The organism is Oceanicaulis sp. HTCC2633 (genome assembly GCF_000152745.1).
Lineage (GTDB): Bacteria > Pseudomonadota > Alphaproteobacteria > Caulobacterales > Maricaulaceae > Oceanicaulis.
The window spans coordinates 1,257,251-1,311,863 of the sequence record NZ_CH672428.1; the positions used below are offsets into that span (position 1 = coordinate 1,257,251).

Here is a 54,613-nt window from a genome sequence, read left to right on the forward strand (position 1 = left end):
CACGCCATGCAAAACGGGCGCCCCGCAATCGCGAAGCGCCCGTAACAGTCCCCAACCCCTGAGGGAGGCCCCAGCAGGGGCTCTCCCTTGTGCAGGCGTCTAGTAACGCCAGCCGAAGCCAACGCCGACAATCCAGGGATCAATGTCCACGTCTGCATTGACGACCGCGTTGAGCGCCGTGCTCGCGTCCACGGTCACATCGGTGTTGATCCAGACCTTCTTGACGTCGAAGTTCAGGAACCAGCGCTCGTTGATCGCGTAATCGACGCCCGCCTGAAGCGCGAGGCCGAAGGACGGGTCATAGTCGATGCCGTCCAGGATCGTGCCGGAGGGCAGATCGTCATTGAAGAAGATCGTGTAGTTCACGCCCGCGCCGAGATACGGACGGACCTGACCTTCAGGGTTGAAGTGATATTGCAGGGTCAGGGTCGGCGGCAGCAGGGTGACGTCGCCCAGATCAAGATCACCGACAGCGGTGTCCACCGCCATCACGTCATGCGGCGTGACGCCCAGGATCAGTTCTGCGGCGATGTTGTCGGTGAAGAAGTAGCTGATGTCGAATTCCGGCACGACAGAGGTGTCGATATCGACATCGCCGCCAATGGTCTGGATGTCCGCGCCTTCATCAGGCTGAACGGTGATGGCGCGCACGCGGAACTGCCAGTCGCCCTTTTCGGCCAGGGCAGCGGGAGCCGTCATGCCGGTCAGTGCAACAACGCCGGCGGCGGCGAGAAGGAGCTTTTTCATGGGTACGTCCCTTTTCCCATAGTGAAGATGGGGACTTTCTGCGCCCGCTCGCGAAGGTTTGATATATGGCAAGGCGCCGCGCGTCCGGCTGACGCGCGGCGCCCTGCCGCAGGGAAGGGAAGCACCCTGCTTTAGAAGCTGGTCCGGACTGCGATGCGCACATTCCGCCCCGGCAACGGCACCTGGTCCTTCAGGAAGGAGGTGTGCACCCGCCCCTCTTCGTCGGTGATGTTGCGCACGCCGAGAATGACGCGCACATCCCGGTCCGCAAACGGGGTCACTTCGAGATCCGCATTGAACATGGCGTAGCCATCGGTCTCGGTCTCGAACGCTGCGGTTTCATCCTGATCGGCCACCAGATGCGCCTCGCCACGCACGGACCAGACGCCCCGTTCGGCGATCAGCGCGATATTGGAGGACAAAGGCGGAATGCGCGGCAGATCGCCGCCGTCATCCACCGTGCCGCGAACATAATCAAGGCTGGCCTCGCCGCTGAACGCCCAGCCTCGGACGGCGCCGAGAGCCGCTGTCAGCTGCGCTTCAAATCCATAGAGCGCCGTATCGGCCTGGCGATATTCAAAGACGTCAAAGCCTTCCTCCTCCTCGCCCGTCGGAAACAGACCGATGAAGCCGTCATAATCGGCGTAGAACACATTGCCCTCAGCCGAGACGCGGGCGCCGGAGTACCGGGCCGTCAATTCGCCCGACCAGGCCACTTCCGTATCGAGATCCAGGCTGCCCCGTTCATAGGCGCGTGTGGCGGCGTGAGGCCCGTCAGCAAAGACTTCCGCATCCGTCGGCGCGCGTTCGGTGCGCGACAGGGTCGCTGCGAGGAACCAGTCTTCACGCGGACGTACGAACACCGATCCGGAACCGGACACCGTGTCGAATGAACGCGTTGCACGCTGGCCGCTCAGCTCCCTGCTTTCGACCCGCAGACCGCCTTCAAGACCCCAGTCTCCATTGTCCCAGCGCTCGGTGACGAACGCGCCCCAGTCCTGGGTGGTGACCGGCTCGATATAGCTCTCATCACCCTCGGCGGAGAAGTCCTGGGTCAGCGCCTGAATGCCCCAGGCGCCCTGGCGATCGCCTCCATGGTCATGGCCCACCTCGATCCGGCCTTCAAAGCCGTTCTTGCGGAACAGGGTCCCGATTTCCCCCTCTTCGAGCTCCGCATGAGTGTAATGGGCATGAGCAAAGCTCCAGCGAACCCGGTTGAACAGGGCGTCCCGGTTCAGCTCACCGCGCAGGTCGATGCGGGTCTGGTCGAGTACGAGGCGCGGCGCCTCTTCGCCCTCATGGGCGTGATCATCGTGATCCTCGTCGTGATCATCCTCGCCCTCTTCGTGGTCATGCTCCTCCTCATGGGCGTGATCATGGCCGGGCAGACCGTATTCGGCGTCCGTCTCTTTCACAGAGAGGCCGATAAAACCCCAGTCTCGAACCAGCGAAACGGCGCCGGAATAGGTCTCGAAGGTGTAGTCGGAATCCGGAACCGAGCCATGGGCCGGCTCTTCCTCATCGTGATGATCCTCACCGTCGTCATGGTCTTCATCCTCATGATGGTGGTCTTCACGCAGGGCTTCGGTTTCGGCGAACCCGGGAATGTCGAAATCATCGCCTTCGCGCTTGAGACCTTCGAGCTGGATCATCAGACCATTGAAGTCCGCGGTGACGCGACCCGCCGCCTGCGCGCCCTCATCCACGCTCGTGGCGCCGAGATAGGCGAAGCCATCAATCAGATTCTCATTGCGCTCGCTCGGGATGCGTCCGTCGAGCACGTTGACAACGCCGCCGACTGCGCCGCCGCCATAGGCGATCGCCGCGGGACCTCGCAGCACCTCGATCTGTCGGGCGCCCAGCGCTTCAGCCGATACCGCATGGTCGGGGCTGGCGCTCGACGCGTCCAGCGCGCCCAGACCATTGATCAGGACGCGCACGCGATCCGCGCCCAGACCCCGCACGATCGGGCGACCGGCGGCCGGGCCGAAATAGGTGCTGTTCACGCCCGGAAGACGATCGAGCGTGTCGGCGATATTGCCGTTGAGGTCGCGTTCGATCTGTCGGGCGGAGACGACACCGACAGAGCCCACCATCTCCTCGCTTCTGAGCTGGAGGGGAGCAGAGCGGACCACAATGACGTCATCGGCGTCAGCCTCTGCAGGGATCGCGGTCTGCGCCAGAGCCGCAGATCCGGTCAGCGCAAGCAGGCTGACGGCGGCCCCCAGCCGACGAGCATGTGAGAAATCTGACGCCATGGAACTACCCCGCAATGTTATAAAGTCACGTTACGTAATGTCATAACGTCACCCTCTTGGCGCATCAAGTCTGGATTCCCACTTATGCGCATGAAGAGTTCGCAATCCGGACCACACGATGATCCCCTCAGGCTGGCCCCCGTACTCGCGCCGTCCTGCGAAAGCCGTTAGAGTGAAAGCCATGACCAGTGCGATTCAAACACTCGACGCCGCCGAACGGTTCTGCACCGAGCGCGGCCTGTCGCTGACGCCCATGCGCCGGCGAGTTCTGGAATTGCTGGTGGAGGCTGGCGGTCCGGTCAAAGCCTATGACCTGCTGTCCGCCCTCAAGCCCGGCGGCGCCGCCCAGCCCCCTACGGTCTATCGCGCGCTCGACTTCCTCACCCGCGCAGGTCTCGCCCACAAGGTCGAAGCGCTGAACGCCTATACCGCCTGCCTGAACGGGCATGATGAAGAGGATCCCTGCACCGGGTCAGCCGAACTCTTCATCTGTGAGTCCTGCGGCAATGTCGATGAGCGCCACATGCACCGTGCGCCGTCCGACGCCCCCGACGGCTTCGTGATCAGCCGCAGCGTGGTCGAGCATTACGGCCAGTGCGCGCGCTGCGCCAACTGACGCCTCCTCGCTTTTACGTCCCGGAGCCCTGACAGAGCCGGCGAAGCGCCCTAGCTTTCCATCTGAAACAGATGGGAGTTCAGCCAATGCGGGTCTTGTGGCGCGGCAACGCCAATACATGGGAATGTGACGAGCTGGGCCATCTCAATGTCCGGTTCTATATGGCAAAGGCGCAGGAAGCGCTGGCGGGCCTCGCGGACCAGCTGGGCATGCATCACGCCTTCGCGCCGGACGCCACGGCCACCTTGATCCCCCGCGATGTCACCCTCCGGTTCCTGGCGGAAGCCCGTCCGGGGGCGCCCCTGCATATTTCGGGCGGCGTCATCGGTCATGACGAGACCAGCCTGACAGTGGCCATGATCCTGTTTCACGCCGCCAGCAACACGCCCGCCGCCACATTCGAGATCCGCGCAGAGCACTCCCATGCGCTGACCGGACGGGTGTTTGGCTGGCCGCAGCGCAGTCTCGAGGCGCTCGACGCCAGCCTGATCGACCGCCCGGAGCTGCTGACGACGCGCAGCCTGGGCATGGCGGCGCCCAGCGAGACTCTGTCGCTATCCAGGGCGCAGACGCTGGGCCTTCAGGAAATCGGGCGCGGCCGGATCAATCGCGATGAGCTTGACGCCTTTGGCCGCATGCGCGCCGAGTTCGGGATCGGCAAGGTGTCCGACAGCGTCATTCACTTCAGCGACGGCTTTCCCGAGCAATGGCAGGCGTTTGCGGACAATACGCCGATACGCGTCGCCAGCGCCGTCCTGGAATCCCGCCTCAGCTTCCGCCGTTTCCCCACCCAGGGCGAAGGTTTCGTCATCCGGTCGGGACTCAAATCCGCAACAGAGACTGTGCGCACCCTGGTGCACTGGGCGCTGGATCCGGTCAGCGGACGCCCGTTGTGGAGCATGGAAGCGGTCGCCTGCATGCTGAACCTTGAAACCCGCCGACTGGAGCGCGTCAGCCCGGACCGGCTCGCCCAGCTGCAATCAAGAACCCAGCCGGAGCTGGTCCTCTGACACTGGCTTACTGACCGCCCGAGCCCGCCAGTTCGCGGGCGCGCCTTGCCGCCATGCGGGCCTGGACCGCCTGACCGTCCGTGCGGGCGGCGCTGGCTGCCGTGTCAAACAATTCCGCGGCGGCCTGATGATCACCCTGATCGCTGAGAATGCGCGCCAGCCCGAGGGCCGCCTGGAAATGGCGCGGATCAAACGCCAGCACCCGCTGATAGAGCGCAACAGCGCCCTCGCTGTCGCCCATGCTCACAAGACAGTCTGCATGCGTAGAGAGCAGGTTCAGATCCCAGGGCGCATCGGCGAGCCGGGCCGCTGAGTCCGGACACACGCTTTCATCAATCACCACGTCCCCGCCCAATTGCATGGGTTGACCCGATGCAGGCTCATGAGCGGAAGTGGCGTGAGAGTGCGCAGGCGTATTGCCTGCAGGGGCAGCCTCGCCGGGGTCAGCCTCATGCGTTGAAGGCGCGGCGGACGACGCATGCCCTGACCCGCCATGATCGGCCGATGCGGCTGAGGCTTGGGACGACGCACCCTGCGCCGGCTCCGTGTGCGGGGCGCTCTCGGCCGGACGCGCCTGTTCCGTCGCGTGCGTGCGGGGCGGCGTGCGACTGATCGGGGCGGACACGCCCGTCACGTTCAGGAGCGTGACCAGAACGCCGCCCTGTCGTACTTCCGCCTCGCCGCCGGAAAAGGCGCCCGAAACGGAAATGGAGACGCCATTGGGCGCGCGGCTCAGCGCGAGCGCCGAAACAGGACCCCGGACGGCTGGTTCGATCCGGCGCGAACCTTCGGAGGATACGCCGTCCACGTGCAGGACGAGCCCTTCGCCGGGCCGCACCTGCACCGCCTGGGGTTGCTCGTCGAAGCTGAGCCAGAGCTGGGTGCGCCCGGCCTCCTGCAACACGGAGACGTCGCGCAGGTCCGCCTGGGCGGCGCTGCAGGTCAGGGCGGCCAGAGCCGAAGCTGTCAGAACGCGTATCATCATACCGCATCTCTTGCCGCGAGTCGGAAACCTGACGCCAGAAGTTCCGAACCTGACATCAGAAACGCAATCCGGGTTCCAGTTGCGCCATGGGCCCGCTCAGGCAGGCGTCATACCCCAGAGCGCCCAGCGTCTCGCCTGTCTGGTCCACCACGCGCTCATAAACGGCGCAGGCCTCCCCGGCTTCGGGCATCACATTGAGGATGAAGACCGGATCACCCTCGCCCTCACGGGCGGGCGCATCATCACTCACCACCCGCCAGCGGGCCTGTCCGTTCTCCAGCGTGCAATCCCAGCGCCCGGACTCGCCAAACCTCATCCGCACCACGGCGTCCGGGCCCGTCGCCGCCACATGCAGGACCTGCGCCCGCCCCGCCCCCCGGACAAACGCCATGGAGGAGGACTGACTCTGATCCAGACAGGTCCGGATCAGAGGCAGATAACGCGGCAATTCATCAGACCAGCTCGGTTGCGGCCCGATTTCCGATGCGCAGCCCTGATAGGCGCCGCCCTCGGTCTCGATGTGGGCGAACCGGCCATACTGGCGATCATTCACTTCGCAGACGCCCGCTTCGAGCTCGATCGTGATCGCCGCCCCGTCCTCGGCATAGCCTTCAAAGCGGCGCACGCCGTCACTCAGCCATTGGCTGTCTGGACGGAGCTCGGCGTAGACGGTGACATCGCCCTCGACGGCATGGGCGTAAACGGCGCGCACGGCTCCGTCCGCTTCCAGAAAGTGCAGATCGCCATAAAAGCCCGCCCCGTCTATCTCATAGCCCGAGGTCGGCTCCGTGTCGGGGCGCGTGTCCGGAGCCAGGCTCGGAGTGGGCGCGAAAATCCGGGACTCCGTGGGCGCGCCGAAATTCGCCATGGGCGAAGGCGGAGGCGGCAAGGTTTGCGAGCATGCGCTCGCCATCAGAACCAGCCCGAAAAGTCCCGCAAAGCGGACGAAATTAAGCCTCATATCGTCGTCATCCTGAAGCTGACCGCCCCTGCCCGTCACAGTCGGGGCGCACTTTAGCGTCCTCTCGCGCTTCGTGAAAAGCGCCAAGCCTGTATGCTGTCGCTCATGCGCAGTGATTCCCGATACGGCTATTACGAGTTCTTCTGTGGCGGCGGGATGGCGCGCCTGGGACTTGGCGCGCATTGGCGCTGCCATTTCGCCAATGATATCGACGCGGACAAGGCGAACGCCTATCGCGACAATTTCGGTGATGACCATTTCCACCAGGGCGATGTCTGCGCGCTCAAACCGTCAGACCTGCCCGGCGAAGCGGATCTCGCCTGGGCGAGCTTTCCCTGTCAGGATCTGTCCCTGGCCGGCCCGCGCTCCGGGCTGGCGGGTGAACGTTCGGGCGTGTTCTACGGCTTCTGGCGGCTGATCGAGGGGCTCAGAGCTGAAGGTCGGGCCCCCAAGCTGATCGCGCTCGAGAACGTCACCGGGCTCCTGACCTGTTCAAACGGCGCTGATTTCGCCGCCCTGTGCCAGACCCTGGACGAAGGCGGATACCGGGTCGGCGCGCTGGAGATCGATGCGCGCTGGTTCGTGCCGCAATCGCGCCCGCGCCTGTTCGTCGTGGCGCTGCGCAAGGACATCCCCATTCCCGACGAGCTGGTGCTCGATGAAGCGCCGGACGGCATCTCGCCCTTTCATACCCGCGCGGTGCGCCGGGCGGCGGAACGCCTGCCCGAAGCGCAAAAGACTAACTGGCTGTGGTGGGCCCTGCCCGTGCCGCCCATACCGAACCAGACCCTCGGCGATCTGATCGAACCGGCCCGCCGCACCCCCTGGCACAGCCCGGAAGAGACCCGGCGACTGCTCGCCATGATGAGCCCGGGCAACAAGGCCAAGCTCAAGGCGGCGCGTCAGTCTGATGCACCCATGATCGGCGCGCTCTATCGCCGGACCCGCATGGAGAAGGGCGAGCGCATCCAGCGCGCCGAGGTGCGCTTTGACGGACTGGCGGGCTGCCTGCGCACGCCCGGCGGCGGCTCGTCGCGCCAGTTCATTGTCTCGGTGCGATCCGGCCGCGTGCGCACCCGACCGATGACGGCGCGGGAATATGCACGCCTGATGGGCCTGCCCGATGAGTACAGACTGCCCCAACGCGAGAGCGCGGGCCTGCATCTGGCGGGTGATGGCGTCGCGGCCCCCGTGGTCGCCTTCCTGCGCGAGAACCTGTTCGAGCCCATCCTGGAACACGCTGAAGCGGTCCTGCCCGCAAGCGAGCCTGCGGAATAGCCATGAAGATCGCCATCATCGGCAGCGGGATATCCGGGCTGGCCAGCGCCGCCCTTCTCGCCCGGGATGGACATGCCGTCAGCGTGTTTGAGCGCTTTGACGCGCCGCGTCCGCTGGGCGCGGGCCTGCTGTTGCAGCCTTCGGGGCTTGAGGCGCTCGACGCCATGGGTCTCAGAGAGAAGGCCGAGACTTGCGGCGCGCAAGTGACCCGCCTGATCGGCCGCACGCCCAAGGGACGCACCGTGCTCGATCTGCGCTATGCCGATGGCCGGCCCGGCGATGTCGGGATCGGCATTCACCGCGCCAGCCTGTTCAACCTGCTTCATGACGCCGCGCTTCAAACATCCATCGACTGGCGCACCGGACAGGGCGTTCGCACCCTGCACGACCTGAACGACAAACCGCGACTTGAGCTTAAAACCGGCGATATGAGCGAGCCGTTCGATCTGGTGGTCGCGGCGGACGGCGCCCATTCCAGCCTGCGCCGCCAGATCTGCCCGACCGCGCGTGATCGCGTTTATCCGTGGGGCGCAATGTGGGCGATCCTGCCGGATCCGGAAGGACGGCGGAACGGCCTGCTCGATCAGGTCTATCGCGGCTGCGACGTGATGATCGGCCTCCTGCCGGTGGGCGACAATCCCGCCGATCCTGACGGGCGGCCCGGCGTCAGTTTCTTCTGGTCCTTGCGCGGCGACGCCATTCCCGCCTGGCATGCCGATGGGCTGGACGCCTTCAAGACGCGCCTTCGTGGGCTCTGGCCCCGCGCGGCGGACGTGATCGATCCCGTGACGGACGCCGCAGTCTTCGCCGAGGCGCGCTATCGCGATTGCGTCTGCCCCAGCTGGAGGCGCGGCAAGGCCGTGCTGATCGGGGACGCCGCCCACGGGATGAGCCCGCAACTGGGCCAGGGCGCCAATCTGGCGCTCGGCGATGCGCTGAGCCTCGCCCGTCAGCTCAAGGACGATGCGCCCGTGATCCATGCGCTCAAGGGCTTTGAAGCCGAACGCAAGCCCGTGGCGGGCTATTACACGCTGATGAGCCGGGCGCTGACGCCGGTGTTTCAGTCAAGCTCGAAGATCATCGGCGTACTGCGGGATGCTTTCATGGGGGTGAGCTGCCGCCTGCCCGGCATCCGCAACTGGATGGGCTGGACGCTGGTGGGGCGGGGCCGGCTGCCATGGTGACCCCCAAGGGCAGCGATGTCTTCACGCCCGAGGACCGCGCCCGGGTCATGCGCGCGGTCAAGGGCAAGGACACCAAGCCCGAAATGATCGTGCGGCGGCTGGCCCATGCACTGGGATATCGCTTCCGCCTGCATCGCAAGGACCTGCCCGGCAAACCCGATCTGGTCTTCCCCGGACGCCGGAAAGTCATCTTCGTGCATGGCTGTTTCTGGCATGGCCATGAGTGCGCGCGCGGATCGCGCCAGCCCAAGCAGAACGCCGAATACTGGCGCAACAAGATTGCGCGCAATGTGGAGCGTGACGCCGACAACCTTCAGGCGCTCGAAAGGCTTGGCTGGCAGACGCAGGTGATCTGGGAATGCGAGATGAAGGACCGCGACGCCCTGGCCGATAGGCTCAGGGCCTTTCTGGTCTAGAGCCCGTCCTTGAACCAGTCCTTGAGGTGATCAACCAGAAGCCGCACTCTGTGGGCCAGGTAGCGGTTGGAGGGGAAGACCGCCCAGAGATCGCGATGATCCGGCGCCCATTCAGGAAGAATCTCCACCACATCGCCCGCCTCCAGCGCGGCATGGGCGGCCCAGGCGGGCGAACTGGCGATGCCGGCGTCATGGGCGGCTGCGCAGACGGCCGCACGCGCGCCATTGAGCGTCAGCAGACCGGAGACCTTCACCTCGACGGAGTCCTCCTCACGCTGGAACCGCCAGAGGTTAGGGGCGGGCTTGTTGCGATCGATGATGCAGTCATGCCGGGCCAGGTCATAGGGGTGCTCGGGGGCGCCCGCGGCGTTCAGATAGGCCGGGCTCGCCAGCACTTTCAGAGGCGCCGGCGCCAGGCGGCGCGCAATCAGGCTGGAATCGGTCAGCTGTCCGATCCGCACCCCGAGGTCGAAACCCTCGTCCACCAGATCCACCATCCGGTCGGAAAACTCCAACCGCACTTCCACAGCTGGCCATTGCGCCATGAAGGCCGTGATCGGCTGGATGAGGCGCGAGGACCCGAAATCGACCGGCGCGGACACGCGCAGAATGCCCGCCGCCGCCGCCTGCTCGGCGACCAGTCCGTTCTCGATGGCGTCATACTCAGACAGCCAGGGGCCGACGCGTTCAAGAAGCGCCCGCCCCGCATCGGTCAGGCGCACGGACCGGGTGGTGCGCTCCAGAAGGCGCGCCTGCATGCGTTCCTCCAGCGCCGAGATCTGCTTGGACGCGGCGCCCGCGGTCATGCCCAATCGCTCCGCCGCACGGGTGAAGCTCTCAAGCTCGGCGACAGCGGCGAACAGGCGAAGGGCGTCGATCCGGTCCATATTTTTCCTCTTGGGAAAGAGTAAATCCCGAATTGTGGGTATTATATTCTAGAGCCGGATTTGTCATCTCACTTCTCACATCGACTTGTCCGGAAGCCCTTTCATGCCCCGTCGCCCCGCCCTCTTCCTGTCCCATGGCGCGCCCAGCCTGCTGACAGGTCAGTCGCCCGCCCGAGACTTCCTGATCGCCTATGGACAGACAACGCCTGCGCCCGCCGCCTATGTGGTGGTGTCCGCTCATTGGGAGAGCCAGCCCGTCTGCGTGACCACATCTGCGAATCCCGAAACCGTTCATGACTTCCGCGGCTTTGGCGAGGCGCTTCAGAGCTTTGTCTGGCCTGCGCCGGGGGATCCCCTGCGAGCCGCCTCTCTCGTCACCCGCCTCAGGGCGGCCGGCCTTGAGGCCCGGCCGGACGCCCGCCGCGGACTGGATCACGGCGTCTGGATTCCCCTGGCCCTCATCGAGCCCGACGCGCGGACGCCTGTCATCCAGGTCTCGCTTCCGGCACGCAACACCCCGGATGCAGAAAGCTGGACACTGGGCCGCGCGCTCGCCCCCCTGGCTGAGGACAACATCCAGCTCGTCTTTTCAGGCTCCATGACCCATTCGCTGCGCGACGCCCTGTCCGCGCCGGAGGGCGCCCCGCCTGCTCCTTTCGCCATGGCGTTTGCAGACTGGGCGCGCCAGGCCATGGCCGCTGGCGACTGGCGGTCGCTAGAGACCTGGCGATCTGCGCCTCACGCACAGCGCAATCATCCAAGTCCCGAGCACATCCGACCGCTGCTGGCGGCGGCGGGGGCGGCGACGGGCGCCGCCCGGAGCCTTCACGAGAGCTATACCCATGCCGCCCTGGCGATGGATGTCTGGTCCATACCTGTCTGAGCCCCAACGGCAAAAGGCCCGGAGCGAACTCCGGGCCTTGTCCTGTCCACGACATCGGCGCGTGGTTCAGGGCGCCTTCCAGTCCCAGGGCCCCGGGCTGAAGATGTGCTCGCGCTCGGCCTCATCCGCAGCAATGCGGCGGCGGCGCAGGGCCGGGTCTTCATGGGGCGGCTGCTGAGCCGGAGCCGGGCTGCGTGCATTGTCATTGGCGGGTGAGTCATCCATCATCACGTACATTCTGGTCTCCTTGAACAGCCCCTGATCTGGATTTGGAGCTGCAAGCACAGATCGCCAAGACGGCCCAGGATTAAACCTTGGCCATGTGCTTCATGCTTGCGCGCGTTCCTTGAGATTTCCGGACACCAGACATGGACCCACCGCCCGGCCCCGCTGGATGGGACGGGGCGGCGGGCGGTGGTTGCACACGGGCCCAAACAGAGCTGACGCCTGTAGCGGCCCAGGGGCTGCGGCCTCCAGGGGAGAGGCCGGTCGTCATGGGCGGCAGTTGAGGGGAACCGCCCGTCAGGACCGAGGGAAGCCTGACATGCCGGGGGTTGGGATCCAGAAGCGGAAACGAGACCGCTTCAAGAACTCATCGCCACCCAGCACCCCGATCTTAAGCAATAGTTTTGGCTTTACTCAAGCACATTGGTTAACGAATCTGTTAACAATTGGAATATCGATATTCTTTCAAGAGGAAAACCATCTCGTTTTTATCAGTAAATGCTGTTCACTCAGATACAGGAAAGCCGGACGCAAGGTCCGGCTTTCCTGTTCGACACACGACTCAGTCGTCATCCTCCTTGTATTCAGACGGTCCGGGCTCTGGCACCCTGTCCGCCTCGGCCCCGTCGGCGCCGGCCTCGCGTCGGCGCTGGGCCTCGCGATCAAGGGATTCCGGTTCACCCGGTACAGACTGTTCAGACGCATTCTTCATGACAGATCTCCAGACTTGTTCTCGGTCCTAGCTTTCGCCCGGGCGAATGGGCGGCGGATCGGAAGCCGGGAAGCTGTCATCAAGGGCGTCATCAAGCTTGTCGTCCTCGTCATCGGGATCCGGACTGTCGTCAGGCTTCTTCTTGGACTTTTCCTTGTCCTCGGACGCCAGACGTTCAACAGCCTCTTCGCTTGCGCCAAGACGCCCCGCGGAAGACTGGTCGACCGTCTCGCCGAACCGTTCTCCACGCGCGCCATCGAGCGCCTGATCAACCGGAACCACATGATCGCCCAGCTTGGCGTCATCGGGGCGTAGCTCGCCCTTGCGACCCGTCGCCTTTGTTTCATCAAAGGGTTGGGCGAAAGCCTGATTGTCGGCCGGGGCGGCGTCGGTGGAATAATGGGAAGCCATTTCCGCCTCCTTCTTGCTGTTGTCCTTGCTCAAACAACGCGCACGCCCCCTGCCCCGTTCCGGGAAAGATCAGTCCGCCAGCACCGCATCGACGCTGACCAGCTCCCAGTCCTGCATCTGGTCGAGATAGGCGTCGAAATAGGCCTTGTGCGAGGCGCCCACGATGACCAGCACTTTCGCGCCCGGCTGATTGCCCGCCGCCTCGACGATATTGGCCGCCATGCGCAGATTGCGGGTCTGCCACCAGCTTACATACTGGCGGGCGACCGCGTCATGGTCGGGCGTGGCGGCGGCGAGGCCGAAATCGCCAGCGATCGTGGCGCGCTGATAGCGCGGCGCATTGATGAAGCGATAGCCCGCCAGCACCCGTTCGGGGGACCCCAGATAAGTGCGCGCCTCCTCAAACACGCCATCCACCTCCGGATCGGATTGCGCCCAGACCGACTGGATGGTCGGTCCCAGCGTATCCGGCGCATGGGCATAGATGGAATCCGCCGTGTGATCATCCATGGTCGCCAGATGATCGAGTCCCAGCTCGGCCCCCAACGCCACGGCGAGAACCGCGTTCTCGTTGCGTGAGGCCAGCATGGCGTTGAACGCCTCCACCAGCGCCTCGGTCAGACCATCTTCCGCAAGCCGTTCAGCCTCCTCCAGCTGCGCCCAGTGCAGCGCAGCGGACCAGGGCTCGCCAGCCCCGTAGAGCAGGAGCGCCATCGCCCGGCGCTCGGACGCGCTCGGGGCGTCCGGGAAGTCCTGAAGCCGGGCGCGGGCTTCAATGAAGGCTTCAGGCTGGCTCATCCCCAAAGCGTCGAGCGCCGGCTGGGGATCGCGACAATACTGATCCGCCAGTCCTTCATAGAGCCCGGCATAGCGGCGCAGCTCGTCACAGCCGCGCCCGCCAATGGCTTCAATGGCGATGATGTCGGGGGCGAACGCTTCAAGCCGCTCAAGCACCAGATCCAGATCGCCGGGATTGAGCGCGCCTTCTGGCAGTTGATTGAGGTGCGCCGTGCCCAGCACCAGAACCCGCGTCGGCGCCCCGCCGAGCGGATCCTGAACACCGGAAAAATCAATGTCCGGCTCGGTCGCCTGAGCGAGCGTGAGGGCGGCGAAGGCCGTGAGTGTGATGAGCATGATGTTCTGTCCCCGTTGCGATCTCTGATCAGAAGATGCCGCATCCCGTCCCGATGGATGCAGCATGAGCCTGACAGCTCGGGTCCGGACAGACGAGTTACAAATGAAAAGGCCGGGCGAAACGCCCGGCCTTTCCTGTTCGGTCTGCGACCTTGCCTACGCAGCTTTCGCCGGAGCAAAGCGGCCGTAGAAGGTGTCACCCTTGCTGGCCATGTCGCGCAGCAGGGCAGGCACTTCGAACGGCTTGCCGTACTTGGCTTTCAGCGCATCGGCGCGTTCCACGAAGGCCTTGGCGCCGATGGTGTCGATGAAGCTCAGCACGCCGCCGGTATAGGGCGCAAAGCCCCAGGCGAGGATGGAGCCGACATCGGCTTCACGCGGGTCGGCGACGATCTCTTCTTCCATCGTCCGGGCCGCTTCGAGCGCCTGGGCGTAGAGGATGCGATCCTTCAGCTCGTCCACGGTCGGCTGCTCGTCGAGCAGCTTGCCGTTCGGCGCGAACTGATCGAGCTCGTCCCAAAGCTGCTTGCCTTCGTCGGTATAGACGTAGAAGCCCTTCTGGTTCTTGCGGCCATAACGACCCAGCTCGTACATCTTCTCGATGACTTCCGCGTTCGGGGTGTCCTCGAACGCATCGCCCAGGTCCTTCTTGGTCTGCTGAAGCACCTTGTAACCCAGATCAATGGCCACTTCGTCCTGCAGCGAGAGCGGGCCGACCGGCATGCCGGCCATCTTGGCGGCATTCTCGATCAGGGCCGGCTTCACGCCTTCGGTCAGCATGTACATGCCCTGCTCGATGTAACGCATCACGCAGCGGTTGGCGTAGAAGCCGCGGGTGTCGGCGACGACGATCGGGGTCTTCTTGATCTTCGCCACGAAGTCCAGGCACAGCGAGATGGCGCGCGGGCCGGTTTTCTCGCCCACGATCAGCTCGACCAGCATCATCTTCTCGACCGGCGAGAAGAAGTGAACGCCGATGAAATTCTCCGGACGCGAAGAGGCTTCGGCCAGCGACGTGATCGGAATGGTCGAGGTGTTCGAGCCAAAGATCGCGTCCTTGGGCAGGTGCTCTTCAGCCGCCTTGGTGATCTGGTGCTTGAGCTCGGAGTTCTCGAACACCGCCTCGACCACCAGATCGACGTCTTTCAGGAGCGAATAGTCGGTGGTCGCGGTGACGAGGTTGGTCTTGGCGTCCGCCGCTTCCCGGGTGAGCTTGCCGCGCTTGACGCCCTTGGCGAAGTGCGCCGCCACATGGGCCTTGCCCTTGTCCGCGCCTTCCTGGTTGACGTCGATCAGCACAACCTCGATGCCCGCCTGAGCGGAGACCGTGGCGATGCCGGCGCCCATGAAGCCCGCGCCGATGACGGCGATCTTCTTGATCTCGGCCTTCTGCTCGCCTGCCGGACGGCGTGCGCCTTTTTCCAGCGCCTGCTTGGACAGGAAGAGCGAACGGATCATGTTCCGGCTCTCGGGGCGCATCAGCAGCTTGGTGAAATAGCGGCTCTCGATGCGCAGGGCGGCGTCCATCGGGACCTGCAGGCCTTCATAGACGCAGGACAGGATGTAACGCTGGGCCGGATAATTGCCGTAGGTTTCCTTGAGCAGCATCGGGGATGCGCCCATGAAGACCTGAAGGCCGGCGGGGTGGTAGGGGCCGCCGCCGGGGATCTTGAACTTGTCCTGATCCCAGGGCTGCTTGCCGCCCATGGCGTCCGCTTTGACGAGTTCCTTCGCCTTGGCGACGATCTCGGAGAGCGGCGCGATCTCATGCACCACGCCCTGCTGCTTGGCGGTTTCAGCGTCGAGCTGCTTGCCCTGCAGCATGACCGGGGCCGCATTCATCACGCCGATCAGGCGCGGCAGACGCTGGGTGCCGCCGCCGCCCGGCAGAACGCCGACAAGGGCTTCAGGCAGGCCGAGCTTGGCGCCGGTATCGGTCGCCATGACGCGGTAATGGCAGGCGAGCGTGACTTCAAAGCCGCCGCCCAGCGCCAGACCGTTGATGGCGGCTGCGATGGGCTTGCCGCAGGTTTCCAGCGCCCGCAGGGACTGGTTCAGGCGATAGGCTGTGTCGAACAGCTTGGATTTCGCTTCCTCTTCGGACAGGCCCTTGAGGTCGGCCATGCCGCCGCCCAGTTCGGACAGGTCGGCGCCGGCGCAGAAGGCTTTCTTTCCCGAGGTGATGACCGCGCCCTTGATGGCGTCGTCAGAGCCGATCTTCTCGACGATCTGCCCCATCTCCTGCATGACGGAGTTGGACAGAACGTTCATCGAGACGTTCGGAGAGTCAAAGGTGATGAGCGCGATGCCGTCGCCGTCCACCTCGAATTTGAAATGCGTATAGGTCATTGTGAGGTCTCCTGTGACGATGACGCCTGCGCGTCACCGCCCCCTTGGTCATTCTTCTTGAACGTTGAAAAGGCCAGGCCGAACAGAGGCGACAGACACACGCCGATCACGATCCCGGTCGCCAGGCCAAGGGCGAGATTGCCCAGCCAGTCGCCGAAACCGATGCCGAAGATGAGGCCGAGAACCACGCCCGCAGGCAGGCCCTTGCCGATATCCATTTTCGACAGAAGCGTATTGTCCGTCTTCGAAGTCATGCTCCGGTCTCCGTGTCCGTATCGTCTTGATCCTTGGGATCGTCTGACCTGTTCAGCAGAGCTGTTCCGATAGCGACAGCGAACGGCAAACCGACGCCCGGTCCGAAGGCGAGGCCGAGGCCCAGGCCCAGAAGCGGGTTGTCCAGCGAGAGACCGAAGGCCACGCCGAGGGAAATCCCCAGCGCTGCGCCGATGGCCAGCCCGAACGGCAAGCCCTTGAGCAGGGCGTTCTGGCTGGCGGCCGGTTTGGAGTTCGCTTCAGCCATCAGATCAGACGCGCTCGATGATGGTCGCGGTGCCCATGCCGCCGCCGACGCAGAGCGTGGCGAGGCCGGTGCCCTTGCCGGTGCGCTCAAGCTCGTCGAGCACGGTCCCGAGGATCATCGCGCCGGTTGCGCCCAGCGGGTGACCCATGGCGATCGCGCCGCCATTGACGTTGGTCTTGGAGTGCTCGACGCCGAGATCTTCCATGAAGCGCAGAACGACGGACGCGAACGCCTCGTTCATCTCGAACAGATCGATGTCGGACGGGCTCATGCCGGCCTTCTTGAGCGCCTTGCGGGCGGACGGAGCCGGACCGGTCAGCATGATGGTCGGCTCGGAGCCGATGGAGGCCATGGCGCGGATGCGGGCGCGCGGCTTGAGGCCGAGCTTCTCGCCCATTTCCTTGGTGCCGATCAGGATGGCGGCGGCGCCATCCACGATGCCCGAGGAGTTGCCGGCGTGGTGGACGAAGTTGATCTTCTCGATGTCGGGATATTTCTGCATCGCGACCTTATCGAGGCCCACGAACGCCGACAGATCCTTGAAGGACGGCTTGAGGCTCGCCAGCGACTGCATGTCGGTGCCCGGACGCATGTGCTCGTCATGATCGAGCTGGACAAGGCCGAGCTGGTTTTTCACCGGCACGATGGACTTGTCGAAGCGACGCTCTTTCCAGGCGGCTTCGGCGCGGTTCTGGGACTCAATGGCGTAGGCGTCCACATCGTCACGGGAATAGCCGTACTTGGTGGCGATCAGGTCCGCGGACACGCCCTGCGGCACGAAGTAATGGTCAAACGCCATTTCCGGGTCGACCGCCATGGCGCCGCCGTCAGAGCCCATCGGCACGCGGGACATGGCTTCCACGCCGCCGCCAATGGCCATGTCGGCTTCGCCGGACATGACTTTCGCCGCGGCGAGGTTCACCGCTTCAAGGCCGGAGGCGCAGAACCGGTTGACCTGGAAGCCCGAGGCGGTCTCGGCATAGTTGGCGTTGATCGCGGCGGCGCGGGCGATATTGGCGCCCTGCTCGCCGACCGGGGAGACGCAGCCCAGGATCACGTCATCCACATAGGACGTGTCGAGATTGTTGCGCTCACGGATGGCTTCGAGTTGCTGGGTGGCGAGCTGAAGCGCGGTCACTTCGTGAAGCGTGCCGTTCTTCTTGCCCTTGCCGCGCGGGGTCCGCGTGGCGTCAAAGATATAAGCGTCAGTCATTTACTGGGCTCCCTGTGTTTGGGCTCCCGTCGCGCCGCAGGCGTGGCGGGTCCATTCGTAATGTCCGTCCGAGACAGTGATCTCGCTGTCGGAGACGCGACTGAGGATGTGCGTGTTCTCGGCCATTCGCTGGCCTTCTTCTGCGCATTGCGTGCGCGCTGCGATCCGGTCCCCGTCGCGTTCAAGCGCGAGGACGTCGCAGCTGCGTTCGTAGAGCTCGAGCCGGTCCGGGCCGAGCCGGAACAGACCCTCTTCCGCACACGAGGCGTCCATGCCCCAGCGTCCGGAGAAGGTCTGTTCAAAATAGGCGCGCGGCGAAGCCGCCTCGGGGGCGGCCTCGCTCGCTGGCGGCGCGTCAGGCGCACAGGCGACGAGCAGACCGCCCGCCGCAGCACTTATGACGAACCGCGTCAGCATTACAGCGTCCGGGCGATCAGGAGCTTCATGATCTCGTTGGTGCCGCCATAGATGCGCTGCACCCGCGAGTCCCGCCACATGCGCGCGATGGGATACTCGTTCATGAAGCCATAGCCGCCATGCAGCTGGACGCATTCGTCGATCAGCTCGCACTGGATGTCCGTCGTCCAGTATTTCGCCATCGACGCCGTCGCCGCATCGAGCTGGCCCTTGATCAGAAGATCAGAGCAGTGCTGGACAAAGACCTCGGCGATGGTCGCCTTGGACTTGAGTTCGGCGAGCTTGAACTGGGTGTTCTGGAAGCCCATCACCGGCTTGCCGAACGCCTGGCGTTCCTTGACATAGGCGATGGTCTCGGCGAGGGCGCGCTTCATCATGCCCACGGCCTGGACCGCGATCTGAAGACGCTCCTGCGGCAGCTGTTCCATCAGCTGGAAGAAGCCCTGGCCTTCCGCCTCGCCCAGCAGGGCCTCGGCGGGGACCTTCATGTCCTCAAAGAACAGCTCGGCGGTGTCCTGGGACTTCATGCCGACCTTGTCGAGATTGCGGCCGCGTCGGAAGCCGTCCAGCCCGTCGGTCTCGACGAGGAAGAGCGAGGTGCCCTTGGCGCCGCCCTTGGGATCGGTCTTGGCCACGACCACGATGAAGTTCGCGGTGCCGCCATTGGTGATGAAGGTCTTGGACCCGTTGATCTTGTAGCCATTGCCGTCCTTGACGGCCGTGGTCTTGATGCCCTGAAGATCAGAGCCGGCGCCCGGCTCGGTCATGGCGATCGCGCCGACATATTCGCCGGAGATCAGCTTGGGCAGGATGCGCTTTTTCTGCTCTTCAGTGCCGTAGTGCCAAACGTAAGGGGCCACGATGGAGTTGTGCAGGCTCGCGCCCCAGCCATCCACGCCCATTTCGGAAATGGCCATGTGGAAGGCGTAGTCATGGCGCCAGTCGCCGCCGGCTCCGCCGTATTCCTCGGGGGCTGCGGGACACAGCAGGCCGTTCTCGCCCGCCTTGTTCCAGACCTCGCGGTCCACCATGCCTTCCTTTTCCCAACGATCGCCGTGGGGCAGGCATTCCTTTTCGATGAAGCTGCGCACAGCGCCATCGAAAATGTTGACGTCTTCCTGATCCAGCCATTCAGGCTTGGGCACATTGAGAACTTGCGCCGTCATTTGGTCTCCTCCCAGATAGGTCTTGGCGAAAAAGCCCTCCGTCCCAGGGACGGAGGGCTTTTCGCAATCAGTCTCAGAACGCCTCGGCTTCGAGGGTCATCATGGTCTCGGCGCCGGATTCGATGCGGGCCAGATGGGCGTCCGCCTGCGGCAACCAGCGTTCGACGAAATATTTCGCCGTCACCAGCTTGGTCGCGTAGATCGGATCGCTGTCGCCCTTCTTGGCGGCCGCCACCTTGGCCATTTTCGCCCACATATAGGCAAAGCAGGTCAGGCCGAAGAGGTGCATGTAATCGGTCGAGGCGGCGCCGGCGTTGTCGAAGTTCTCAAGGCCCTTCTCGACCAGCCAGTTGGTGGCCTTCTGAAGCTTGGCCTTCACGTCCGCGAGACCGTCCACATAGATCTTGAGATCGGCGTCGCCCTGGTTCTCGGCGATGAAGTCATCGAGCTCGCCGAAGAAGGAGTTGATCGGACGCATGCCGGCCATGGCCAGCTTGCGGCCCACCAGGTCCAGCGCCTGAACGCCGTTGGTGCCTTCATAGATCAGGGTGATGCGCGCATCGCGCAGGAGCTGCTCGATGCCCCACTCACGGGTGAAGCCCGAACCGCCATGCACCTGCAGGCCGGTGGAGACGCTCTCATAACCCTTGTCGGTCAGATAGCCCTTCACGATCGGGGTCAGCAGCGCCATGAAATCGCCAGCCTTCTCGCGCACGGCCTCGTCCTCGGCCTTGTGCTCGAGATCGCCCTGCAGCGCGGTCCAGTAGGTGAAGGCGCGCGCGCCCTCCACGAACACTTTCTGGTCCATCAGCATGCGGCGCACATCGGGGTGCACGATGATCGGGTCGGCCGGGCCGTCCGGGTTTTTCGGACCGGTCAGGGAGCGGCCCTGGATGCGGTCCTTCGCGAAGGCCAGCGAATACTGGTAGGCGGTTTCCGCCAGGCCCAGACCCTGCAGGCCCACGCCCAGACGCGCCTCGTTCATCATGACGAACATGATCTTGAGGCCCTTGTTCTCTTCACCCACGAGCCAGCCGGTCGCCTCGTCATAGTTCATGACGCAGGTGGCGTTGCCGTGAATGCCCATCTTCTCTTCCAGGCCGCCGCACTTGAGCGAGTTGCGCTCGCCCGGATTGCCATCGGCGTCCGGCAGGTATTTGGGCACCACGAACAGCGAGATGCCTTTCACGCCCTGCGGCGCGCCTTCAACGCGCGCCAGCACCAGGTGAACGATATTGCCGCTCATCTCGTGCTCGCCGGCGGAGATCCAGATCTTCTGGCCGGAAATCTTGTAGGTGCCGTCGCCCTGGGGAACCGCCTTGGTGCGCAGCATGCCCAGATCGGTGCCGCAATGGGGCTCGGTCAGGTTCATGGTGCCCGACCATTCGCCGGAGAACATCTTCGGCAGGTAAAGCTCTTTCTGTTCCTGGGAACCGCCCACCAGAAGGGCTTGCGCCGCGCCGTTGGTCAGGCCCGGATACATGCCGAACGCCATGTTGCAGCTGGTGACCATCTCGTTGAAGGCGAGATTGAGATAGTGCGGCAGCGCCTGACCGCCGAATTCCGCCGGCGCGGACAGAGCCGTCCAGCCGCCTTCGGTCATCTGGTCGTAAGCGTCCTTGAAGCCGGTGGGGGTGGTGACCACGCCGTCATCGAGCTTGCAGCCCTCATGGTCGCCGACCTTGTTGAGCGGATGCAGCACGCCTTCGCAGAACTTGCCGCCCTCTTCCAGGATGGCGTTGACGATATCCTCGGACGCATCCGCGAAGCCGGGAATGTCGCTGTATTGCTGAACGTTCAGCAGCTCGTTCAGCACAAATTTCTGGTCTCGATTTGGGGCCTTGTAGTCGGGCATTGGGACCGTCTCCGTAGGGGTCGAGGTGGTTATAGGTATGGGGCCATGTCGGCCTGTGCGCGTCGAGTCCTGTCACGGCCTCTTCGCGAAAGCGTCATATCGGGTCGTCCGGCGCATGGCCGGACCATTGCGTCAGTCGGGCCGAGGCCAGCGCCTCGAAGGCGGCGGCGCGGCGCTTGATGTCTTCGGACGGCTCCCGGTCGGCCAGCCGCTCTTCCAGCCAGGCGCAACCGGCGTTCAGTTCGGCGAGCGCGTCCTCGATGTCATTGCGTTGCTGTTCGAGCGCCGTGATCCGCGCGCGAAACCGTTTGAGATTGCGCGACAGGGTTTCATGCGAGCGGGCCGCAAGCGCTTCAAGGTCCAGCATCTCACCGATTTCCTCGAGCGAGAAGCCCACCCGCCGACCGCGCAGGATCAGGGAGAGGCGCGCCACATCGGCGGCCGTGTACCAGCGCGATCCGCCGCGACGCTTGGGATTGAGCAGGCCTTTCTGCTCGTAAAAGCGCAGCGTGCGCGGGGTCACGTCGAACTTTTCCGCGATCTCGCGGATCGAAAGCTCAACATCAGAGGGCGCAGTCTGAGTCATGGCGGGGAGTGTATGCGCCTTGACGTGAACGTCAACGTCAATCTGGTGACATCTATGCGACGCCCTCAACCTTGTCTTATAGACGCCTTGACCGCGCCGCATTCGTCGATTGATTTGGCGGTTAACTGAAGCAGACTCGCCGTTCATTCGGCCAAGGATTTGCAAATGCGCCTGATCGCGTTCGCCGCCTGCCTTTTGCTGACCTCGCCCGCCTGGGCGCAAGGCGAAGCCGCGTCTGCGCCCGCCGACGAAATCCAGACCCTGTGGCGGGTGGATGTCTCTTCGGTCGGGTCCTCCGCCGCCCGCGAAGGCCGGTCCCGCAGCGTGCGATACGGAGAGGACTGGGCCAGCTGGGTGACCGAACAGGGCGCGCAGATGTGGCTCGATATCGGCCAGCGCGCGCTCTACGCCCAACCCGCCGATCAGACCGATATCATGCAGACCAGCCTATATGCCGAGGCGCGGCGCCATCTTGATATCTATGTCGCGCTCAGCGAGGGCGGGCGTCGCGACGTCATCAGCTTCGGCAATGCCGGGACCTTTGACAGGGTCTGGCTCGAAGCCGCCACCGGCGTCTCCTCCCAGAGCGGCGCGCTGGCCCTCACCGACACCCCCACCGGCTTTGTCGCCCAGTACAACAACCAGCTTGTCTTCAGCGCGGATTATGGCGGCGAAGGATCGAGGTGCGAGACGGACAGCATAGACAATGCACATGCCGCCAGCGCCCTGGCGTGGCTGCCCTATGTCGCTCCGATCCACCCCGAAATCATGGCGCGCCTGTCTCAGTCCTCGCGCTTTCCCTGTGCGTTCAGCTTCATCGTCTACAGCCCCGACAGCCCCGCCGGGCGCATGGAGCGCTGGACCCGTGACGTCGACGCGCCGGAGGTCCTGCCTGGCTTGCCGCCATTGCCCGAGAACGCGACCCTGATCCCGGCGGGCGCGGATCGCCTGAACCAGGTGCTCGAGGCTGCGCAGAGCGCCCTGTCCGGCGCTCGGGGCTCCGCGCCGACGCCGGTGGATTTCTTTGACGAAAGCCAGAGTCTTCAGGAAGACGGCGATTATGCGGGCGCCCTGCTGGTGCAGATTCAGGAAACCCATCATTTCGGCCCCTGCCCGGAAGCCTCCATCGGCAGCGATCGCCTGACCTGCGCCTATGCCAGCGCTCTGGCGCTCCAGGGCGCTGAGGATGAAGACTTCCGCACCCTGTCAGCAGGGCTGGAAGCGCTCGCGGAGAATGATCCAGCTGCGGCGGTTGAGCGTTTCGCCCTGTTCATCGACCGGGACGGCCATGCCGGAGCCGCAGCGCGCCTTCTGACCGCGAACGCGCTGATCAGCTGGGGGCGCGTCGGCCTGCAAGCGCATCCTGAACTCGATCCCGCGCAATTGCTGGCTCAGGCCCTGGTCCTGGACCCTTTCGCTCCCGACGCCTACTGGCATCTGGGTCAGCGCTATCTGGCCGCTGGCGCCCCCGCGCCGGCCTGGTCCCTGTTCGATCTCGGACGCGAATTGCCGCGCCCGATCGAGGATACGCCGCTCGCCCAGGTCGATGTGCTGGAGGCGCGCATGACCGAGCTGGCCCCCTTCTGGCTGCCGTCAGCCCCCTCCATGCCTGTTCAGTGATCAGATTCTCTCCAGTTTAAGAGAGATTTACGAGGCGTTAACCGCATCACCTGCTCTTGATTCAGAGTTGAGTCCGTGCGTTCGCCCGCCGGAGCGGTGATTCCATGTGGATATACCAGATATGGCGCCTGCCTGACTGGTTTACACAATATTAACCGCGTCTATAGGGTCGAGGCTGGACATTGGAGATGAGTCGGCATGCCGCCTGTGGCGCCCTGGAGTGTGAAGGGGATTGATCCCCGCGCCCGCGCCCTCGCCAAATCTGCGGCGAGGCGTGAAGGCATGACTCTGGGCGAATGGCTCAATCGGGTCATTCTGGATGACGGCGTCTCCGAACCCGCCAAGGACTGGGATGATCAGCTGTCGCGCTTCCCCGGATTCGGCGGCGGCGATGGCGGCGGATCTGACAGCGATGACGCGCTGAACGAGCTGGTGCAGCGCCTGTCTGACCGGCTGGAGGCGTCCGAGCGGCGCTCTACCCAGGCCCTCTCCCATATCGATCAGTCGGTGACCGCGATCTCGCGCCGCCTCGACATGATCGAGGACAATATCGATGACGACGGCGAAAGCGCGCAGGACGCGCTCAAGCGCACCCGCGCCCAGCAGGATGAACTTCTCGATCGCGTTCGCCGTCTCGAGCGCTCCGGACCGGGCGCAGGCGCAGACCCCGCCGCATTGAAGTCTGTCGAGACCACTGTCGGGAAACTGGCCAGCCGTCTTTACGAGACCGAGCGCGATGTGCGCACCGAACTCGATAACCTGGCGCACAAGGAAGAGCGTCGCCGCGACAGCGCCGAGCGCGGCCTCGAAAAGCTGGGCCAGCGCCTGGAGGACACCGAGAAGACCCTGACCGACGAGACCCGCGCCCTGCGCGATCTGGTCGAGACCCGCGATGAACGCACCCAGTCCCTGCTGAGCGATCTGCAGGACACTTCACGCTCGCTGCAAAGCCGGATCATCTCGGCGGAAAGCGCTACCCAGCGCGCTGCTGAAGCGCTGGCGGGTTCACAGGAGAAGCTCGATGCGCGGTTGCGCCAGCTCGAGAGCCTGCAGTCGAACGCCCTCAAGGAAGAGGATGTGCAGCGGCGCATTGATGCGCTGGCGCGCGAAGTCGCCGATGTGATCCGCGACACGCGCAGCGAATGTGCGCGCCAGATCGCGGAAGTCACCAGGAACGCGGACGGTCCGCGTCTTGAGCGCGCGCTGGCGGAGGCGGAAACGCGACTGCGCGCCGCCGAGCAGCGCCAGTCTGATTCCCTTCAGCGCATCGGCGCGGAAGTGGCCCGCCTGGCGCGGGCCGTGGATCAGAGACTGGACCGGTCAGAGCAGCGCCTTCAGCGCCGCCTGGATGAAGCCGAAGCCAAACGACAGAACAAAGAAGATCGCGCCGACATCGAAGCGCGTCTCGAAAAGGTTCGCCAGGACAATTCCGTTGCGATGCGGCGGATTGGCGAACAGGTGGCCAAGCTTGGGGAAAACTTGGCAGATCGCGTACAGCAGGCCGAGCACCGCTCGGCGCAGGCGGTCGAAGCAGCGGGCGAACGCATGGCCCAGGTTGTCGAACGACTGGAACAGTCCCGCTCCTCCAATACGGAGCAGGATCTGGAAACCCGTATCCGCGCCTCGGAAGAACGCACGGCCCAGCGCATCGAACAGGCCATGACCGGCCTTCATGAGCGTCTGGATCAGGCCCGGCAGGACACCAGCGAAGCGTTGTCGCCTGTCCAGAAGGCCATGAACGCGCTGGCGATCCGGCTTGAAGCCATTGAGGGTCGCAAGGGCAAATCCCGGGACAAGGACAAGGACGAGTCCAAGGCCATCGTTCAGGAAGCGGACGACGCCATCAACGACTTCTCCAGACCCTTGCCCGAAGCGCCAGACCGCTGGGTGAACGCAGACGATTCCGATGAGGATTTCGCGCTGCCCGCGCACGACGATTTCGACATCAAGGCGGAACCCGCTCGCGCCTCTTCCTTCACCCGTCCGGATCCGGTCCCTGTCGCCTCCGCCAAGCCTCAGCCTGCGCCGCAGCACCGCGCGCCCGAAGCCGAGGCCGAACCGCGCAAACCCGCCGCCATGGGCGCGACCGCCGATGCGGACTTCCTGGCGAAGGCCCGCAAGCAGGTGCGCGCGAACCGGGGCGGAGAGGCGGGATGGACCCCGCCCGTTCAGAAAGAGCAGCGCGGCTCCAACAAGACCTTGCTCCTGGGCGCCAGCGCGCTGGGCTTTCTCGCCATCGCGGCGGCGGCCGGCATGCTGGTGATGGAAGCGATCAATGGTCCCGAACAGTCGGCCCTGAGCGCGGACCCGTCCGCGTCGCTGTCGAGCCTTTTCTCCGAACCGGCGGACCTGTCCGCGCCCTCCACCGATACCGGCGCTCCCGCAATACAGGCCGAGCCTGCTGCGACGTCTGGGACAGAGACTGCCGCGGCAGACGCTGAGACCGTCCAGAGCCAGCCCGAGGCTGCGCCAGCTCCAACCCAAGCAGCTCCGACCCCCGCCCCGCCTCCGCAACAGCGTGCATCACAAACCGAAGCGGCGCCGAGCCTTGAAAGCGCCGCAGCCAGTGGCGACGCCGTGGCGCGCTATCAGCTGGCGCTGCAGCAGCTGGAAGACCAGCGCTATTCGGACGCCGCCGCCCTGATGCGCCGCGCCGCCGAGCAAGGCGTTCCCGCGGCGCAGCGCCGCTTTGCGCTGATGCTGGCCAATGGCGAGGGCGTGCCCGCCAATCCGGCCGCAGCCCGCGACTGGATGGCCCGCGCCGCCGGGAACGGCAATGTGCAGGCCATGCATGACGCAGGCGGCATGTTCATCAACGCCGAGTCCACGCCTGAATTTCAGGAAACCGCGGCCCGCTGGTTCGAACAGGGGGCGCTTCACGGTCTCGTGGACAGTCAGGTGAATATCGCGCTTCTCTTCAAGGAAGGCTTCGGCGTGCCGCAAAGCCCGGCTGACGCCTATGCCTGGTTCACCATCGCTGCGAATGCAGGAGACGCCGAGGCGCGCAATTCCGCCGCCGAGCTGCGCTCCATGCTGACCCCCGAACAGCGCGCGGCGGCGGAATCGGTCGCCCGCAACTTCACCCCGCGCCCATCCGATCCCGAAGCGCAGGGCGATTACGCGCCCCAGCCGTGGGAGACCGACGTCATCGCCAGCCCGGCCCAGATCGCCCGGGCCCAGGCGCTCCTGTCCCAGCTGGGCTACCAGCCCGGCCCTGCGGACGGGATGATGGGCGCGCGCACGCGCAGCGCCATTCGTGACTTCCGCCGTTCTGAAGGCCTGACAGTGTCGGACCGGGTGGACAGCACCCTGCTCTCACGGCTTGAACAAGCCGCCGCCGGTTAGGCCGGGGCGGTGCAGATCTACCTGCCCATAGCCGAGATTTCGCTGAACCTCTGGCTCTTGCTGGGCCTGGGTCTGGGCGTGGGATTTCTATCGGGCCTGTTCGGCGTGGGCGGCGGCTTCCTGATGACGCCGATCCTGATCTTTCTCGGGATTCCACCCGCTGTGGCCGTGTCTAGCCAGGCGAACCAGATTGTCGCCAGCTCGGTTTCCGGCGCGCTCGCCCATTTCCGGCGCAAGACGCTGGATGTGAAAATGGGGCTGATCCTGCTGATCGGCGGCGTGGTCGGCTCGATTTCCGGCGTCCAGCTCTTCGGCCTGCTGCAGCGCCTGGGGCAGATCGATCTCGTGATTTCGCTCTGCTATGTGGGCTTTCTGGGCGTCATCGGCGGCCTGATGCTGGTGGAAAGCGTGAACGCCATCCGTCGTCGGCGCGGCGCGAGCGGCCCGGTGCGCCCCAAGCGCCGCAAGCGCGGACTGATCGACGCCCTGCCCTTCAAGACTCGCTTTGCGGTCTCGGGCCTCTACATGAGCGTCATCCCGCCCATCGCCATCGGGTTTCTCGTAGGCGGACTTGCCGCGCTGATGGGCGTTGGCGGCGGCTTCGTCATGGTTCCCGCCATGATCTACCTTCTGCGCATGCCCACGAATGTGGTGATCGGCACCTCCCTGTTCCAGATCCTCTTCGTGGCCGCGCTGACGAGCTTTCTGCAGGCGGTGCAGAACCAGACCGTGGACATGGTTCTGGCGGGCATCCTGATCCTCGGCAGCGTGGTGGGCGCCCAGATCGGCGCGCGCTTCACCAGCAAGATCCCGGCTGAAGAGCTGCGCGCCCTCCTGGCGCTGATCGTGGTCAGCGTCTGCCTGAAACTGGCCTGGGACCTTACCAGCACGCCGGCCGACCTGTTTGTGCTCATCGACGCACAGGGAGGTCAGTGATGCTCAGACACCTCGCTCTGGTCCTGACCCTTCTCGCCGCCGCGGGCGGGACAGCCTTTGCAGCGCCGCCTGAAGGCGTCCAGCCGCCCGCCCAGATCGCCGCCGCCCTGACCGAGGATGTGGTGGAGATCCGCTCCACCTTCGCCGGCGCCGAGCTGACCCTTTACGGCGCGGCGACCGGGCTGCAGGAAGGGGATGACATCGTGGTGGCCGTGCGCGGCCCGGCTGGCGATCTGCGGGTCATGCAGAAACGCCGGGTGCTGGGCATCTGGATCAACGCCGCCCCGGTCCGGTTCGAGGATGTGGCGGGGTATTACGCGGTCGCCTCCACGCGCCCGCTGTCTGACTTCGCCAGCTTCTCGGCGCTCCGCCGCAATCAAATCGGCATGGACCATGTGCGGCTCTACGCGCCTGAAAGCATTCGCCGGGAAACCCTGTTCGGCGTGCGCAACGTGATGGTGACCGATCTTGGGGGCGAGATCGTGGACTATCGCGCAGCCCTGGTGCGCAACAAGGCCCGGCGCGGCCTGTACGGCGAAGCGCCGGGCGGCGTCGAACTGCTGGAAGGCGGGCTGTTCAGGGCCCGTGTGATCCTGCCGCCCACCACGCCGACCGGCACCTATAACGCAGATGTGTACCTGTTCCGGGATGGACAACCCATCGCAACCCGGCGCACGGATCTGACCGTGGTGAAGGCGGGCGCAGAGCGGGCCATCTATGATCTGGCCCAGAACCGTCCGGTCGTGTACGCCTTTATCTCGGTCCTTCTGGCCATGCTGGCCGGGTGGACGGCGGCCGCGGTCACCCAGCGGCGCTAATGGTTCAAGTCTGATACGAGGCGCCCGCCATGCAACGTCTTAGCGAAGCTCCCCCTCTGGTCCTGATCCTCGGGTTTGGCGGCCTTCTGCCCTTCCTCGCCGGCGCCATCGGCGTCATGGCGGGCGGCCAGGCCGCGCTGCAGGCGGCGACCGCCCTTCCGGTCTACGCTGCGGTGATCCTGTCCTTCCTGGCGGGCGGACGCTGGGCCAGCGAGCTGGTGATCCGCAGCGACAAGCCGCGCTCTGGGGTCATGGTGCTGTCCATCCTCCTGAGCCTTGCGGGATGGGTCGCGGTGGTCATCCAGGTCTGGAACCGTCCCGGACTGCCGCTAGATCTGGAGCTGACCGGCTGGGGCCTGCTGATCGCGGGCTTCGTCATCCAGTTCCTTTGGGACCGGACCGCCATTCGCGGCGCCACCTTTCCCGGCTGGTACATGCCGCTGCGCTTCATCCTGACCGCTGTTGTCGTGCTGTGCCTGGCGCTGACCGCCTTCGTGCGCAGTTCTCCGACCTTCAGCCTCTAATCGCCCAGAAGGCGGGACCCGCTGACCGCATAGACCCGGTCACGGCCCAGCATGTAGGCGTGCGGACGCTCACGGAAGAGCGGCGCATAGGCGGCGTCGCAGACATTCAGCCCACCGGTGAACGCCCCGAAGGCGGGCAGGATCAGCCGCGCGCCATCGGTGGCGAAACAGCGCCGACGCACACGGCGTCCCTGTCCTGAAATCTTCGCGCACGGATGCAGATGCCCGGCCACCTCGCCGGGATGATCACCCGCCTGCGGTTCATGACGCAGATGGAGCGGGCCCAGATCAAGCTCGAACCCGGCGCGGCCGCCAAAGCGCTCCGGCGGCTTCGGGTCGTGATTGCCTTCAATCCAAAGCCAGTCCTCGACCGAGGCGACGATCTCAGACAGAGCGTCCGCATCTTCAGGGGCCATACGGTCATCCGCGCCCAGATCATGGAAGCTGTCGCCCAGCGCCACCACACGGCGCGGCTGATAGATCGCAATGGCCTCCGCCAGCTTTCGCAACGTGGCGCGGGTGTCATAGGGGGGCAGGAACTGGCCGCGCACCGCATAGGCGCTGCCCTTCTCAAAATGCAGATCGCTGACCAGCAGCACGCCTTCCTCCGCCCAGACCGCCACGCCGGACGGGTCCGCGATCAGGCGGGCGCCGTTCACGGTCATCAGGACCGGATCGGTGAGGGGCGTGCGAAGCGGCTGGGTCATCATGTCAGTTAGGCGCGGTCCGCGGAACGAGGCAAGGCGTTCAGTCATCCTCGTCTTCATATCCCACCAGCGAGAGCGGGCGGGCCTTATAGCCCTCAAGTTCCGCCCAGCGCGCCAGGGCGTCATCGCGGCCATGAGTGATCCAGACCTCTTCCGGGTTCACGTCGCGAACCGTCCGGGTCAGCTCGTCCCAGTCGGCATGGTCCGACAGGATCAAAGGCAGCTCGACGCCGCGCTGGCGCGCCCTTGCGCGCACCTGCATCCAGCCCGACGCGAAGCTGATGACCGGATCGGAGAACCGCCGCGCCCAGGCCGTCTGAAACGAGGATGGCGGCCCGATCACGATCTTGCCGGCGAAATCCTGCTTCGTTCCCTCGCCATCCTTCAGGGTGGCTTTTGCGAGCGGACCGAGATCGACGCCATGATCCTGATAGAGCGCACAGAGCTGCTCCATCGCGCCATGGATATGGATGGGCGCGTCATGGCCCGCTTCGCGCAACAGACAGATCAGGCGCTGCGCCTTGCCCAGAGCATACGCTCCGACAAGATGGGTGCGATCCGGGTTCTCCTGCACGCTCTTGAGCAGTTTGGCGATCTCGCCCGCATCATCCGGATGCCGGAACACCGGCAGGGCGAAGGTCGCCTCGGTCACATAGACATGGGCGGGAAACACCTCGAAAGGCGCACAGGTGGGATCGCGGCGGCGCTTGTAATCGCCCGACACTCCGATCACGAGACCTTTCCATTCGAGCCGGATCTGGGCGCTGCCCAGGACATGTCCGGCCGGATGAAAGCTCACCTCCACCTCGCCGATCCTGAGGCGTTCGCCATAGGAAATGGGAACCGGATCCGGCGTGAACGCCTCGCCATACCGCGCCGCCATGATGGCGAGTGTCTCAGGCGTCGCCAGAACGCGATCATGCCCGGCCCGCGCGTGGTCGGCGTGGCCATGGGTGACCAGCGCCCGCTCGGCCGGCCGCATGGGGTCAATGAAAAAGCCCCCGGGTTCACACCAGAGGCCGCGTTCGGTCTCGCGCAGAAGCTGCTCAGGTCGGATCATGGAGAAGACATAGGGCGTCTTCGGGGGCCGGGAAACCGGAGATCCTGACAGGAAAGGAGGCGGCGCCGCTTGAGGGGGGAGAGAAAGCGGCGCCGCCCGTTACGGGCTTTGCTAGTGCAGATCGCCCGCAGACAGATGCCGGTCATGGAGGGGCTGAACCGGCCGATAGTTGTGTGCGTAGTGCGCGGTGAAGGCCGCGATCTGTTCGGCGGACGCCGAGATCGGGGTCTGCATCACGGTCCAGGCCACGCCTTCCGAACAGGGCGGCGTGGTCAGCGAACCGGCATAGCGCCAGGCGCTGTGATCCGCCGGGAGGAACGCAGCCGGATCGACATCGTCAACCTCATGATGCTCGCCTTCATGGGGGATCGCGGCCCAGAGCGCGTCGAGTGCGGGATTGGCCGCGCCTTCTTCAAAGAAGACGCCGACAACGGCCAGATGACCGTCTTCGGAGGCGTGCACGAAATGCACTTCCAGCGGATATTGATGGCCGTCCACGGTATGCTCGCTGCCCGCATGGAAGTGGAACTGGACAAGTTCATACTCGCGATCGCCCAGGTGCAGGGAGCCAGCGTCCTCAAGGTCCACCTTGATGGTGTGGCCATTGTCGGTCACCGAGCCTTCGCCGTCTTCCCAGTGCAGCGCCGGCACGGCGTCGGCATGACCGCTGACGGCATGAAGGTCGATGGGCGATTGTTCGTGCCCGCTGTCGCAGGTGGCGTATTCCGCCGACAGCATGCCCCAGTGCTCAGGGCCGCCATCCCCTTCATACCCCCAGGAGGAATGGCCGTGATGGTCGAGCGCGATCGCTGCGCCGCCCAAAGCGAGCACGGCGGACGCCGCCATGGCGGACCCCAGTAAACTCTTACGCATATCCTGCTCCCAACTGTCCCGATCAGGGAATGCGCGCTGTTTCAGCGCATGGAGCAGTCTTGGGCCAGGCGGGTTAATGACGCGTCACAGAGTTGCGCAACGCTTGGCTAATTCAACCTTAAGCACCCGAGCCGCTGGAGCTGGAACTGGCGGTGACCGCCACCGAACTCGCGGTGATGACTGAGACCATGACAGCGGTCTGGGCGGCGATGACGGCGTCCATGGCGCTCAGCGCCCCGTCCTGAAGCCCGGACCACCCCGCCGTATGAACAAGATGAGCCAGCGCCGTGCGTTCCCCGCCCATGGAGGTGACCGAGTTCGGAAGCGCCTGGCGCAGGGTCTCGATGGCAAGCGCATCATCCACGCCCAGCCCCTGGATGGCCCATTGAACGAAACGCTGCCGGAAGGCATGGCGGCGCAGGGCCTTGTGGGTCTGGCGAGCTGCGTCCAGCGCTTCAAATCGCGCCATCGCCTCGTGCGGGTCGGCCTTGAGAAGCGCGCACATTTTGCCGCCATCCCGGGTATGGCCCCGGGATCGCGGATTGGCGCGAAAGACCGCCTCGGCGGCCTCCCGCAAGGCCAGCACTTCGGCCGGGTCATCGCCGCGAGCGGCGTGAATGGCGGCATAGGTGTCCGTCACTGACGCGCTGGCGCGCCACCAGGGCGGCTGAAGCGCTTCACGCATCGCCAGGAAGCGCTCGATCGGCGTGTCCTCGCTCGAGCCCACGCACAGCATCAACGCCGCCCGTGCGCCGCCGGCGTGCAGACTGGCGCGTTCAAACCAGCCGACATGGTCCTGCAGGGCCGCACGCGCCGCCAGGAAGCGTTCCACCGGGATGTCGTTCTGCGTCATCATGGCGGCGTAGAGCCAGCGCAGCGCGCCGGTCGGTGAGCGCCAACCCAGCTCGGACTTCAGAGCGGCCTGACGGTCGCGAACTTGCGCCACAAGCGCGTCCGGGTCGTCTTCACGCATGAGCAGACAGGCTGCAGACAGCCAGCAGGCCACCTTTTCCGGACGTGGCCGACCTTCACGGAACGCCTCGTACAGTGCTTCAAGGCGGGCGAGATTGTCGGCGTCGCTCATGAGACCCTCATGTCAAAACATTGATTATTCACATTACATCGCGACCAGACTGAAAGCAAAAACCCCGGAGCCAGGCTCCGGGGTTTTCAATGAGAAAAAGGCTCTCGTCCTAGTCCTCGATTTCAAGGCCCGTGTGATAGGCGATGAAGGCCCAGCGATCCGCCGCTTCCTCGATCAGCTTGGACACCGGCGTGCCGGCGCCATGCCCGGCGCGGGTCTCGATCCGGATCAGGGTCGGCGCATCGCCCGTTTGAGCCGCCTGAAGGGCTGCGGCGTATTTGAATGAATGGCCCGGCACGACGCGGTCATCGGTATCCGCCGTCGTAATCAGAGTCGCCGGATACTCGCCGGTTTCGGGAATGTTGTGATAGGGCGAATAGCCATAGAGCACGTCAAACATTTCCGGGTCCTGCGGGCTGCCATAGTCATCCACCCAGAACCGGCCCGCGGTGAACTGGTTGAACCGCAGCATGTCCATCACGCCCACCGCCGGCAGAGCCGCGGCAAACAGGTCCGGCGCCTGATTGGCGACCGCGCCCACCAGAAGACCGCCGTTTGAGCGGCCATGGATGGCGAGGTGATCGGGGCTGGTCCAGCCCATATCGATCAGGGCGTGGCCGGCATTGATGAAGTCATCAAAGACGTTCTGCTTGTTCGCGAGGCGCCCGGCATCGTGCCAGTCGCGACCATAGGCCGAACCGCCGCGCAGATTGGCGATGGCGTAGACCCCGCCCATCTCCATCCACTGAAGACGCCGCACGTCAAAGTCCGGGCGGCGGGTGATGGCGAAGCCGCCATAACCATAGATCAGGGTCGGGCGCACGCCATTGGGATCGACATCCCGGTGATGGGCGACAAACATCGGAATGCGCGCCCCGCCCGTGCTTTCATAGAAGGTCTGGCTGACCACATAGTCATCGGGGTTGAAGGTCAGCTCCGGCGCGCGGAAGACCTCGCTCTCCCCGGTCTCCACATCATAGCGATAGAGCGTCGCGGGCTGGTTCAGGCTCTCATAGGAATAGAAGGTTTCGGACCGCTGCGGGTCCCCGCCAAAGCCGGACGCCACGCCCAACCCCGGAAGCGCCACCTCGCGCACGAAATCGCCCGCGGGCGTATAGACGCTGACCGCGCTCGCCACATCGCGCATGGTCTCGATGATCAGATGACCGCCCACATGGCTGGCGCCGGTGATCGGGCCGTCACCTTCGGCCACCACGTCGCTGAGGTCTTCCGGCGCGGACAGCGACACCGAGACGATGCGGCCATTGGAGGCGTCGAGATCGGTCTGGAACCAGAAGGTCTCGCCGTCATTGCCCACATAGGAATGGTTGTTGCCAAAGCCTTCGAAAATCTCGACCGGCTCGGCGCCCTCGGTCTCCAGATCGAGAATGTGCACGCCATTGCCATCGGTGCCGGTGGAGGAATTGATGATCAGGTATTGGCCATCATCGCTGACAAATCCGCGCCAACCCACTTCAGGATTGTCAGGATCGGCCATGATCTGGACGTCCTCGCTCTGGTCGGTCCCCAGTTCATGGAAATAGATCGCCTGGTTGAGATTGAGCGCGGTGAACGCCTCGCCCTCTTCGGGCTCAGGATAGCGCGAATAGTAAAAGCCCGAGCCGTCCTTGGCCCAGCTTAAGGGCGAGAACTTCACCCACTCGATCTCGTCAGACAGGGTTTCTCCCGTCTCAACGTCCATGACGCGGATCGAGCGCCAGTCCGAGCCGCCATCGGCAATCAGATAGGCCAGTTTAGTCCCGTCCGGGCTGGGCACCGTGCCCGCCAGCGCCGTCGTGCCGTCCGCCGCCCATTCATTGGGATCGATCAGCGGGCGCGCTTCGCCCTCAAGCCCGTCCTGAACCATGAAGACCGACTGGTCCTGAAGCCCGTCATTGCGCGAGAAGAAATAGCGCAGGCCGTCTTCGGTCTCGCGCGTCGTCGGCAAGCCGTAGCGCTCATAATTCCACAGCTCGGCCAGACGTGCGGCGATCCGCTCGCGGCCCGGCAGCTGGTCGAGATAGGCGTTGGTGACCTCAGTCTGCGCCTCAACCCAGTTCGCCACATCCTCGGACACGCGCACATCCTGTTCGAGCCAGCGATAGGGATCCGACACCGCGACCTCGCCCTCGGCCGCCGAAGCATAGACATCCACCTGCTCGACCGTGCGCGTTTCGGGATAGACCGGGGCCGCGATCTGCGTCATCGCAGGGCCGGACGCTTCAGACTCGGCGGGCGCGTCGGTTTGCGCAGCCGGCTGGCTGCAAGCGGTCAGGGCCAGAACGGATGCGAAGGCGAACAGGGCTGCGCGCATCGGGCGTCTCCTTCATGGTTATTGTGTTTCGCCGCAGACTAGGGCCTGAGCGGTACAGAGGAAAGACTGTGCCCGTCCATCGCCCATGCTATCTCTTTCGGCAATGAAACACGCCCGCCTGCCCGCCCTGCCCGACCGCTTTGAAGCCTGGTTTGAAAGCCGGGGCTGGACGCCGCGTGCGCACCAGCGCGAGATGGTCGCCGCCGCCCAGGCGGGCGAGGATGCGCTGCTGATTGCGCCCACCGGCGGCGGCAAGACGCTGGGCGGCTTCCTGCCGAGCCTGATTGATCTCGCCGACATCGCCGAACGCGAGGGCAAGGACCGCCCCCACCGCCTGCACACGCTCTATATCAGCCCGCTCAAGGCGCTGAGCCAGGACGTGGCGCGCAATCTGATGACGCCGATCGAGGAAATGGGCCTCGATCTGCGCGTCGAGACTCGTACCGGCGACACGCCTGCCTCCAAACGCACCCGCCAGCGCGCGAAACCGCCGGACATCCTGCTGACAACGCCCGAGCAGATCGCGCTGTTCTGTGCGCAGGAAAACGCCGGAGCCTTCTTTGAAGACCTCCAATGCGTGATCATCGACGAAGTGCACGCCATCGCCGCTTCCAAACGCGGCGATCTGCTGGCGCTTGGCCTCGCCGCGATCCAGCACTATGCTCCCCGCATGCGCCGGGTGGGCCTGTCTGCCACCGTGAAGGACGAGATGGGCCATGCGCGCTGGCTGTCCGCTCAGCAGCCCGAAGAAGACGCCCGCTTCGCGAGGATTGTGCGCGGCGATGCAGGGGCCGCCCCTGAAGTCGAGATCCTGACGCCCGAGGACCGGATTCCCTGGGCGGGTCATTCGGGCCGTCACGCGATGACCGCGGTCTATGAACAGATCAAGGGCGCAGGCACGGCGCTGATCTTTGTGAACACACGCTCCCAGGCCGAACTGACCTTTCAGGAGCTCTGGGCGATCAATGACGACAATCTGCCCATTGCGCTGCATCACGGCTCACTCTCGGTCGAGCAGCGCCGCAAGGTGGAAGCGGCCATGGGGGCGGGCGTTCTGAAGGCCGTCGTGTGCACCTCCACCCTCGATCTCGGGATCGACTGGGGGGATGTGGATCTGGTGATCCAGATGGGCGCGCCGAAAGGCACGTCGCGCCTGTTGCAGCGGCTGGGCCGCGCCAATCACCGGCTGGATGCGACTAGCCGCGCCGTGCTGGTTCCCACCAATAGGTTCGAGCATCTTGAATGCGCTTGCGCCGCTGAAGCCGTCTTGGCGGGCGCGCTTGATGGCGATCCGTTGAAAGCCGGATCGCTCGACGTGCTCGCCCAGCATGTGATGGGCCGCGCCTGCGGCGACCCCTTCGAGGCGGACGGGCTGTATGAGGAAATCGTCGCTGCGACGCCCTATGCCGAGCTGCCGCGCGAGACGTTTGACCGGGTGCTCGCCTTCGTCGCCGATGGCGGCTATGCGCTCGGCAGCTATGACCGCTTCAAGCGTCTGGTGCAGACCCGCGACGGTCTATGGCGGGCGCGCAACCGCGATGTCGCCCAGCGCCACCGGATGAATGTGGGCACCATCATCGAGGCGCCCATGCTCAATGTCCGGCTGGCGCGCCGCACCGGCGCCTCCAAGCCCCAGCGCGGGCGCGGCAATCGCGGGCTGGTGCGTCCCGACGAAGTCTCAAGCGGCGGCGCACAAGGCGCGACCCTGATGGGCGGCAAGATGCTGGGCCAGATCGAGGAATGGTTCACCGATCAGCTCAGCCCCGGCGACACCTTCATGTTCGCCGGCCAGATATTGAGCTTTGAAGGGGTGAGCGGCGGTGATTGCCTGGTCAGCCGGTCGAGCGCCGAAGACCCCAAAATCCCCAGCTTTGAAGGCGGCAAGTTTCCCTATTCCACCTATCTCGCCGCGCGGGTGCGCGAGCTGGTGCACAATCCTGACCGCTGGTCGCTCCTGCCTGAACAGGTGCGCGACTGGCTGGAGATCCAGAAGCGCAAATCAAAGCTGCCCGCGCCCGACAGCCTGCTGGTGGAGACCTTTCCGCGCGCGGGCAAATCCTGGCTGGTCTGCTATCCGTTTGAAGGCCGCCTCGCCCATCAGACGCTGGGCATGCTGGTGACGCGGCGCCTCGAGCGGCTCGGCAAACAGCCTCTGGGCTTTGTGGCGAACGAATATGCGCTGGCGGTCTGGGGGCGCAAGGACCTCTCGGGCGTGGATATGAGCATGCTCTTTTCCGAAGACATGATGGGCGATGATCTCGACGCCTGGCTGGCCGAGAGCGATCTGATGAAGCGCACCTTCCGCAATTGCGCGCTGATCGCCGGGCTGATCGAGCGGCGCTTTCCGGGACAGGAGAAGACGGGGCGGCAGGTCACCTTCTCCGCCGACCTCATCTACAATGTGCTGCGCGATCACGAGCCTGATCACATCCTGATGCAGGCCGCCTGGGCGGACGCCGCGGCGGGGCTGCTCGATGTGCGCCGCCTGTCCGACGCGCTGGTGCGCGTGGCGGGCCATGTGGAGGCGGTGCATATTGATCAGATCAGCCCGCTGGCCGTGCCCGTCATGCTGGAAGTGGGCCGCGAACCCATCCGCCATGGCGAGGCGATGGACGCCATCATGGCCGAAGCCAGCGAGGAAGACCTGATCAATGAGGCGATGGGGGTTTAACCGCTGACTCTTGCCTAAAGCGCAGGGTAGCGAGACTTTAAGGCATGCGTCGTGAAGAACTGATCCAGCGTTTGAGCCAGTTGCGCCCCCTTTTGAAAGAACACGGGGCCAAGTCTTTGCGCCTTGTCGGCTCCTACGCTCGCGATGACGCCAAACCCGATAGCGATGTGGATCTGATTGCGGATTTCGACCAGACGCCGAGCTTTCTGGAGCTCATCAGTCTGGAACAGGCGCTGGAAGCGGCTCTGGGTTTGAAAGTCGATCTGGCGACCGAGGCCGGCTTGCGTCCAAGCGTTCGCGCCCGCATCGCTGCTGACGCGGTTGATGTCTAGGCGGTCCGATCACGATTGGCTGGCGGACATGCTGGCTGAAGCCACGCTTCTGGCCTCCGCGATAGACACCGTTTCCATAGCGCAATTTCGCGACGATCCGATTTAGCAACGCGCCGTCCAGCACATGTTGCAAACCATCGGAGAAGCCGCCGGGAAGACGAGCGATGAAACGCTCGCCGCCATTCCCGACGTCCCGTGGCCGCAGGTGCGCGGGATGAGAAACCGCATTGTTCACGGCTATTTCGGCATCGACCCAAAGACCATCTGGCGCACGGCGGTCGAGGAAGTCCCGGCTTTGGCGAAAGCCGTTCGCGCTTATCTGGACCGAAACGCCTAATCCGCGTCCGTCACCTTGCGCATCGCCTTGTAGGCGTCGCGATCATGCACCCGGTCAAGCCAGGCCTTGAGGGCGGAGCCGTCCTTGACGCCGCCGCGTTTGGCGATCGCGTCGAGCTGGAACCCCATCAGGCAGTCCGCGGCGCTGAATTGTTCACCTGCGAAATAGTCATTGTCCTTCAGGTGCGCCTCGATATGGGCGAAGGCCTTGGCGCGCTCGCCCTCCATGAACTGATCGAGCAGGGAGTCCTTGAGCCCCGTCGCCTCGCAATAGGTGCTCATCAGGAAGGGCAGGAAGACTGCGCCTTCAGAGGCATGCATCCACTCAAGGAACTTCAGGCGCTCGGGCGCATCCGGCGCCGGGTGAAGCGCATGGTCGGGGTCAAACCGGTCGAGCAGGTATTGCGCGATGGCGCCGGTTTCCGCGAGCACCCGTCCGTCTTCAAGCTCCAGCAGCGGCGCTTTGCCAAGAGGATGCGTCTCCGCCAGCTCGGGCGGGGCGAGGCGGATCTGCGGGTCGCGCTTGTAGCGCTTGATCTCATAGGGCGCGTTCAGCTCTTCGAGCAGCCAGATGATCCGCTCGGAGCGGGAGAGTTCGAGATGGTGCAGGATGACAGGCATGATCGCCTCCGGGCAGGAATGAAAACGCCGGGAGCAGAGCCCCCGGCGTTTGTGACTAGTTGGCGTTCGGCAGGACGTAGCCCACTTCGGCCCCCGGCCCCAACGGCAGGCCGAGGAAGACCCAGGCCATCGTCATGATGATGCCCGTAATCAGCAGCCACATCGAGTAGGGCAGCATGCTGGCAGTCAGCGAGCCGATGCCGAACCCGTCCACCCAGCGCCGGCAGAACACCAGCACCAGCGGGAAATAGACCATCAGCGGCGTGATGATGTTGGTCGAACCGTCACCCACACGATAGGCGGCGGTCGCCATTTCCGGGCTGACGCCGAGCAGCATCAGCATCGGCACCAGAACCGGCGCCATCAGCGCCCATTTGGCGCTGGCCGAGCCCACAAACAGGTTCAACACCGCCGAGAACAGGACGATCAGGCCCAGCACGATCGGCAGGGGCAGGCCCGACTGCTCGATGGCGTTCGCGCCATTGACCGCCGTGATGATGCCCAGATTGGACTGGTTGAACATCTCCACGAAGTACGCGGCGAAGAAGGCGAGCACGAGGTAATAGCCCATATCCTTCATGGCTTCGGCCATCATCGAGACGATGTCGCGATGGGTCTTCACCGTACCCGCCGCCTGGCCATAGGCGACGCCCGCCAGCAGGAACAGGATCATGAAGCCCGCCACCAGCGACTGGAAGAACGGCACCAGCGCAATAGCGATGCCCTGACCTTCCGCCAGCGCGGATTCATTCAGCAGCGGCACATCCCCGCCATACATGGACAGCGCGCCGCCTGTGACGAGCGCAGGCAGGTCCACCGTCATGATCAGCCAGAGGAAACAGACCAGCAGCACGGCCCAGAGCGCACGCCAGAGGCCCTTCTTCTCGCCTTCGCTGAGCGGGGCTTCAGGATCGCTGTCATCGTCCTTGGCGTTCGTGGAGGCGCCGCCTGTCCATTTGCCCAGACGCGGCTCGACGATGCGGTCGGTGACGTACCAGATCACCGGCATGAAGATGAAGGTCATCGCGGCGATGAAATACCAGTTGCCGACAATGTTCATCGTCCACTCCGGCACCAGCGCCACCACGGACGCTTCGGTCACGCCGAACAGCAGGGCGTCCAGCTGACCGGGCAGAAGGTTCGCGGAAAAGCCGCCTGACACGCCCGCAAAGGCCGCCGTGATGCCCGCTACCGGGTGCCGGCCCGCCGCGGCGAAGATGACGCCCGCGAGCGGAATCAGCACCACATAGGCCGCGTCCGCCGCCAGATTGCCCATCATCGCCACCAGCGCCACCGCCGGGGTGAGCAGCATTTTCGGCACGTCGCGCACGGCGGCGCGCATGGCGGTGCCAAAGAGGCCCGCCCGTTCGGCGACGCCTGCGCCCAGCATCACCACCAGCACATAGCCCAGCGGGTGAAAGCCGGTGAAGATTTCGGGCATTTCGACCAGCAGATGCTGCAGGCTGGCGGCGCTGAGAACACTGCGCGCTTCCACCAGAACGGCGCTCCCGTCCGGATTGGTCTGGGTCGGGTGCAGGGCGGACAGGCCCATCACCGCCGTGATCACCGAGATGATCACCATGGCGATGATCAGATAGAGGAAGATGAAGGCCGGATCCGGAAGTCGGTTGCCCGCCCGTTCGATCAGACCGAGAAAGCCGGTCTGGTGTTCAGTCTGCGCAGTCTCGCGCGCTTGGTCGCTCATGATGCTCCCCATCACCACAGCGGCTCTTCTGCGTGAGCGCGCCGTAAACTTTTACATGTGAACAGGGATACAGGCCCCGAGCGCAAACGAAAACCCAAAGCGAATAGGGTTATCACCCCGACTGGGGTTTCAGGCGGCAATCGGCGCGCGCCATCCTATATGCTCCGGTGATGGAACGCTTCGCCGCCCTTCTGGACCGCCTGTCCTATACGCCCCAGCGCAATGGCAAGCTGCGCCTGCTGGTCGAGCATTTCCGTCGCGAGCCCGATCCCGACCGCGGCTATGCGCTGGCGGCGCTGACCGGGGCGTTTTATTTCAAGACCGCCAAGGCCGCCGCCATCCGTCAGCTGGTCAGCGAACGGGTCGATCCGGTGTTGTTCGAGCTGTCCTATGACTATGTGGGCGATCTGGCGGAGACCGCCGCTCTGATCTGGCCGCAACGCCACGGCGCCAACCGGGCGCCTGATCTCGTTGAGGTGATCGACGGGCTGATGACCGTCAGCCGGGCGGGCGCGCCCGCCCTGATCGAAAGCTGGCTGGATGCGCTGGATGCTCAGGGCCGCTGGGCGCTGTTGAAGCTCGTCACCGGCGGGATGCGTGTGGGCGTCTCCGCCCGGCTCGCCAAGACCGCTCTGGCGCAGTTTGGCGATGTGGACGTCACCGAGATCGAGGAGCTCTGGCACGGTCTGGAGCCGCCCTATGACAGCGTGTTCGCCTGGCTTGAGGGCAAGGCCGACAAGCCGGTCAACGCTGCGAAAGCGCCGTTCCGACCCGTCATGCTGGCTCATCCGGTGGAGGATGGCGGGCTGGATGGACTGGAACCGTCCGATTTCATCGCCGAATACAAGTGGGACGGCATCCGCATTCAGGCGGTCAGCGAAGACGGGGTGCGCCGACTTTACACCCGCACGGGGGACGACATCTCCCATACTTTCCCTGATGTGCTGGCGGCGCTGGAATTTGAAGGCGCGATTGACGGCGAATTGCTGATCCGCACGCCCGATGGCGGAGTCGCGCCCTTTTCTGATCTTCAGCAAAGGCTGAACCGCAAGACCGTCTCGAAGGCGATGTTGACCCGCCTGCCCGCCTTCATCCGCGCCTATGACATACTGGTGGATGGGGAGGAGGATGTGCGCCGCTTGCCCCTGACCGAGCGCCGCACGCGACTGGAAGCGCTGGTCGAGCGCGCGCCATCCGACCGGATCGATCTCTCCGACACCATTGGCTTCGAGGACTGGAGCGCCCTGGAGCCCCTGCGCGCCGACCCGCCGCATGCGCATGCCGAAGGCGTGATGATCAAACGCCGCGACAGCGCCTATCAGGCCGGTCGTCCCAAAGGCCCCTGGTGGAAGCACAAGCGTGACCCGTTCCTGGTGGACGCCGTGCTGATGTACGCCCAACGCGGGCATGGCAAGCGCTCGAGCTTCTATTCAGACTTCACCTTCGGGGTCTGGCGAGAGGAAGAGGGCGAGCAAGTGCTGGCTCCGGTGGGCAAGGCCTATTTCGGCTTCACCGATGACGAGCTCAAACAGCTCGACAAGTTTGTGCGCGACAACACGGTGGACCGGTTCGGCCCGGTGCGCGCTGTGAAGGCGCGGCCCGACTTCGGCCTGGTGCTGGAGATCGCCTTTGAGGGGCTGAACCGCTCGCCCCGGCACAAGTCCGGGATCGCCATGCGCTTTCCGCGCATTCACCGCATCCGCTGGGACAAGCCGGCGGGCGAGGCGGACTGGCTGATCCGCCTCCACCAGCTCTTGGAGGAACGGTTCGACCGTCCCGCGATTTAGTGCTATCGCAGATTAACTGTGCATTGGACCATCAAGGGGACTTACCGGACATGAGCACGACGACCGCGGCGTTCGATTTCGAACGCGCTCAGGAATACATCACCACCATCGGCCTGCAGATGGTCATGAATGTCGGCATGGCCGCGCTCATCCTGATCATCGGCTTCATGATCGCCGGCGCGGTGGGCCGCACCATCCGCTCCATTCCGGACCGCAATCCGAAACTGGATCCCACGATTGCGAGCTTCTTCGCCTCCATCGCCAAATACGGCGTGCTGGCCGTCGTCATCATCGCCGTCCTGACCCGCTTTGGCGTGGAGACCACTTCGCTGGTCGCGGCCCTTGGCGCCATGACGCTGGCCATTGGTCTCGCCCTTCAGGGCACGCTGTCGAACGTGGCGGCGGGCGTGATGATCATCTTCTTCCGCCCCTACAAGATCGGCGACTATGTCGAGATCGCGAACACCTCAGGCTCGGTCAAGGACATCACCCTGTTCTATACCGAGCTCAACACTCCCGATAACAAGCAGATCATCGTGCCCAACGGTCAGTCCTGGGGCGATGTGATCACGAACTACTCCGCCTACCCCACGCGTCGCTGCGATTTTGTGTTCTCCGCCAGCTATGACGATGACATCGACAAGGTGATCTCGGTTCTGCGCACCACCTTCGAGGCCGATGAGCGCGTGATGAAGGAGCCGGCGCTGTTCGTGGAAGTGAAGGCGCATGGCGCCTCCAGCGTGGACTATGTGGTGCGCGCCTGGTGCCAGGCCTCGGACTATTGGGGGCTGCATTTCGACATGAACAAGAAGGTCAAAGTCGCCTTCGACTCCAACGGCATCGAGATCCCCTATCCGCACTCTGTGGAGATCCACAAGGAAGGCTGATCGCCGCGATACGGCCTTATTTGCGTGAGAGACAGACGATCATGAGCGAACAGACCCCGCATTCCGCCGGACGCAAGTCCATGCTTCAGCGCGTGCTGAGCGTGCGGTTCGCCGACCTCATGGTCGTCTTTCTTCTCTGCGTGCTGGTGGGCCTGGTCCTCGCCGTGTTCCAGGTCGACCCGGCCGATCTCTGGGTCGATTTCTTCCAGACCGTGGGCGACGCCTGGGCGTCCTTCTTTGACTCCGTCGGCGCGTCGCTGCGCTGGGCCCTGCGCTATTTCTTCCTGGGCGCCGTGATCGTTCTGCCGATCTGGCTGGCCGTGCACCTGGTCCGGGCTTTTACCAAGCGCTAACAGCAAAATCCGTTCGGATAAGACAATCTCCACCTCTTGCCGCTAAACAGGTCTGATACACCTGAGAGGGGGAATGTGTGGCGGCAGAGCTGGATATCGATTTTGGCGACGAGGCGTCGTCGGGCGACGGCCTGGACTGGCGCCAGCGCGCTATCATTGTCTGCGACCCCACGCCGTTCTCACGCCGTCTGACGGTCGACATCCTGCGCTATGCCGGCGCGGAGCGCATCCAGACCTGCTCGACCCCTGAATCCGCCATCTGGTTCGCAGAGAACGCCGATCAGTCGGTCATGGTCGTGGACTGGCGGGACGAGCGTCTGGACGCCGCCCACACCATTCGCAAGCTGCGTCGCAGCAAGGGCGAGGCGAACCGCATCCCCACGCTCATCCTGTCCACCAAGAATACGCTTCTGGACATCGAAGCCGCCCGTGACGCCGGCGCGGACACCCTGGCGCTGCGCCCGGTCTCTCCTCGCGGGGTCACCGAACGCCTGACCGAAATCACCCAGCGTCCACGCGCCTTCGTGAAAACCTCCAATTACAGCGGTCCCGATCGCCGGGTGCGCAAGGCGGACGGCGCAGGCGCCTACAAGCGAGACCGGGACGTGGCGGAGGGCATGACGACGCCGCTGCAGGCTGCGCGCGCCCAGGCCCAGTCCATCATCTTCACCATGCTGCGCCGGGGCGATGAACTCTCGGCGCGGATTGGCCGGTCGCTGGAGCGCTTCCTCGCGAGCGTCGACGCCCTGGGCGATCGCGAACGCGAGATCATCCAGCTGCACCGCGCCTCTCTGGGGCGGCTTGCCGATCTTCAGGGCGAATCCCGTGAAGAGCGCATGGAAGTCGTGGAAGGTCTCGAAACGCTGGTGCGTCGCCGCCTGCGTGACTGACCGGCTGGAAAGCCGCGCCGGTTCCAAGTACAAGCGCTCCCATGAGCGATACCCTTCAAGACAAACTCGACACCCTGGCCGGGCTTCTGGTCGACGGCAGCCCGCATGCCGTCGCCCTGGGCATGAAGCTTGTGCGGGTCAGCCCTGGAGAAGCGGTAATCCGCGCGCCCTATCAGGCTGAGTCCATTGGCGATCCCGAGACTGGCGTGATGCATGGCGGCGTTGTCACCGCCCTGCTCGATCATGCCTGCGGCACGGCCGCCTTCGCCGGTCTGGGCGGGGATCAGGCGGTGGCCACGCTTGATCTGCGGCTCGATTACATGCGTCCGGCCAAGCCCGGCTGTGATGTCATCGCGGAAGCCAGGACCATCAAGGTGTCCGGGCTCATCGCCTTTGTCAGCGCCATCGCCCATGACGGGGATCAGAACGATCCCGTCGCCACCGCGCATGCGGCCTTCATGGTGACCAAGGCCAGCCAGGCCGCCGCCGAGCGCGCCCGCGCCGAGGTGGAGCAACACATGGCGAGCGAGAAAGCCGGAGGCGCCGCCTCATGAATGAGCGTCTGCATAAACTCCAGTCGAGCCCCTATGTCTCGCGCATGGGCGTGCGGTTCGATGACCATGGCGACGAGCTGACCGCCATTCTGCCTTATGACGAGTGGCTGATCGGCAATCCGTTGATCCCGGCGCTGCATGGCGGCGCCATCGGGGCGTTCATGGAGATCACCGCGTCAGCCGGCCTGCTGGCCTTCACCGAACTCGCCGCCCTGCCCAAGCCCATTGATGTGGCGGTGGACTATCTGCGTCCGGGCAAACCCCAGGATGTCTACGCCCGCGCCTCGATCACCCGGCAGGGCTCACGCGTGGCGAATGTGCGCGTGGACGCCTGGCAGGAGCGCCGCGCCTCGCCGATCGCCAGCCTGCATGGCCATTTCCTGATCAAGCCGATCAAGTCGGGCGATTGAGTTCGCGCGTTTTTCACATGCGAATTTTTTCGCTGAAATCAGCAGATCGCCCCAGCCGGATCAGACCCGGGATCGCTTCCGCCTAGCTTGAAACGCGTTGAGGCCGTCAAAGGGCCACGCTCAAACGCCGCATGCACATTACTCTTTAAACGCAAAACGCCCCGCCGGAGCTCCGACGGGGCGTTGAATCGTTTGGGGAGTGTGGGTGCGTCTAGCGCACGACAGCAGCCACCTCGACCACGCCGTTGACGCGCGCGACAGCGATGTTGAGCTGGGCTTCGCTGGCGCGACGGGCTTCAGCAACACATTCACGCGCGGCGCGCTGTTCGGCCAGGGTGCGCGCAGAACGCGCGTCGCACACATTCAGAGCCGCCAGACGGATCCGGTCGCGCAGGGCGTCCAGACGCTCGACGCTGGACAGATCAGACGGACGGAATGCGATTTCAACGGTCTCGACAGATTGGGCGGACGCAGCGCCGGTCAGAGCGACGGCGATGAGGGCGGCGGCGACAAAACGCATCGGGGAGATCCTTGTTTCATATGCGAACCGCTTGCGTGCGGTTCTTCGTTCCAACCAGGCCGGGACAACCCGGCGGGGTCGTTTCTGACAGCGTCTTGCAACGGGGATGTGACGTGTGCGCCAACGCTGGCGCAACTCCAGTCTGCATGAATGCATAACGGAGACGCCTCGGACATGCCCCCGCTCGCCGAGCGCGAAACACGCGCATGAAGAGAAAGCCCCCGCCCACGGGGATGGGCGGGGGCCAGGGGAACAGCCTCGTGAGCATTGAAGGCTGTTATTCCTGTAGTGACTGATGTTGCAGTAACTTAGTAAGCGGACTCTTCGTCCGGCCCGGACGCCTGCGCATAGGTGCGGCCCATGCCGCGCGCCTCGGCGATCTTGACCTGAAGCTGCGCCATGCCGACTTCATAGGCGTCCTGGACGCATTCGCGCGTCTGCTGGCTGAAGCGCGTGAAGACGCTGCCGTCTTCATGGCAGACCGCGTGAGCGGTGCGCGCGATCTGCAGACGGAGGCGCTCGACGCCTTCCTCCGTCAGAAGTTGTTCGCTTGCGTAATTGATTGCCTGACGGGTTTCGACGACACCCTCTTCGGCGGCGGCGACGGGGGTGAGCATAAGACCCGCCATGCTGGCGAGCATGACCGTGACCATAGACATGACCTGTTCTCCTAATTCGACCAAGGAAGCCGCGTCGCCCTCTTTTGGGGCGGATCCCGGCGTTCACCCCTGGACGCTAGAACAGCTCACCTAACCGTGCTCTGACGATCAGATGAGACTTTTGTCATGAGCTGGCCACTAACCCGACTTGCGCTGGGACGCGCAGCGACGCGAGCAGTATCTGACGTTTTCCCAGTCACGTTCCCACTTCTTGCGCCAGCTGAAGGGACGCTGGCACACCGGGCAGATCTTTTCAGGCAAGTCGCCCTTTCGTCGTCTCGGCGCCGGCCCTTTCATGAACTCAGGCCTGATCCGAAACGCCGGACCAGCTTCTGAACATGGGGGCGTACGGGAAGAAACAATCGATACAGACCCTCGCCGATCCAGACAAAGGGCGGGCATCCGCCGAGAACGCCCAGCCAGCGCCAGCCCGGCGTCGCGCGCCAGAGAGCAGCAAACGCTGCGGCGCCCGAGCGCAACCGTCCGGCTTGATCGCGGACATGAAACCTTTTCAGGGCCGCTTCACAGGAGACGCCTTCGGGCGAGGCGCCGCTCCGAGTTATATCCGTGAACTGAGCATCTGCGCCCTGGTCTTGATAATAGCTCATCTCCGCGCGGCACAGCGGGCAGCCCCCGTCATAAAACACCTCGACAGATGCGGTCCGGACTGCATCATCGGGTTTGGATTCATCAGGTTTTGAGCTTTCTTGGGCCATATCGCATCTAGAATTAGACCGCAGCGAAGAGGATGACAGGGTGGCGAATGGACGCGCAGCAGTGATCGGCGCCGGACTGGCGGGTTCAGCCGCGGCCCGCGCCCTGGCCGCCCGTGACTTCACCGTGGTCCTGTTCGACAAGGGGCGCGGCCCGGGCGGACGCATGTCGACGCGCCGCGCGGAGACCCCGCTCGGACCGGTCCGCTTTGACCATGGCGCGCAATTCATCACGGCGACCGGGGAAAGCTTCTCTGAATTCCTGGAACAGGCCCGCACCGCCGGCGCCGCCGATCTGTGGACTGGTCGAACCGTTTCCATTGACCGCGGCGGCAACGCCGAAAGCCTGCGCGAGAAGACCCGCTGGGTGGGCGTTCCGGGCATGAGCGCCATCGTGAAGACTGCGCTGGACGGGTTCGACGCGCGCTTCGGACGTCGCGCCAGCCATGTGTCCGGCGAGGCCGGCGCCTGGATGATCCATTTCGAGGACAGCCCTGTCGAAGGCCCGTTTGATCGTCTTGTTCTCACCTTGCCGCCCGAGCAATTGATCGAGTTCCTGGCGCGGAGCGACGGGGATTTTTCCGAGATCATCGCCGAAGCCCTGGCTACGAAACTCTCCCCCTGCTGGGCGGTCATGACTGTACCGGCCAATGCGGCGGATCCGGGCTTTGACGGGGCCAAGCTGCTGGGCGGCGCCGTGCGCTGGATGGCCCGGATGAATTCCCGCCCCGGACAGGACGGTCCGGACGCCTGGGTCCTGCACGCCTCGCCGGACTGGTCTGAGGCCTTTCTGGAAAGCGACGCCGACACGGTCGCCCGCAGCCTCACGGAAGAGGCCTTCATCCGTTTCGGCCTGCCCATGCCGGTCTGGAGCCAGGCGCATCGCTGGCGCTATGCCCTGGTCACCGAAGCCCCCGGAACGCCCTTCGGGCTTGATCCGAGCGGCACGCTGGGATGCGCCGGGGATTGGCGGCTCGGACCTCGCGCCGAGCTGGCCTGGGAGTCCGGTGAAGCGCTGGGCCAGACGCTCGCGGACTGATTTCAGGCTCGCCTGTCCGGATGCTTGAGGCTATCCAGCCCCGATGACGGCTCTCATCCTGACCCGCAAGCAGGTCTTCCTGCGCGCTCTGCCCATCATGTGCGCCAACATCGCCTCACCCCTGGTGGGGCTGGTGGACCTCGCAGTGATCGGCCGCACCTCCGACACAGAGGCCATCGCCGCCGTGGCCCTGGGCGGTCTGGTCTTCAATATCTTCTTCTGGTCCGTCGCCTTCCTGCGCATGGGCGCTACCGCGCTGACCGCACAGGCCGATGGCCGCAACGATGAGGGCGACGTGCGCGCTGTCCTGTGGCGTGCGGGACTTGTCGGGGTCGTGATCGGCCTTGTCCTGCTGGCGGCGCAATGGCCGATCAAGAGCGCCGCCTTCGCCCTGTTCGACAGCCCGACCGGTGTGGAGGCGCTGGGCCGCGACTATGTGAACGCCCGGCTGTGGGGCGCACCGGCCGCCTTCGCCGGCTTTGCTGTCTATGGCTGGCTGATCGGCCTGGGGCTCACCGGACGCGCCCTCATCCTTCAAACCGTGCTCAATCTGCTCAATGCCGGCCTGTCCGTCCTTTTCGTCCTGGGCTTTGACCAGGGCGTCGCCGGCGTCGGCGCAGCCAGCGCCGTCGCGCAATGGCTGCACCTTCTGGCGGCGGGCGTGATCATCGTCATGATCCTGCGTCAGCGCGGGACGGCGCCCGCAAGCCGCCTGCTGGACACAGAGGCCATCCGACGGCTGTTCTCGGTCAATCGCGATATCTTCCTGCGCACCATGGCGCTTCTGGCGGGCTTTACCTGGTTCAACATCGCCAGCCTGCGCGAAGGCGCAGACGTGCTGGCGGGCAACGCCATCCTGATGCAGTACATCTCGATCTGCGCCTTCTTCCTCGACGCCTTCGCCCATGTGACCGAGGCCGAGACCGGGCGCGCCGCCGGGGCGAGGAACTGGTCGCGCCTGATCCGCGCCTTTCGTCTGACCAGCGAACTGGCCCTGGGGTTCTCGCTAATCCTCAGCCTGGGCTTTCTTGTGCTCGGCGACGCCTTCATCGCCATGATGACCACTGACGCCGCGACCCGCGAAACCGCCCGCAGCTTCCTGATCTGGTGCGCGCTGGTGCCGCTTCTGGGCATGCCCAGCTGGCAACTCGACGGATTGATGATCGGCGCCACGCGCGGACCGCTGATGCGAAACGCCATGATCGCGGCGCTTGCGATCTATCTGATGCTTGACGCTGTCCTGCGCCCGCTCTGGGGCGCGCACGGGCTCTGGTTGGCCTTCCTGCTCTACTACCTCGCACGAGCCGGAACGCTGATGGTCGGCTGGAGAGGGCTGAAACGCAGCTTTGACGCCTAGGCGTCCACCCCGACCGCTTCCGAAACATGCTCGAACCCGTCCGCCTTCAGACGTTGGGCCAGACCCTCGCGGATCCTCAGCGCCAGTCCCGGCCCCTGATAGACCAGGGCGGTGTATAGCTGGACCGCGTTCGCGCCCGCGCGAATCCTGGCGTAGGCGGCGTCCGGGCCATCGATGCCGCCCACCCCGATGATCGGCAGGTCCGGTCCGGCCAGACGGCGGAACTGGCGCAGCACCTCGGTGGAGCGGGTCTTCAGCGGCAGGCCGGACAGACCGCCCGCCTCGCCCTTGTGACGGCTCTGAAGGCTCTCAGGGCGCTCCAGCGTGGTGTTGGAGACGATGAGGCCGGACAGGGCATGGGTCTCAACCGCCTTCACGATAGTCTCGATGCCCGCCTCGTCGAGATCGGGGGCGACCTTCAGGAAGACCGGCTCGGCCCAGCGCGCATCATTGACCTTCTTCAGAAGCTCATCGAGCGCATCCCCGCTTTGCAGGGTGCGCAGGCCGGGCGTATTCGGCGAGGAGATGTTGACCGTGAAGAAGTCCGCCAGACCCGACAACGCCTTCAGAAGAATGGCGTAATCACTGGCGCGGTCCTCGGAATCCTTGTTGGCGCCCAGATTGACGCCCACAGGCCCCTCCGCCTTTGAGGGTCTGTCCTGACGCGCTTCAAGACGCGCCTTCACCGCATCAAGGCCCTCATTGTTGAAGCCCATGCGGTTGATGACAGCCTTGTCCTCGCGCAGCCTGAACAGGCGCGGTTGCGGATTGCCGGCTTGCGGGCGGGGCGTGACCGCGCCCACTTCCACAAACCCGAACCCGGCGTTCAGAAGCGCGTCCGGGGCTTCGGCGTTCTTGTCGAATCCGGCGGCGAGACCGACCGGATGGGCCAGCTCGAGCCCCGCCAGCGCGGTTTTCAGGACGGGGTCGGCAGGCGTTGAGGCTTTCGGTCCGAACCCGGCCTTGAGCCCCATCAGGGCCGTGCGGTGTGCGGTCTCCGCCGGCAGAAAGGTCAGCAGTCTGGCAAGCAGGTCGCTCATCGGCTCAGCTCCGGCGGCAGGCGCCAGGCACCCTCTTCATCCCGTTTGATCAGATGCACGCCCGTAATGGCGCTGAACGGCACCGGCCCGTAGATATGGGGGAACATCTCGCCCCCGCGGGACTTTTCCCATTTCAGCGTATCGCCCAGGGCGCTGGCGTCGATCTCGGCGACGCCCAGACGCCCGGCGTCGGCATAATGGATCTGCAAGGTGTCCGCCAGCTGGTCCAGCGTGGAGGCGTGGATGAAGCCATCCGCCTTGTCATGGGCCTCGCCCTCATAGGCGCCGGACAAGGAGGCCGCGGCCAGGGCGGCGGGATCGGCGATGCGATAGATCAGATCTGTCATGAACAAGGCCGATACGACGCCCGGCCGCCAGGCGCAAGCGTGTGGCCCCTCTGCATGTGTCCGGACAGGGCTCATCCATTTCACAAGGATTTTTTTCCTGCTATAGGAGTGTGGAGAGTCGCGTTAGACGGGATGCCGATGCTGACCCACGCCCAGATCTGGAGCGGAATTGACCGCCTGGCCCATCGCGCAGGCCTGACGCCATCAGGATTGGCGCGCCGCGCGGGCCTTGACCCCACCACCTTCAACCCGTCCAAACGCACCAGCGCCGACGGCGCCAAGCCACGTTGGCCATCCACCGAGAGCCTCGCCAAGGCGCTTGAAGCAACCCGGGTCAGCTTTGACGACTTCGCCGCGCTCGCCATGGGCCATACGGCTGGACGCTCCGTGCCGCTGCTGGGATTCGCGCAGGCGGGCGATCATGGCTATTTCGATGACGCCGGGTTTCCCACCGGGGAGGGCTGGGAGGATATCCGCTTTCCCGGGGATGAAGGCGAAGGCGCCTATGCGCTGGAGATTTCCGGAGAGTCCATGTCGCCCGTCTATCGCCATGGCGACCGCATCGTCGTCAGCCCGGACGCCCCGCCCCGACGCGGCGACCGCGTCGTGGTGAAAACCCGCTCGGGCGAGGTGATGGCCAAGGAGCTGGGCCGGGTGACGGCGGAGAGCGTGGAGCTGATCTCGCTCAACCCGTCCTATGACAACCGGATCCTCTCGACCCGCGATCTCGTCTGGATGGCGCGCATCGTCTGGGCCAGCCAGTAAGTCGACGCCCCCGCACGCCTGTCCGTGCGAGGGCGTCAAGCGCTGTCGGTCTTAGGGGGAACCGTCAGGCGCATATTCAAAGACGTCCGTCAGAGGGGTCTTGAAGACCTCCGCAATCTGGAACGCCACTTCCAGGGAGGGCGAATACTTGCCCTGTTCGATGGCGAGCACGGTTTGCCGGGTGACGCCGATCCGCCTGGCCAGCTCGGCCTGGGTCATCTCTCCGGCATGAAAGCGCAACTCGCGGATCCGGTTCTTGATCTGCGTTGACTTCGCCATGACTAGACGCCCATCCGGTAATCGATGGCGCGCAGCACGCCCTTGACCAGTTCCGAGACCACCAGACCGCCCAGGATCATGTGCACGATCCAGAAGACATTCTGTTCGGTCAGCGCCAGTCCCAGCGCCAGGATCGCCGCCGTCCCCAGCACATAGCTCGACCGGGCGTCCGCACGCATCTCGATCAGCTTGTCGCGTTCATCCGCCTGGTCGGACTCCTTGGGCGCCGCCATGGCGACCAGGATATGACCGACCACGCCGCCGATGACGAGGAACACGACCGCCGCGAACAGATAGGGGCCGACCTGCTCCATGGATGGGCCCTCGTTCAGGGCCGGCGGCATGACCATGGCGAAATACGCCCCATAGGCCAGGGCGATGATGACCGTCATGACCAGATTGCTTTTTTCTTGGAACGACATGTCAAACTCCTTTGATCTCATGTCGAATATCTTTGACACTCCGAGATGTAAAAGGGAGCAGACCCTATGTCAAATATTTTCGACCTCATGGCCGATTTATTTGACAGAACGCCTGCGCGCCTCTGGCCAAGTGTCTGATTTTACTCTTCGAGCAGGCGCACAGCTTCGGTCTGTGCAGCGGCCGGATCGGTTTGAAGAAGCCCCAGAAGCGAGGTCGCCAATCCCAAGACCGCCTGCCCGACGGCGTCGCTTTCGGCGGTCTCGATCGCCCGGTTGAGCATCAGGGTCGCCTCCTCGCCATGGACCGCCGGATCAGCGGCGACCAGCGCGACGGCGAAGCGATAGGGGATGGCGGCGGGAGCGTCGCCCATCTCCACGGCCTGTCGCATCAGGGATAGGCCTTCGGCTTCATTGGCGTCAAACATGCCCTCTCCGGCGCGGCGCACCACCTCGAGATGCCAGGCGCCCAGCATGGCGGGGCCCCAGGGTTCTGACGGATCCAGCCGGATCGCCTCGATCATGTGATCGCGGCCCTGCTGGGGCAGGCCCATCATGACGGCCCGAAGCTTGTTCACATAGCGTGATTGATACCCCAGTCCTGCGGCGAGCCGCAGATGCGCCTCGGCATTGTCGGGCTCCAGAGCGAGCGCCGCTTCAGCGTACTCCTGCGCGCGCAGCGCCGCCTCGCGGCGATCCCGGCGCGACATCCCCTCGGCCTGATCCAGAGTGATCGGCATCAGGGCCGCTTCAGAAGCCAGGATCAGCGCGTCCACATCCGAGGTCGCGCTGGAGGCCGCGCTTTCAGCCGCCCCCCATTGCCCCGTCTCGAACGCCTCCATCGCCGACGCAGGCGCCTGGGCGTGCGTCATCGGAAGAAGCGTGAGCGAGAGCGCCAGCACGCTGGCGCCAAACATCATTCGGGTCATGGTCAACAGTCCTTCAGGGGCAAGGCCTGTAAGACTAGGCCGTCAGCACCCGTCCCGCCACCGCGTCGAGCTTTTTCACGAGATCCGGGTCGCGCTTTTCAGGCGCCGTGATGATGGCGAACTCCAGCGCCTTCTCGATGCCTTGCGGGCTGTCGGTGCGCGGCTTTGCGGCCATCGCCTTCACCAGATGGCGCACCAGGGCATGGGCGTGGGCGGTGTTGGCGTGCATGGTCTTGAGTATGTCGGAAATGTCGACATCGGCGTCCTCGGTGCGCCAGCAATCATAATCTGTGACCATGGAGACGCTGGCATAGGGCAGCTCGGCTTCACGGGCGAGCTTGGCTTCAGGCATATTGGTCATGCCGATGACGCTGCAGCCCCATTGGCGGTAGAGCTGGCTTTCCGCGCGAGTGGAGAACTGCGGGCCTTCCATGACGAGATAGGTCCCGCCGCGCTGCACGGTCTCAACGCCCGCGGCTTCCGCCGCATCCGCCGCCATGGCCGACAGGCGCGAGCAGACAGGATCGGCCATCGCCACATGGGCGACGCAGCCTTCGGAGAAGAAGCTTTTCTTGCGCGCAAAGCTGCGATCGATGAACTGGTCCACCACCACGAACGCGCCCGGCGCGAGCTCTTCCTTGAGCGAGCCGACCGCGGACAGGGACAGGACATCGGTCACGCCCGCACGCTTGAGCGCGTCGATATTGGCGCGATAGTTGATGTCGCTCGGCGGAATGCGATGGCCTTCATCATGACGGGCCAGGAACACGAGCTCCACGCCTTCAAGACGGGCATGGACGAGGTCGCTGGAGGGTTTGCCCCACGGGGTCTCCACTGTCTCCTTGCGCACGTCCTCGAGGCCGTCCAGTCCGTAAAGGCCCGATCCGCCGATGATCCCGAGTTTCC

At 64.8% G+C, this 54,613-nt stretch carries 56 protein-coding genes and 1 pseudogene (1 of these 57 only partly in view); 23 read left to right on the forward strand and 34 right to left on the reverse strand.

Going from position 1 to position 54,613, the window contains the following annotated elements; translation table 11 throughout:
- Positions 1 to 99: 99 nt before the first annotated feature.
- Positions 100 to 747 carry an OmpW family protein gene (locus OA2633_RS05925; RefSeq protein WP_009801592.1) on the reverse strand — a complete coding sequence of 216 codons (648 nt, stop codon included), beginning with the start codon at positions 745 to 747 and terminating at the stop codon, positions 100 to 102.
- A 131-nt stretch (positions 748 to 878) separates the two neighbouring features.
- Positions 879 to 3,005: a TonB-dependent receptor gene (locus OA2633_RS05930; RefSeq protein ID WP_009801593.1), complete on the reverse strand. Its 2,127-nt coding sequence runs from the start codon at positions 3,003 to 3,005 to the stop codon at positions 879 to 881.
- Between the two features lie 181 nt (positions 3,006 to 3,186).
- Here OA2633_RS05930 and OA2633_RS05935 point away from each other — a divergent pair, with 181 nt between their 5' ends.
- Entirely contained in the window at positions 3,187 to 3,621 is a 435-nt protein-coding gene (locus OA2633_RS05935) for a transcriptional regulator (protein ID WP_009801594.1), read from the forward strand.
- Positions 3,622 to 3,707: 86 nt separating this feature from the next.
- Positions 3,708 to 4,631: an acyl-ACP thioesterase gene (locus tag OA2633_RS05940; protein ID WP_009801595.1), complete on the forward strand. Its 924-nt coding sequence runs from the start codon at positions 3,708 to 3,710 to the stop codon at positions 4,629 to 4,631.
- Between the two features lie 7 nt (positions 4,632 to 4,638).
- Here OA2633_RS05940 and OA2633_RS05945 read toward each other — a convergent pair whose 3' ends face one another.
- Both OA2633_RS05945 and OA2633_RS05950 read right to left on the reverse strand, forming a co-directional pair.
- Positions 4,639 to 5,616 (reverse strand): tetratricopeptide repeat protein, encoded by a 978-nt coding sequence (locus OA2633_RS05945; RefSeq protein ID WP_009801596.1) that lies wholly within the window; start codon positions 5,614 to 5,616, stop codon positions 4,639 to 4,641.
- A gap of 55 nt (positions 5,617 to 5,671) precedes the next feature.
- Complete coding sequence (locus tag OA2633_RS05950) at positions 5,672 to 6,577, reverse strand: hypothetical protein (protein ID WP_156776146.1); 906 nt, start codon at positions 6,575 to 6,577, stop codon at positions 5,672 to 5,674.
- 93 nt (positions 6,578 to 6,670) lie between these two features.
- Between OA2633_RS05950 and OA2633_RS05955 the strand changes: the two genes are divergently transcribed.
- Genes OA2633_RS05955 through OA2633_RS05965 form a run of 3 tightly spaced genes read left to right on the forward strand, consistent with a single transcriptional unit; the run spans position 6,671 to position 9,455 of the window.
- Positions 6,671 to 7,855, forward strand: a complete 1,185-nt coding sequence (locus tag OA2633_RS05955; protein ID WP_009801598.1) for a DNA cytosine methyltransferase — start codon at positions 6,671 to 6,673, stop codon at positions 7,853 to 7,855.
- 2 nt (positions 7,856 to 7,857) lie between these two features.
- Positions 7,858 to 9,039, forward strand: coding sequence for an NAD(P)/FAD-dependent oxidoreductase (locus OA2633_RS05960; protein WP_009801599.1), 1,182 nt, complete (start codon positions 7,858 to 7,860; stop codon positions 9,037 to 9,039).
- Complete coding sequence (locus OA2633_RS05965; protein WP_009801600.1) at positions 9,033 to 9,455, forward strand: very short patch repair endonuclease; 423 nt, start codon at positions 9,033 to 9,035, stop codon at positions 9,453 to 9,455. Before OA2633_RS05960 ends, OA2633_RS05965 begins: the two co-directional genes overlap by 7 nt.
- Here the strand turns inward: OA2633_RS05965 and OA2633_RS05970 are convergent.
- Positions 9,452 to 10,342, reverse strand: a complete 891-nt coding sequence (locus OA2633_RS05970) for a LysR family transcriptional regulator (protein ID WP_009801601.1) — start codon at positions 10,340 to 10,342, stop codon at positions 9,452 to 9,454. The two genes, OA2633_RS05965 and OA2633_RS05970, sit on opposite strands and share 4 nt — an antisense overlap.
- A gap of 103 nt (positions 10,343 to 10,445) precedes the next feature.
- On the opposite strand from OA2633_RS05970, the gene OA2633_RS05975 reads away from it, so the two are divergent.
- Positions 10,446 to 11,225 carry a class III extradiol ring-cleavage dioxygenase gene (locus tag OA2633_RS05975; RefSeq protein WP_009801602.1) on the forward strand — a complete coding sequence of 260 codons (780 nt, stop codon included), beginning with the start codon at positions 10,446 to 10,448 and terminating at the stop codon, positions 11,223 to 11,225.
- A gap of 66 nt (positions 11,226 to 11,291) precedes the next feature.
- Here the strand turns inward: OA2633_RS05975 and OA2633_RS16055 are convergent, their stop codons facing one another.
- From OA2633_RS16055 to OA2633_RS06025, 12 genes are all read right to left on the reverse strand, one after another.
- The gene (locus OA2633_RS16055; RefSeq protein ID WP_009801603.1) at positions 11,292 to 11,462 is read right to left on the reverse strand and encodes a hypothetical protein; all 171 of its coding nucleotides are present in this window, start codon (positions 11,460 to 11,462) and stop codon (positions 11,292 to 11,294) included.
- A gap of 550 nt (positions 11,463 to 12,012) precedes the next feature.
- A complete protein-coding gene (locus OA2633_RS16060; RefSeq protein WP_009801604.1) occupies positions 12,013 to 12,162 on the reverse strand; it encodes a hypothetical protein in 150 nt (49 codons plus the stop codon).
- Positions 12,163 to 12,189: 27 nt separating this feature from the next.
- Positions 12,190 to 12,573, reverse strand: a complete 384-nt coding sequence (locus OA2633_RS05980) for a hypothetical protein (RefSeq protein ID WP_009801605.1) — start codon at positions 12,571 to 12,573, stop codon at positions 12,190 to 12,192.
- Positions 12,574 to 12,642: 69 nt separating this feature from the next.
- Positions 12,643 to 13,707, reverse strand: coding sequence for a DUF5694 domain-containing protein (locus OA2633_RS05985; protein ID WP_009801606.1), 1,065 nt, complete (start codon positions 13,705 to 13,707; stop codon positions 12,643 to 12,645).
- Between the two features lie 156 nt (positions 13,708 to 13,863).
- Positions 13,864 to 16,056, reverse strand: coding sequence for a 3-hydroxyacyl-CoA dehydrogenase NAD-binding domain-containing protein (locus OA2633_RS05990; protein ID WP_009801607.1), 2,193 nt, complete (start codon positions 16,054 to 16,056; stop codon positions 13,864 to 13,866).
- Positions 16,053 to 16,310, reverse strand: coding sequence for a hypothetical protein (locus tag OA2633_RS05995; protein WP_009801608.1), 258 nt, complete (start codon positions 16,308 to 16,310; stop codon positions 16,053 to 16,055). Before OA2633_RS05995 ends, OA2633_RS05990 begins: the two co-directional genes overlap by 4 nt.
- Positions 16,307 to 16,576: a hypothetical protein gene (locus OA2633_RS06000; protein WP_009801609.1), complete on the reverse strand. Its 270-nt coding sequence runs from the start codon at positions 16,574 to 16,576 to the stop codon at positions 16,307 to 16,309. Before OA2633_RS06000 ends, OA2633_RS05995 begins: the two co-directional genes overlap by 4 nt.
- A 4-nt stretch (positions 16,577 to 16,580) precedes the next feature.
- Complete coding sequence (locus OA2633_RS06005) at positions 16,581 to 17,789, reverse strand: acetyl-CoA C-acetyltransferase (RefSeq protein WP_009801610.1); 1,209 nt, start codon at positions 17,787 to 17,789, stop codon at positions 16,581 to 16,583.
- A complete protein-coding gene (locus tag OA2633_RS06010; RefSeq protein ID WP_009801611.1) occupies positions 17,790 to 18,206 on the reverse strand; it encodes a hypothetical protein in 417 nt (138 codons plus the stop codon).
- Positions 18,206 to 19,372 carry an acyl-CoA dehydrogenase family protein gene (locus OA2633_RS06015; RefSeq protein ID WP_009801612.1) on the reverse strand — a complete coding sequence of 389 codons (1,167 nt, stop codon included), beginning with the start codon at positions 19,370 to 19,372 and terminating at the stop codon, positions 18,206 to 18,208. Before OA2633_RS06015 ends, OA2633_RS06010 begins: the two co-directional genes overlap by 1 nt.
- Positions 19,373 to 19,445: 73 nt before the next feature.
- Positions 19,446 to 21,227 carry an acyl-CoA dehydrogenase C-terminal domain-containing protein gene (locus tag OA2633_RS06020; RefSeq protein ID WP_009801613.1) on the reverse strand — a complete coding sequence of 594 codons (1,782 nt, stop codon included), beginning with the start codon at positions 21,225 to 21,227 and terminating at the stop codon, positions 19,446 to 19,448.
- Between the two features lie 94 nt (positions 21,228 to 21,321).
- The gene (locus OA2633_RS06025) at positions 21,322 to 21,813 is read right to left on the reverse strand and encodes a MerR family DNA-binding transcriptional regulator (RefSeq protein WP_009801614.1); all 492 of its coding nucleotides are present in this window, start codon (positions 21,811 to 21,813) and stop codon (positions 21,322 to 21,324) included.
- Positions 21,814 to 21,978: 165 nt separating this feature from the next.
- Between OA2633_RS06025 and OA2633_RS06030 the strand changes: the two genes are divergently transcribed.
- The 5 genes from OA2633_RS06030 (at position 21,979) to OA2633_RS15260 (ending at position 29,056) form a co-directional block, all read left to right on the forward strand.
- Positions 21,979 to 23,433, forward strand: coding sequence for a type IV pilus biogenesis/stability protein PilW (locus tag OA2633_RS06030; RefSeq protein ID WP_009801615.1), 1,455 nt, complete (start codon positions 21,979 to 21,981; stop codon positions 23,431 to 23,433).
- A 198-nt stretch (positions 23,434 to 23,631) separates the two neighbouring features.
- On the forward strand, positions 23,632 to 26,778 hold the full coding sequence (locus OA2633_RS06035) for a peptidoglycan-binding protein (RefSeq protein ID WP_009801616.1): 3,147 nt from the start codon (positions 23,632 to 23,634) through the stop codon (positions 26,776 to 26,778).
- Positions 26,779 to 26,787: 9 nt separating this feature from the next.
- Positions 26,788 to 27,714 carry a sulfite exporter TauE/SafE family protein gene (locus OA2633_RS06040; RefSeq protein WP_009801617.1) on the forward strand — a complete coding sequence of 309 codons (927 nt, stop codon included), beginning with the start codon at positions 26,788 to 26,790 and terminating at the stop codon, positions 27,712 to 27,714.
- A complete protein-coding gene (locus OA2633_RS06045; protein ID WP_009801618.1) occupies positions 27,714 to 28,532 on the forward strand; it encodes a TIGR02186 family protein in 819 nt (272 codons plus the stop codon). Before OA2633_RS06040 ends, OA2633_RS06045 begins: the two co-directional genes overlap by 1 nt.
- 29 nt (positions 28,533 to 28,561) lie before the next feature.
- Entirely contained in the window at positions 28,562 to 29,056 is a 495-nt protein-coding gene (locus tag OA2633_RS15260; protein WP_009801619.1) for a DUF3429 domain-containing protein, read from the forward strand.
- On the opposite strand, the gene pdeM is transcribed toward OA2633_RS15260, so the two are convergent.
- The 5 genes from pdeM to OA2633_RS06075 form a co-directional block, all read right to left on the reverse strand.
- Complete coding sequence (pdeM, locus tag OA2633_RS06055) at positions 29,053 to 29,811, reverse strand: ligase-associated DNA damage response endonuclease PdeM (RefSeq protein WP_009801620.1); 759 nt, start codon at positions 29,809 to 29,811, stop codon at positions 29,053 to 29,055. The genes OA2633_RS15260 and pdeM overlap by 4 nt on opposite strands.
- Positions 29,804 to 30,823, reverse strand: coding sequence for a ligase-associated DNA damage response exonuclease (locus tag OA2633_RS06060; RefSeq protein ID WP_009801621.1), 1,020 nt, complete (start codon positions 30,821 to 30,823; stop codon positions 29,804 to 29,806). Before OA2633_RS06060 ends, pdeM begins: the two co-directional genes overlap by 8 nt.
- A 111-nt stretch (positions 30,824 to 30,934) precedes the next feature.
- Entirely contained in the window at positions 30,935 to 31,696 is a 762-nt protein-coding gene (locus OA2633_RS06065; protein ID WP_040612503.1) for a carbonic anhydrase, read from the reverse strand.
- Between the two features lie 118 nt (positions 31,697 to 31,814).
- Positions 31,815 to 32,780: a hypothetical protein gene (locus tag OA2633_RS06070; RefSeq protein ID WP_009801623.1), complete on the reverse strand. Its 966-nt coding sequence runs from the start codon at positions 32,778 to 32,780 to the stop codon at positions 31,815 to 31,817.
- A gap of 109 nt (positions 32,781 to 32,889) precedes the next feature.
- Complete coding sequence (locus tag OA2633_RS06075; RefSeq protein WP_009801624.1) at positions 32,890 to 35,094, reverse strand: prolyl oligopeptidase family protein; 2,205 nt, start codon at positions 35,092 to 35,094, stop codon at positions 32,890 to 32,892.
- 103 nt (positions 35,095 to 35,197) lie between these two features.
- On the opposite strand from OA2633_RS06075, the gene OA2633_RS06080 reads away from it, so the two are divergent.
- The 3 genes and pseudogenes from OA2633_RS06080 to OA2633_RS06090 all read left to right on the forward strand — a co-directional run.
- A complete protein-coding gene (locus OA2633_RS06080) occupies positions 35,198 to 37,765 on the forward strand; it encodes a ligase-associated DNA damage response DEXH box helicase (RefSeq protein WP_009801625.1) in 2,568 nt (855 codons plus the stop codon).
- 44 nt (positions 37,766 to 37,809) lie between these two features.
- Positions 37,810 to 38,097, forward strand: a complete 288-nt coding sequence (locus tag OA2633_RS06085) for a nucleotidyltransferase family protein (protein WP_009801626.1) — start codon at positions 37,810 to 37,812, stop codon at positions 38,095 to 38,097.
- 118 nt (positions 38,098 to 38,215) lie between these two features.
- Positions 38,216 to 38,434 (forward strand): annotated as a pseudogene (locus OA2633_RS06090) (DUF86 domain-containing protein); the annotation flags it as partial.
- Here OA2633_RS06090 and OA2633_RS06095 read toward each other — a convergent pair.
- Both OA2633_RS06095 and OA2633_RS06100 read right to left on the reverse strand, forming a co-directional pair.
- The gene (locus OA2633_RS06095) at positions 38,431 to 39,054 is read right to left on the reverse strand and encodes a glutathione S-transferase family protein (RefSeq protein ID WP_009801628.1); all 624 of its coding nucleotides are present in this window, start codon (positions 39,052 to 39,054) and stop codon (positions 38,431 to 38,433) included. The pseudogene OA2633_RS06090 and the gene OA2633_RS06095 overlap by 4 nt on opposite strands.
- Positions 39,055 to 39,109: 55 nt before the next feature.
- Complete coding sequence (locus OA2633_RS06100) at positions 39,110 to 40,759, reverse strand: AbgT family transporter (protein WP_040612504.1); 1,650 nt, start codon at positions 40,757 to 40,759, stop codon at positions 39,110 to 39,112.
- 170 nt (positions 40,760 to 40,929) lie between these two features.
- Between OA2633_RS06100 and OA2633_RS06105 the strand changes: the two genes are divergently transcribed.
- The 6 genes from OA2633_RS06105 (at position 40,930) to OA2633_RS06130 (ending at position 45,640) form a co-directional block, all read left to right on the forward strand.
- Positions 40,930 to 42,546, forward strand: coding sequence for a cisplatin damage response ATP-dependent DNA ligase (locus tag OA2633_RS06105; RefSeq protein ID WP_009801630.1), 1,617 nt, complete (start codon positions 40,930 to 40,932; stop codon positions 42,544 to 42,546).
- A 50-nt stretch (positions 42,547 to 42,596) separates the two neighbouring features.
- Entirely contained in the window at positions 42,597 to 43,433 is an 837-nt protein-coding gene (locus tag OA2633_RS06110; RefSeq protein WP_009801631.1) for a mechanosensitive ion channel family protein, read from the forward strand.
- A 41-nt stretch (positions 43,434 to 43,474) separates the two neighbouring features.
- Positions 43,475 to 43,786, forward strand: a complete 312-nt coding sequence (locus OA2633_RS06115) for a DUF6460 domain-containing protein (protein ID WP_009801632.1) — start codon at positions 43,475 to 43,477, stop codon at positions 43,784 to 43,786.
- Positions 43,787 to 43,863: 77 nt separating this feature from the next.
- The gene (locus OA2633_RS06120; RefSeq protein ID WP_009801633.1) at positions 43,864 to 44,676 is read left to right on the forward strand and encodes a response regulator; all 813 of its coding nucleotides are present in this window, start codon (positions 43,864 to 43,866) and stop codon (positions 44,674 to 44,676) included.
- A 41-nt stretch (positions 44,677 to 44,717) separates the two neighbouring features.
- Positions 44,718 to 45,230 (forward strand): PaaI family thioesterase, encoded by a 513-nt coding sequence (locus OA2633_RS06125; RefSeq protein WP_009801634.1) that lies wholly within the window; start codon positions 44,718 to 44,720, stop codon positions 45,228 to 45,230.
- On the forward strand, positions 45,227 to 45,640 hold the full coding sequence (locus OA2633_RS06130; protein ID WP_009801635.1) for a PaaI family thioesterase: 414 nt from the start codon (positions 45,227 to 45,229) through the stop codon (positions 45,638 to 45,640). Before OA2633_RS06125 ends, OA2633_RS06130 begins: the two co-directional genes overlap by 4 nt.
- 211 nt (positions 45,641 to 45,851) lie before the next feature.
- Here the strand turns inward: OA2633_RS06130 and OA2633_RS06135 are convergent, their stop codons facing one another.
- From OA2633_RS06135 to OA2633_RS16685, 4 genes are all read right to left on the reverse strand, one after another.
- Positions 45,852 to 46,160 carry a UrcA family protein gene (locus OA2633_RS06135; RefSeq protein ID WP_009801636.1) on the reverse strand — a complete coding sequence of 103 codons (309 nt, stop codon included), beginning with the start codon at positions 46,158 to 46,160 and terminating at the stop codon, positions 45,852 to 45,854.
- A gap of 308 nt (positions 46,161 to 46,468) precedes the next feature.
- Positions 46,469 to 46,819 carry a UrcA family protein gene (locus OA2633_RS06140; protein WP_083783216.1) on the reverse strand — a complete coding sequence of 117 codons (351 nt, stop codon included), beginning with the start codon at positions 46,817 to 46,819 and terminating at the stop codon, positions 46,469 to 46,471.
- A 138-nt stretch (positions 46,820 to 46,957) separates the two neighbouring features.
- Positions 46,958 to 47,116 carry a DUF2256 domain-containing protein gene (locus OA2633_RS16575; RefSeq protein WP_009801638.1) on the reverse strand — a complete coding sequence of 53 codons (159 nt, stop codon included), beginning with the start codon at positions 47,114 to 47,116 and terminating at the stop codon, positions 46,958 to 46,960.
- Positions 47,113 to 47,535 (reverse strand): thiol-disulfide oxidoreductase DCC family protein, encoded by a 423-nt coding sequence (locus OA2633_RS16685; RefSeq protein WP_009801639.1) that lies wholly within the window; start codon positions 47,533 to 47,535, stop codon positions 47,113 to 47,115. Before OA2633_RS16685 ends, OA2633_RS16575 begins: the two co-directional genes overlap by 4 nt.
- A 40-nt stretch (positions 47,536 to 47,575) precedes the next feature.
- Between OA2633_RS16685 and OA2633_RS06150 the strand changes: the two genes are divergently transcribed.
- Positions 47,576 to 48,571: an NAD(P)/FAD-dependent oxidoreductase gene (locus OA2633_RS06150; RefSeq protein ID WP_009801640.1), complete on the forward strand. Its 996-nt coding sequence runs from the start codon at positions 47,576 to 47,578 to the stop codon at positions 48,569 to 48,571.
- Between the two features lie 43 nt (positions 48,572 to 48,614).
- Entirely contained in the window at positions 48,615 to 49,928 is a 1,314-nt protein-coding gene (locus OA2633_RS06155; RefSeq protein WP_009801641.1) for an MATE family efflux transporter, read from the forward strand.
- On the opposite strand, the gene OA2633_RS06160 is transcribed toward OA2633_RS06155, so the two are convergent.
- Positions 49,925 to 50,968, reverse strand: coding sequence for a quinone-dependent dihydroorotate dehydrogenase (locus OA2633_RS06160; protein ID WP_009801642.1), 1,044 nt, complete (start codon positions 50,966 to 50,968; stop codon positions 49,925 to 49,927). The two genes, OA2633_RS06155 and OA2633_RS06160, sit on opposite strands and share 4 nt — an antisense overlap.
- On the reverse strand, positions 50,965 to 51,315 hold the full coding sequence (locus OA2633_RS06165) for a DUF952 domain-containing protein (RefSeq protein WP_040612505.1): 351 nt from the start codon (positions 51,313 to 51,315) through the stop codon (positions 50,965 to 50,967). The genes OA2633_RS06160 and OA2633_RS06165 overlap by 4 nt, the downstream gene beginning before the upstream one ends.
- A gap of 138 nt (positions 51,316 to 51,453) precedes the next feature.
- Between OA2633_RS06165 and OA2633_RS06170 the strand changes: the two genes are divergently transcribed.
- The gene (locus tag OA2633_RS06170; protein ID WP_040613152.1) at positions 51,454 to 52,080 is read left to right on the forward strand and encodes a helix-turn-helix transcriptional regulator; all 627 of its coding nucleotides are present in this window, start codon (positions 51,454 to 51,456) and stop codon (positions 52,078 to 52,080) included.
- 51 nt (positions 52,081 to 52,131) lie between these two features.
- Here the strand turns inward: OA2633_RS06170 and OA2633_RS06175 are convergent, their stop codons facing one another.
- From OA2633_RS06175 to OA2633_RS06190, 4 genes are all read right to left on the reverse strand, one after another.
- Positions 52,132 to 52,359, reverse strand: coding sequence for a helix-turn-helix transcriptional regulator (locus OA2633_RS06175; protein ID WP_009801645.1), 228 nt, complete (start codon positions 52,357 to 52,359; stop codon positions 52,132 to 52,134).
- Between the two features lie 2 nt (positions 52,360 to 52,361).
- A complete protein-coding gene (locus OA2633_RS06180) occupies positions 52,362 to 52,781 on the reverse strand; it encodes a hypothetical protein (protein ID WP_009801646.1) in 420 nt (139 codons plus the stop codon).
- 140 nt (positions 52,782 to 52,921) lie between these two features.
- Positions 52,922 to 53,707: a hypothetical protein gene (locus OA2633_RS06185; RefSeq protein WP_009801647.1), complete on the reverse strand. Its 786-nt coding sequence runs from the start codon at positions 53,705 to 53,707 to the stop codon at positions 52,922 to 52,924.
- A gap of 34 nt (positions 53,708 to 53,741) precedes the next feature.
- Positions 53,742 to 54,613: the 3' portion of an S-methyl-5'-thioadenosine phosphorylase gene (locus tag OA2633_RS06190; protein WP_009801648.1), read on the reverse strand. Its footprint extends 7 nt past the window's final position; only the last 872 of its 879 coding nucleotides appear in the window; its start codon lies off the right edge, out of view; its stop codon occupies positions 53,742 to 53,744.

Coding starts and splice junctions, on each gene's coding strand:
- OA2633_RS06130 (WP_009801635.1), top strand. CDS start 45,227: ATGAATGAGCGTCTGCATAAACTCCAGTCGAGCCCCTATGTCTCGCGC.
- OA2633_RS06180 (WP_009801646.1), bottom strand. CDS start 52,781: ATGTCGTTCCAAGAAAAAAGCAATCTGGTCATGACGGTCATCATCGCC.
- OA2633_RS06060 (WP_009801621.1), bottom strand. CDS start 30,823: ATGATCCGACCTGAGCAGCTTCTGCGCGAGACCGAACGCGGCCTCTGG.
- OA2633_RS05945 (WP_009801596.1), bottom strand. CDS start 5,616: ATGATGATACGCGTTCTGACAGCTTCGGCTCTGGCCGCCCTGACCTGC.
- OA2633_RS05960 (WP_009801599.1), top strand. CDS start 7,858: ATGAAGATCGCCATCATCGGCAGCGGGATATCCGGGCTGGCCAGCGCC.
- OA2633_RS15260 (WP_009801619.1), top strand. CDS start 28,562: ATGCAACGTCTTAGCGAAGCTCCCCCTCTGGTCCTGATCCTCGGGTTT.
- OA2633_RS06010 (WP_009801611.1), bottom strand. CDS start 18,206: ATGCTGACGCGGTTCGTCATAAGTGCTGCGGCGGGCGGTCTGCTCGTC.
- OA2633_RS05990 (WP_009801607.1), bottom strand. CDS start 16,056: ATGACCTATACGCATTTCAAATTCGAGGTGGACGGCGACGGCATCGCG.
- OA2633_RS06070 (WP_009801623.1), bottom strand. CDS start 32,780: ATGAGCGACGCCGACAATCTCGCCCGCCTTGAAGCACTGTACGAGGCG.
- OA2633_RS06155 (WP_009801641.1), top strand. CDS start 48,615: ATGACGGCTCTCATCCTGACCCGCAAGCAGGTCTTCCTGCGCGCTCTG.
- OA2633_RS16575 (WP_009801638.1), bottom strand. CDS start 47,116: ATGAAAGGGCCGGCGCCGAGACGACGAAAGGGCGACTTGCCTGAAAAG.
- OA2633_RS05925 (WP_009801592.1), bottom strand. CDS start 747: ATGAAAAAGCTCCTTCTCGCCGCCGCCGGCGTTGTTGCACTGACCGGC.
- OA2633_RS06000 (WP_009801609.1), bottom strand. CDS start 16,576: ATGGCTGAAGCGAACTCCAAACCGGCCGCCAGCCAGAACGCCCTGCTC.
- OA2633_RS06015 (WP_009801612.1), bottom strand. CDS start 19,372: ATGACGGCGCAAGTTCTCAATGTGCCCAAGCCTGAATGGCTGGATCAG.
- OA2633_RS16055 (WP_009801603.1), bottom strand. CDS start 11,462: ATGTACGTGATGATGGATGACTCACCCGCCAATGACAATGCACGCAGC.
- OA2633_RS05985 (WP_009801606.1), bottom strand. CDS start 13,707: ATGCTCATCACACTCACGGCCTTCGCCGCCCTCACGCTCGCTCAGGCG.
- OA2633_RS05930 (WP_009801593.1), bottom strand. CDS start 3,005: ATGGCGTCAGATTTCTCACATGCTCGTCGGCTGGGGGCCGCCGTCAGC.
- OA2633_RS06075 (WP_009801624.1), bottom strand. CDS start 35,094: ATGCGCGCAGCCCTGTTCGCCTTCGCATCCGTTCTGGCCCTGACCGCT.
- OA2633_RS06160 (WP_009801642.1), bottom strand. CDS start 50,968: ATGAGCGACCTGCTTGCCAGACTGCTGACCTTTCTGCCGGCGGAGACC.
- OA2633_RS06165 (WP_040612505.1), bottom strand. CDS start 51,315: ATGACAGATCTGATCTATCGCATCGCCGATCCCGCCGCCCTGGCCGCG.
- OA2633_RS06135 (WP_009801636.1), bottom strand. CDS start 46,160: ATGCGTTTTGTCGCCGCCGCCCTCATCGCCGTCGCTCTGACCGGCGCT.
- OA2633_RS05970 (WP_009801601.1), bottom strand. CDS start 10,342: ATGGACCGGATCGACGCCCTTCGCCTGTTCGCCGCTGTCGCCGAGCTT.
- OA2633_RS06170 (WP_040613152.1), top strand. CDS start 51,454: ATGCTGACCCACGCCCAGATCTGGAGCGGAATTGACCGCCTGGCCCAT.
- OA2633_RS06030 (WP_009801615.1), top strand. CDS start 21,979: ATGCGCCTGATCGCGTTCGCCGCCTGCCTTTTGCTGACCTCGCCCGCC.
- OA2633_RS06095 (WP_009801628.1), bottom strand. CDS start 39,054: ATGCCTGTCATCCTGCACCATCTCGAACTCTCCCGCTCCGAGCGGATC.
- OA2633_RS05955 (WP_009801598.1), top strand. CDS start 6,671: ATGCTGTCGCTCATGCGCAGTGATTCCCGATACGGCTATTACGAGTTC.
- OA2633_RS05975 (WP_009801602.1), top strand. CDS start 10,446: ATGCCCCGTCGCCCCGCCCTCTTCCTGTCCCATGGCGCGCCCAGCCTG.
- OA2633_RS05995 (WP_009801608.1), bottom strand. CDS start 16,310: ATGACTTCGAAGACGGACAATACGCTTCTGTCGAAAATGGATATCGGC.
- OA2633_RS06065 (WP_040612503.1), bottom strand. CDS start 31,696: ATGCGTAAGAGTTTACTGGGGTCCGCCATGGCGGCGTCCGCCGTGCTC.
- OA2633_RS06020 (WP_009801613.1), bottom strand. CDS start 21,227: ATGCCCGACTACAAGGCCCCAAATCGAGACCAGAAATTTGTGCTGAAC.
- OA2633_RS06045 (WP_009801618.1), top strand. CDS start 27,714: ATGCTCAGACACCTCGCTCTGGTCCTGACCCTTCTCGCCGCCGCGGGC.
- OA2633_RS06035 (WP_009801616.1), top strand. CDS start 23,632: ATGCCGCCTGTGGCGCCCTGGAGTGTGAAGGGGATTGATCCCCGCGCC.
- OA2633_RS06115 (WP_009801632.1), top strand. CDS start 43,475: ATGAGCGAACAGACCCCGCATTCCGCCGGACGCAAGTCCATGCTTCAG.
- OA2633_RS06185 (WP_009801647.1), bottom strand. CDS start 53,707: ATGACCCGAATGATGTTTGGCGCCAGCGTGCTGGCGCTCTCGCTCACG.
- OA2633_RS16685 (WP_009801639.1), bottom strand. CDS start 47,535: ATGGCCCAAGAAAGCTCAAAACCTGATGAATCCAAACCCGATGATGCA.
- OA2633_RS06005 (WP_009801610.1), bottom strand. CDS start 17,789: ATGACTGACGCTTATATCTTTGACGCCACGCGGACCCCGCGCGGCAAG.
- OA2633_RS06105 (WP_009801630.1), top strand. CDS start 40,930: ATGGAACGCTTCGCCGCCCTTCTGGACCGCCTGTCCTATACGCCCCAG.
- OA2633_RS05935 (WP_009801594.1), top strand. CDS start 3,187: ATGACCAGTGCGATTCAAACACTCGACGCCGCCGAACGGTTCTGCACC.
- pdeM (WP_009801620.1), bottom strand. CDS start 29,811: ATGACTGAACGCCTTGCCTCGTTCCGCGGACCGCGCCTAACTGACATG.
- OA2633_RS05940 (WP_009801595.1), top strand. CDS start 3,708: ATGCGGGTCTTGTGGCGCGGCAACGCCAATACATGGGAATGTGACGAG.
- OA2633_RS06110 (WP_009801631.1), top strand. CDS start 42,597: ATGAGCACGACGACCGCGGCGTTCGATTTCGAACGCGCTCAGGAATAC.
- OA2633_RS06025 (WP_009801614.1), bottom strand. CDS start 21,813: ATGACTCAGACTGCGCCCTCTGATGTTGAGCTTTCGATCCGCGAGATC.
- OA2633_RS06085 (WP_009801626.1), top strand. CDS start 37,810: ATGCGTCGTGAAGAACTGATCCAGCGTTTGAGCCAGTTGCGCCCCCTT.
- OA2633_RS16060 (WP_009801604.1), bottom strand. CDS start 12,162: ATGAAGAATGCGTCTGAACAGTCTGTACCGGGTGAACCGGAATCCCTT.
- OA2633_RS06100 (WP_040612504.1), bottom strand. CDS start 40,759: ATGAGCGACCAAGCGCGCGAGACTGCGCAGACTGAACACCAGACCGGC.
- OA2633_RS06175 (WP_009801645.1), bottom strand. CDS start 52,359: ATGGCGAAGTCAACGCAGATCAAGAACCGGATCCGCGAGTTGCGCTTT.
- OA2633_RS05980 (WP_009801605.1), bottom strand. CDS start 12,573: ATGGCTTCCCATTATTCCACCGACGCCGCCCCGGCCGACAATCAGGCT.
- OA2633_RS06140 (WP_083783216.1), bottom strand. CDS start 46,819: ATGTCTATGGTCACGGTCATGCTCGCCAGCATGGCGGGTCTTATGCTC.
- OA2633_RS06080 (WP_009801625.1), top strand. CDS start 35,198: ATGAAACACGCCCGCCTGCCCGCCCTGCCCGACCGCTTTGAAGCCTGG.
- OA2633_RS05965 (WP_009801600.1), top strand. CDS start 9,033: ATGGTGACCCCCAAGGGCAGCGATGTCTTCACGCCCGAGGACCGCGCC.
- OA2633_RS05950 (WP_156776146.1), bottom strand. CDS start 6,577: ATGAGGCTTAATTTCGTCCGCTTTGCGGGACTTTTCGGGCTGGTTCTG.
- OA2633_RS06125 (WP_009801634.1), top strand. CDS start 44,718: ATGAGCGATACCCTTCAAGACAAACTCGACACCCTGGCCGGGCTTCTG.